The sequence below is a fragment of the Gracilimonas mengyeensis genome, assembly GCF_900182705.1.
Lineage (GTDB): Bacteria > Bacteroidota > Rhodothermia > Balneolales > Balneolaceae > Gracilimonas > Gracilimonas mengyeensis.
Genome location: NZ_FXTP01000004.1, coordinates 57,672 through 115,342, shown reverse-complemented (window position 1 = coordinate 115,342; position 57,671 = coordinate 57,672). Strand labels below are relative to the sequence as shown.

Genomic DNA, 57,671 nt, shown 5'->3' with positions numbered 1-57,671 from the left:
TTTGGAATTAAAGGAGGACTGGATGCCGGGCGTAATTTCCTGGATGCATTGGAAATGCTCTCACTCACCGCAAATCTTGGGGATTCGCGAACCATCGCCACGCACCCGGCCTCTACCACGCACTCAAAGTTAAGTGAAGAAGAACGTCAGAAAGTGGGCATCACGCAGGGGCTCATTCGCCTGTCCATTGGATTGGAAGATGTGGAAGACATTTGGGAAGATATTGAGCAAGCCTTGGGGTGATTGTAAAGCACTGATTTGAAAAAGGGAATAACTAAGCCTCCAGTGGCACTGACAGGCTAAAGGTAGTGAGCTCGCCCGTTTGGATATCGAGGTTAGTTTTTAACTGTTTACTGAACGCGTGAACGACTCTCATCCCAATACCCGCATGTTGATTCCGTGCAAAATTCGGAGGCAGCCCTTTCCCATTGTCTGTCACTTTAAGGTGAATGCTATTTTCATCCCTCAAAATCTCAATCACAACCTGCCCTTCGTCTCCTTCATCAAACCCATGATTACAGGAATTCATCACCAGCTCATTGATGATTAAAGCAAAAGGAATCGCGTGGTCCATGTCCATCATAAGGCCTTCTGTTGCATTTACTTTCAGAACCACTTTTTTATGCTCTTTGCGCAACGCTTGCTCAATCCGGTTGCTTAACTTAATGGCATAATTTCTTAGATCTACCCGGTTGGTCCGTCCCGTCTGTGACATAGACTCATGCACGATGGTAAGTGAACGAATTAGCGAATGGGAATCCTTGAGAATCTCTTCATTGCTTTTATGTCCTGAACCTTTGAGCTGCATTTCCAGGATAGCCAATACCATGGTAAGGTTACTTCGTACGCGGTCATGAATCTCGTTCAAGAGCTGATTTCGTTCGCTTAAGGTAGTCTGCAACTTGAGCTCTTTTCCCCGAAGGTCTACCGTTTGAGCATCTACCTCTTCCTGAAGTTTCCGGTTCCAGCTTCCCAGCAGGTAAATGCTTCCCGATCCCATAAAAAACAACAAACTGATCGAAATCCCGGTTACGATAGCGAAGGATTCATTTAAACTTGCCATGCTATTAAATACCTGCATAGAGATCCCCTGCCCTGCTATCTCCTGTTCAACCGAATAAGAGCCCAGCAACTTTGCCGATACAATAAATAAGGCCAACACCAACACTATCACGGAGATGGTAGAGTAGATCCAGGATAAAGACACTTCTTTCTTTTCGGGAGAACCAAACCACCGGGTGCGGTAGGTATAAAACATTGGGGTAAAGAAATAGAGCAAAGGAGCCGTTAACAATACGGAAATCAGAAAAAGAGTCACCCACCAGCTTTTCCAGATCGTGAGTGTTTCAAGCAACGGCAAATTAAAAAACCGGCTCCACACCAAAGCACCTAACGAACAAGCCAGTGCCGCAAATACCGAAACCACTACGTAGAAGGCAACACTTTTTAGAGAGCGAAGAGAAAGATCAAACGAAAAACTATAATACGAAAGGGCATATACAGCCAGCCCAAGCGTAAAAGAAAAAGCATATAAAAGCGCCCACGGCCAGCTCATTGAAGCTGAAAATGCATACACAAAGGTAGAAATAAAGACGGGAATAAATCCCCATTCAAATCCCAGCCAAAACATGAGTAAGAGCCCCAGTAGCATCGGTATTTGAATCAAAAAGACCTTTGCAATATTAGTACTGCCAAACTGATCCGAAAAGTCTACTGCTTGTCCAACAATCAATACCGATCCAATACTTAAGGCAATAACTGCCAGCCAACCAGTCAATAACAAGATAAACCGGATGTTTAAGATGCCCATACTAGCCAGGGCATAGTCTAGGGTAAACGGCTGGAAATTAGTGCTAACTTTAGAGTCCTTCATAGGTTTTTTGCAACCGATATTTTATCTCAAACAAAAGCAAAATCAACGCATACGTATGCAACCTATTAGCTTAGGTCGCTTCAAATATACCATAATTTGATAAAATTGCGACTCAAGGCTCTTATTTCTTATAACTGACCTTCAACAACATCGGAATTTACCTGGTGATGAGAACCATGCCATTGAACGTCCCCATTCTTAATGATGAAAAGCTGTGGTGACTCATGCCGAATTCCAAGTTTCTCTGCCACCAAATTAGAAATTGATCGTTCGGCAATCACATCAACCAGGTAAAAATCTGCTTTCCTTGCATCTTCAGCACTTAACGCTTTCAGATTTTTTAGCGCAAAAAAACTGGTAGCACAGCGGGGACTGTGTTTATAAATCACTTGCGGTTTTTGGTTTGATGCCATCAGGATGTCATCAAGTTCTTCCTCGCTGTGAATGTTTTCCCAGTTGATGGTACTTGAAGCATTATCCTCTCCTTCTCCACCGAAAAGTGTATCAAAAAAGCCCATGATTATTCAAAAAAATTGCTGCTGTTGAGATTATAACCTACTTATTATATCCATTAATCAGATGAAATGAAGCCTGTTTCTTTCAGCCACTCCTCACATAATGCTTTCCAGTATTCAGTAGAACCGGGATTTTGAACGATGTCAATATTATGCCCGCCCTGCGGAAAAATATGCAGGCTGGATTCGGTGCTTCCCTGCTCCAGCAACGCCTTATAAAATTGTATGCTGTTCATGGGGTGAACCGATGGATCGTTGGCAGCGTGTACCAAAAAAGCAGGCGAGGTTTCTCCGGTCACCCAGCGCTCGTTGGAAAACCGGTTTACTAAATCCTCTAAGGGGTTTTCACCCAGGAGATTTAACTTGCTGCCTTCATGGGCATATTCGCCAAAAGTGATAACCGGTGAGATCAGGATCATAAAATCCGGTATAAATGAAAGCTGGTCTAATGAATCTCCAATCGCTGCTTCATCCTTGGTATAGGTAGCTATAGAAGTGGCCAGGTGCCCGCCGGCAGAAGTACCTAAAACGCCTATTTTCTCCGGGTTGATTCCCAATGCTGCAGTCTGGGACCGAACCAGCCGCATGGCCCGCTGGGCATCCTGCAATGGCGCGATTTCCCGCTGAATCAAATCAGGCGACAGGGGCAACCGATAGTTTACCACAAATGCATGTACCCCCAGCGTATTAAACCACTTGGCCAGCTGGAAACCACTGTAATCGTAGGTCACATGGTGATAGCCACCTCCCGGAAAGATTACCACCGCCGCCCCGGAGTTTTCTTCTTTGGCGGGATGAAAACCATACATATGGGGATATTTCAGCTGATAAAAGCGATCGTTCTGTATGCTGTCTTCAATAGCCAGTCCTTTGGAATTGGGCAGCTCACCTTCCGGCCAGAGCATTTGTTTAGTTTGGGCTTGGGTTAGAGCCGGGTGACAGGCAAAGCTGAACAACAAAATACCGGCCAGGATTTTCAATGATGAGTTCATAAAATTGATAAGTGATTCATTTTTCCCGGAATATGGAAATTTTGAGAAGATATATGAAGGATAGTTTTAGCTCTCTTGGAAACTTCGTACTCATTCCCAACCACCCGGTTGGGAACAAGGCTCAAATTCTAATCACAAAAAACACCTGTCTATCCATCTCTTTTTACCATGATTCTTTAAGGTAAAACGATGTTTGAACTTGGGTATTAAATTCAACATTTATTCACATTTAAACTGCTTATTAAGTATTGACGTGAACAAAACTTGTTTATAAAGCAAGCATAACATGAATAGCTTTGGTGATAGGCCAATACTAAACACTTTTTTATGAAAAAAATATTACTGATCTCTATAATAGTCGTATTTGCAATAAACTATGCTGAAGCTCAATTTTACATTTCTGGTACCGGAGGATATTCCTTCGCTGCAAATGAAAAGACCTTGGGAAGCAGTACTACAGCCTCTGGAGTAACTGATCTGGAAGGAAGTTACGGTGAAGGAATTGAAGTTTCTTTACGAGGAGGTTACCATATTCATGAAAAGTGGGCAATAGAATTAGGATTAGGGTATTTGCACGGTTCTGATCAAGATGTACAATCATTAAATATTCCTGGAGCAAGTGCAGATTTAGATGCAAGAGGCAGAGCTTATGGAGCTTTCTTAGCTGGAGTTTATAACGTTACTGATAAATTTTATGTTAAAGCCGGCATATTAACTAAAATTGGAGGCAGAACAGAAGCCAATGCTGAATTAGCATTAGAGGTTCCTGCACAAATGGTAAATCCTGACGCACCTGATGGAGCTACTGTCCCATTAATGGCCGATTTTACTACCGATTTCAATGGAAAAATTCCTGCTGGAATTGTTGGGGCCATTGGTTATAAAATACCCGTCACCGACAAGTTTAATTTCTTTGCTGAAGTTGAATATATGGGAATTAGTGTAACGAGAGACGTTTCTAACTCATCAGACTTCTCGGCCAGTTTAGCAGGAGATGCCATAGATAGAGCTACTTTAACTAGTATTTTGTCTACAACCGATTTGAATCGATTAATCCCTTTATATTCCGAATCAGAAGTAAAATGGGGAGAAAATGGGCTGCCATCCTCTGATGCCCCGTATTCATCCATTGGAATCAATTTTGGCGTCACATATAGCTTCGATAATTAAATAAGCACATCACAAAAAAGTGGGTTGAAATTTTACTCACGGTTTTTGGCTACTCGCTTGGCATAATGCATACGCATTTAGTACTCGTAGCACTCGTTCCCAACCACCCGGTTGGGAATGCCAAGTCGGACCACCCGGTCCGACTAAAATATTTTGTAAGGAATGCCAATACTATAGCTCTTACAAAGAAAAAAGACCATGGGACGCAGCCGCTACAAATTTCACGAAGAATACTATCCTTACTTTATAACCAGCACCATACTTGAAGAACTTCCACTGCTATCTAAACCACAAATAGCTCAAATCCTTTTGGATCAATTTATCTTCATGCAAAAAGAAAAACAGGTCACACTCTATGCTTATGTAATCATGCCGAACCATTTCCACGCTATCGTTCAGGGAGAAAATCTTGGAAACAGCCTCCGACTCACAAAATCATATATAGCCCGGAAAACCCTGGAGTACCTAAAGCAAAATGAACATACTCGCTGGCTTAATAAACTAAAATGGAATAAAAAGTCACATAAAGCCGGACGAACCTACCAGCTATGGCAGGAAGGATCACATCCGGTACAGCTTAATTCGAGTGACATGGTACATCAGAAAATGGAATATCTGCATGCAAATCCGGTTAGTAGTGGATTTGTGGATGAACCGGCAGACTAGAGGTATTCTTCGGCAAGGGATTATTTGGGGTTGGACGGGTTGATTCCAGTTACGTTGTTTAGTAGTTAGCATGTGTAATCCTGCTTTACGCAGGGGGACCGGGTGGTCCCGGGCAGCATTCCCAACCGAGTGGTTGGGAACGAGCCTCACCCTCATCAGTATATCACTAAAAATTTCCTCATTTAACATTCAACATTTCTCCTCGCTCTTCTTATTTTCCCGCCCTTAATTTTTTGAACCTGAATTGCACCTATGAGCGATACCAAGATTTTTAGCTTTTTAGCGAAAGACCTGAACTTTTCCCAAAAACAAATCAGCACCGTAGCCGAATTTTTGGATGACGGCGCCACTGTGCCTTTCCTGGCCCGTTACCGTAAAGAGGCCACCGGCGGGCTTGATGAGGAACAAATCCGGGCCATACGTGACGGATTGGAAACACAACGCACACTGGAATCCCGCAAGGAAACCATCCTGAAATCCATCAAAGAGCAGGACAAACTGACGCCAGAGCTGGAAGAGCAGATCATCAACTGCACCGACCTGAAGACGCTGGAAGACCTCTACCTGCCCTATAAGCAGAAGCGCAAAACCCGGGGCGATAAAGCCAAAGAGAAAGGCTTAGAGCCGCTGGCTAAGCTCATATGGGAACAGGAGATTACTTCTGGCGACCCGGTGGAATACGCCAAAGAATACATCAACCCGGAAAAAGAAGTAGAAACCGTGGAAGATGCCTTTGACGGCGCCACCGACATCGTGGCAGAATGGATTAACGAAAACCTGGAAGTGCGGGAGATGCTGCGGGATGTATTCGCAAATCACTCCAATATCGTCACCAAGAAAAACCCAACGGTAAAAGAGCGCACCAATTTTGAAGATTATTATGATTTCTCTCAAAAGTCCAAACACCTGAAGCCCCATCAAATTCTGGCTATTAATCGTGGCGAACGGGAAAACATTCTGTTTGTGAATGTGGACCTTTGGGAAGAACGCACGCTCGAGAATATTGACGACAAAGTGATTTCCAACGACCTCAGCATATTTACCCCCTATTTGCAGGATGCGGTAGAAGATGCCTACAAACGCCTGCTGTTTCCTTCACTGGAACGCGAACTCCGCAGCGAGCTCACCGATAAAGCGGATGCTCATGCCATTGAGACTTTTGCCACGAACCTCGGCAATTTGCTGATGCAGCCCCCGCTGGATAAAAAAGTAGTGATGGGCATCGACCCCGCTTTCCGAAGCGGCTGTAAAGTAGCCGTTGTGGATAAGCACGGGAAATACCTGGAAGGCACCACCACCTACCCGACTCCGCCTCAGAAAAAAGTAGCAGAAGCGGAAGTGGTTTTTGAGACGCTAATTGACAAATATGGAGTAGAGCTCATTGCCATTGGAAATGGAACCGCCAGCCGGGAGACCGAGCAGATTGTGGCTGATTTCCTGCAAAAGCGAAAGGAAAAACACCCCGATGAAGAACTGCATTACCTGATTGTAAATGAGGCGGGTGCATCCGTGTATTCCGCGTCCAAAGTGGCGCGGGAGGAATTTCCTGAGCTGGATGCTGCCCAGCGTGGCAACATCTCCATTGCACGGCGTGTTCAGGATCCGCTGGCCGAGCTGGTAAAAATAAATCCGAAGTCGATTGGCGTGGGCTTGTATCAGCATGACGTAAACCAGAATCAGCTCTCCGGTAAACTTGATGACGTAGTGGAAAGCTGTGTAAACGAAGTGGGCGTGAACCTGAACACGGCCTCTGCCCCGCTATTGTCTCACATTTCGGGACTCAGCAAACGTGTGGCCCAAAACATTGTGAAGCACCGCGAAGAGGAAGGTATTTTTATTGATCGTGAGCAGATCCGGAGTATTTCAGGCGTCGGCGATTTCCGTTTCCAGCAAGCTGCCGGTTTTATGCGCATCCCCGAATCCAAAAACCCACTGGATAACACAGCCATTCACCCGGAAAGTTACGAGGCCGCCGAGAAGCTGTGTAACCTGTTTGGTATCAATTTGGATAAGCTTTCGGAAGAAAAAGACAAGATTGGAGCTAAATTTGAGAATGTGAATCTTAAAGAAACCGCTGAAAAGGTGGGTGTCGGCGTGCCTACGCTGGAACTCATTATCGAAAACCTGCAAAAACCCGGTCGTGACCCGCGGGAGTCGCTGCCCAAACCCCTACTGCGTACGGACGTGATGAAGATGGAAGACCTGAAGGAAGGCCAGAAATTAGAAGGCACCGTCCGTAACGTGGTCGATTTTGGGGCTTTCGTGGATATCGGCGTGAAGCAAGATGGCCTGCTGCATATTTCCAACATGAGCGACAAGAAAAAGATCGAAGATCCACACGATGTGATCAGTGTAGGCGATATCATCAAAGTGGAAATCCTGAAGCTGGACCTGGAGCGCGGCCGAATTGGGCTGGGTTTGGTTGGCGGGTAAAAGGAATTGGTTAATTGGTTAAAAGTGCCGGCAGGGACGACCTAATGTAGCACCGGAGTTTACTCCGGGGTTAACAGTATCCAAATGAATCAAATTCCGGAGGGATGGATGGCCCACGTAGTATTGATCGATAGAAATTGAGTCGAATCGTCCCTTCCGGGACTCGAAACTTTATTGTTTTCTTCCACGGGATGAATCCCGTGGCTACATTCAGTTATCCCTCCGGGATTTTATGTCAATAAGTCGTTCAATCAATAAGGGGCAAGGTTTTAATCCGGCAAATCCCTAAATCCAGTTAATCCTGGTTCAGTTGCCCATTTTTTGAACCAGGATTTTTAGGATTTTATTGATTATCAAGATTCTCTAACCCATTATCGAAAGCAAAATAATCCCTGGCTCCCTTATCCACTTATTTCCTTATTCCCTTACCTCCTCCTTCTCAAAAACCACAAACTCCCCTTCAAACTCAGCCTGCACCACACCTTGATATACAATTTTAGCCTGTAGTGTAATCCGGGTTTTCCCGAACCGGTTATACATCTCCCAAAATCGCTCCAGCGTTTCCTTTTTGGGGATGATGAGCTCTGAGGTAAAATCGTCCGACACGGGTTGCAGGTAATTTGTAGAGCTTTTACCAATTACAATTCTGGGCACTGGACCGTGTTCATCAAACAACAACCGCAGGTACGACCACCCCGTGGTAATCAACAAGCTGCTGATGCTGCCTCCAAAGGCCGTAGACCGATGGTTGATATTGACCGCCAGAGGTGCTTTAAACTTCACTTCCTCCCGGCTAAAAGCCACTGCCTCCACACCCAAAGCCTTAGTCACAGGGATATTTTCGTATAAATAATTCTGAATTTCTTGCTTCGTCATTTTGGTCTTGAAAGATCGTGAATCCTTAATTTAGTAAAGAGTATCAGAATTTTGATGCGAATAATATAGAACTGTTTGCCAATTTATGCGATGCTCAGACTATACAGCCGGTTTGAAGTCACGGTTCAAAGGCACCAGATCACTATATCACCATATCACCTTACCGCCTCATCCCTTATATTTGGGCTCGCATAAAATTCAGTTCATCTTGCAGAAGTAATACGATCCATGTCTGAAGACAACCAAATTCCTTTTTTGTTTGATATCCCTACGGTCTCCGAGCTCACCGATAAGATCAAATCACTGTTGGAGCAGAATTTTGTGGATATCCTGGTGGAAGGTGAAACCAGCAACGTAAAGCAAAGCCGTAACGGACACTATTATTTTACGCTGAAGGATGCTGAGGCCTCCTTACCCTGTGTGATCTGGCGAAGTATGGCCCAGCGGCTGGATATCGATCTCACTGACGGACAGCATATCGTAGTCGGTGGCGACCTGCAGGTGTATCCCCCGCACGGTCGCTACCAGATGATCGTAAGCCTGGTGCAGCAAGCTGGCATTGGTAAACTGCAACAAGCCTTTGAAAAGCTGAAAACTAAACTGAAAGAGGAAGGTTTGTTTGATGATGTTCACAAGAAGCCCCTCCCCAAATTCCCGCAGAAGATAGGCTTGGTGACTTCAGCCACCAGTGCCGCTTTTCAGGATATTCGATCCACCCTTGAAAAACGATGGCCACTGGCACAGGTAAAGCTGTATCATGCAAGTGTGCAGGGTATTAATGCAGCGCCTGAAATCGTAAAAGGCATCGAATATTTCTCACGCGAACAAAATGTGGATGTGGTTTTTATCGGTCGCGGTGGTGGTTCGCTGGAAGACCTCTGGCCTTTTAACGAGGAAGCCGTTGCACGGGCCGTATTTGACTGCACCGTACCGGTCATAAGTGCGGTAGGACACGAAGTTGATTTCTCCATCTCTGATTTTGTAGCCGATGCCCGGGCCGCCACTCCCACACATGCTGCTGTTGTAGGCACGCCCGATATCAACGAAATCCGTTTCCAGGTAGAAGATTACACACGCAAACTGGAAACCCATACTTCGGGAGCAATCGAGTTGTACAAAGACCGCGTATCCAATCTCGCAAAATCATATGCGCTTCAGGTAGTAAAACAAAAGATGGAATCGGCCCGAAACAACGTGCGAAACCTTGAGCAACAGATGAAGCATCGTACTGAGTCACTCATCCGAAATCATAAAGAACAACTGACCGAGCTCCATCATATACTCGACAAGAAAAATCCCAATGAGCCCCTTGAAAAAGGCTTTGTCCGCCTCTGGCAAGATGGAAAATGGATTCGAAAATCGGACCAGTTCGCAAAGCAATCGGCTTTTGAACTGGAGTGGGAAGACGGGAAAGTCGAGATGGAATAGTTCTGAGTTCTGAGTTCTGAGTTCTGAGTTCTGAGAGATGTGAATCAAATCAGAAAATCGAAAGACTAATTTAAGTTTTCGCCTGCCGCAAGCGTCTCGCTTGTGGCTTATCAATGTTTTTTAGTCTTATTTTGATAATAGTTAACGGGTAACTGGTTGGTCCAAGCGGACGCTTGAACCAATTGCTATTTTTAAAATGAAGCAAATAAGTTTTCTCCGTCTTGGATCTTTTGAGATTGCACCTCAAAAGAAATAGCCCTGCAAGGCTATGCCTTGCAAATGGCTAAGTAACTGAAATCAAGCTATAAAACAGCCTTTTCTAAAAGCTGTTACCCTTCTTCCTTATCGCCTTATTAACCTATTCCCTAATAACTCCCTACCGGTCATTTCCGGTTTCCTCTTTAGGATAGCAACCCAGAATCTTCAACTCTTCAGCCTTATCCTTGAGTTCTTCCAAGCCACGGGCTACCTCTTCATCGTCTACATTACCCAGAATATCCAGGTAAAAAGAATAGCGCCAGGGCTCATTCAGGCGTGGACGTGATTCCAGCTTTGACATATTGATCTTATGCTTGTGCAGCACATTCAGGCATTCAATGAGAGACCCCTCATCGTTGGACGTCACCATCATTAGTGAAGTTTTTGCCGGAATCTGGGGATCTACTTTTACCGGGGTTTTTGAGGCAATCACAAACCGGGTATAGTTTTCCCGTTGGTTGGCAATGTCGTGCTCAATTACGTGTAAGCCGTATAAATCAGCCGTATGAGCGCCGGCTATAGCGGCCTGTGTGATATCGCCATCCTCCAATATTTTCTTGGCGGAAATAGCCGTATCAATATATGATTCAACCCGGGCGCGCGGTACCCTCGATAAAAACTCTGAGCTCTGAGCGATTGCTTGCGGATGCGAAAGAATGCGACGTATTTTAGAAATATCTACGGGCTCGATAGCCAGCAAGCAGTGTACTACTTTCAGGATTTCTTCTCCCACGATGTGGATATTTTCATTCCCCACGATATCATAGGTATCATTAATAGCGCCGGCCGTAGTATTCTCAATGGGCAGGATGGCATAATCCACCTTTTCATCCATCAGGGCTTCTGCGGCCTTCTGAAAGGTATTGTATCCAATAGCATCTACTTGGGAGAAACGTTCACTGAAATGCCGGGTCGCAGCAAGGTGGCTGTAAGCTCCATCCGTTCCCTGATAGGAAACACGGATACGGTCACCGTTTACTTGCTCATTCTGGTGATCAACCAGAGAATGCGTTTGGAATCGAACCGAGTTTGTGATGATCTCTCGGAAAAGATGCTCGGCATAATAGCGATCCAAGCCAACTTCATGAGCCAGGTCTCGAATACGGTTCAGCAACTGCTCTTCCCGCTCGAGATCACGGATACCCTTCTCATTTTTAAGTTTAAATTCGGAAACTTCTTTTACCAGTCCCTGCCGCTGGGCCAGGGCCTGCAATATGGTACGGTCAATTTCATCCAGCTTTTTGCGGATGGAATCTAAATTATCAGACATAAATATTTATTTGTAAGTGAGTGAGTACCAGAAAGTACCAAAAGTATTGGGAATTTGAAGACCCAATTTTTTAAACATGATTTCCCATTTTTCTCTTACACCAGCTGCCTATATTCTACTTTTTAAAAATATAATTTCCACCATGTCCAAAGCTTATTTTGCCGAAGAAACCTTTTCCAATATCGATTTTACTAAAGAACCCCTTGAAACCGGAGATTACGAAATCTGCCGCTTTGTAAACTGCCAGTTTCCCAAATGTGATTTGTCAGAGATCGCTTTTATTGAATGTGAATTTGAGGGGTGCGATCTGAGTATGGCCAAAGTGTACGGCACTTCCATCCGTGATTGCCGTTTTAGCGAGTGCAAACTCATCGGTGTTCAGTTTGATAGCTGTAATGATTTTCTCTTTTCTGCCGAATTTGAGGCATGCAACCTTAACCTCGCCTCCTTCTTTCAGGCCAAAGTTAAGAACCCATCTTTCAAACAATGCAGTTTGCAGGAAGTGGAATTCAGCCAGGCCATATTGAAAGATGCTGTTTTTGAAGAATGTGATTTAGCCAATGCCACCTTCTCATCCACTCAATTGCAAAAAGCAGATTTTCGCCATTCTTATAATTTTATTATAGATCCGGAAACCAATCAAATTGAAGGAGCCAAATTTTCACTGCAAGGTCTGCCGGGTTTGTTGGATAAGTATGGGATTGAAGTGAACTAAGTCGAATCAATCTGATTAGTGGTTATTCCAGGAAGCAGGCCCGGAATCTTATTTTACCTTTAATATCAACCGCTGACTTTATAGCAACTATCAGGTCCCTGCCTGCACAGGTATGACTCCAATTTTACAAATATCCCTTTTCTAAACTTTTTGCCGAATTCACATTAATTACGTTCTGAAATCAATGGCTTATTTTCGAACTGTCCCATCATATCCCCGGCAATAAACCCGCATGCTTCCTTTACCGTACTTCTAACCAAATTAGGGTAATAGATAGTAGATAGTGCATGACTTTTACTCTTTCCCGATGCCTGCCCCTTTTTAAGAAGGGTTCCGTCTTTCATCAAAACAAAATTGTAAGTATAGGACAGAAACATATAATGCTGCCGGTTGCTGTTAAAAGTAAGAAGAGAGGAAACCGGACTAAGTTCTGCTTTATTAATCATTAATACATATCCATCTTTTGTTGATGAATCCCCAAGTTTTACCTCCTTAAATGACTTAGCGAAGGTCTTCTTCAGGCTTTGGCCCAACGAATTTCTATAGTCCGCTACTCTGAAGGTCACTTCCGAATATTCTTCAATCATGCTAAGAGTATCAGGAATTTCCTGATGCAAAACGATTTGTAAGTTTTCCCCGATGAGAGGCCCCTTGTAATCTAACTCGGCTGTAACGGAGAAAGGTTCAATGATCTGGGAAGATTGGATGCACCCGGTAAGTATCACGAATGGCACGAAAAGCAAAAACAATTTTCTCATAAGTAACCCTTTTTAAAATTGACACACGATTTGAAAATAGCATATAGAGGTATTTAAATTATTACATATCAATGTGATATTGCTGTTCTTCTTCGTTCTGCAAATCTGTTTTTTGGGCTTTACTTAAAGAAAATAAATTCATTATTCATTTTGAAATCCGGGAAAGAAAATATAAGATGTAAGACCAACTCACTCACTTTCAATCGCATCCTTAAAAATAGAATACTATGGCTGATACTCCCAAACGGAACGCCCCCTGCCATTGCGGAAGTGGGAAAAAGTACAAGAATTGCTGTCTCGAAAAAGATCAGTCCACACTCTCTTCAAACCTTGGGATGATCGGGCTTATTGTTATAGCCATATTTGGCATCTGGCTGTTATTCTCCAACATTTCATCCGGTGGTGTTGCCCAGGATTGTCCGGCCGGTACAGTTTGGTCTGATGCACATAATCACTGCCATTAAGAGGCCTTTGGAGAAGAGAACTCATTCATTCTCGTTCCGCTGCTCTGCTGCGGAATGCCCAATTGAGGCTCTGCCTCATTTTTTAGTTAGTGAACACAATGTTGGGAAAATACACTTTCCTTTTGAACCAGGATTTAAAGGATTTTCTTGATGGGCAGGATTTCTTTTTTCTAACTGCGTACAGATTTTGGGGAAAGAGTTAAAACTAGTATTTCAAATACAGTTTAAAAGATGTTTTAATTATGGACAATGAACTAATACATGCTGAAATAGAAATATTAGTTTTGGCTGAAGATAGTTTATCACTTGCAAGTAATTTAGCCAACCTAATACTAGAGAGGAATTTATATCATACAGGAGAAATCAAAGAAGGATATGATTGCCTAGCATATACTACTTCGTTTATTGTTACTTACGCACGGCCTTTCTTCAACAATTATGGATATAATGATTTTCCAGAGGAACTGCTGAGAGAATTAAATTCTCATCAAATTGTATTGCATGATGAACTAAAAGAAATGAGAAAAAAAGTAATTGCCCATGTCGATTCAACACATACTAAATTCTCACTCGGGCAAATTAATAATGAAGAATTTCCAAAGATTAATTCCCCCAGTTTTATCCACTTTGGTATTGAAAAAAGCAAAATGATAGATTATCAAAAGTTGATATCGACTTTGCGAACTTCTATCCAAATAAAATACGAGTCTTTAAAAAAGAAACTGGATTAACAATAAGTACACTATCCGCTATGAAATGATGGGGTGAGGCTCTGCTTCATACTTCTCTTTGGCAACAAATATTGCCCAACCTCCGATAACCAGTATCATCTTTATTAGATATGAGGCGGAGGTTTTTTCTTGTTTACTGTTTATCCCCGGGATAAATCCCGGGGCTATTCATGTTTGCATCCCTTCGGAATTTCTCAGGATTAGCTTTCTGGGTTTTGTCTCGTTCCCAACGTCTCCCGAATTAATCGGGAGGAATGCCTTCCGGAACCTCCCGATTTCAGTCATTGGGTCATAAAAAAACCATACGCTCCAACGCAGAGCGTGTGGAGCGAGGCCTTTTGACTTTTCACCTTTCCCTTTTCACTTTTGCCTTAATGCGCTTCCAGCCAATTCTTCGCTATCCCGGACTCCACCTTCAGCGGCACATCCAAATCCACAGCATTTTCCATGAGTTCTTCGATTTTAGCAGCCACTTCATCCTTTTCACTTTCATGAATTTCGAAAATCAATTCATCATGCACCTGTAGCAGCATGCGGCTGTTTTTGTTGTTTTCCTTCAGCCAGTGATGGATTTCAATCATCGCCAGCTTGATGATATCAGCAGCCGTGCCCTGTATGGGCATGTTGATGGCCGTACGTTCAGCAAAGCTCCGCACGTTCCAGTTGCCTGCTTTAATGTCCGGGATGTAGCGACGACGACCCAGCATGGTTTTCACATAGCCGTGTTCCCGGGCAAATTCCTTGGTATCATTGATGTAATCCAAAATCTTGGGAAATCGCTCAAAATATTGATCGATCATTTCCTTGCCTTCCTCATTATCTATTCCTAGGCGAGAGGCCAGTCCATAAGCACTTACACCGTAGGGAATACCAAAATTCACTTCCTTGGCTTTTCTACGCTGGTCGCCGTCTACATCGTCAATCGAATCCAGTCCAAAGATTTCCTTGGCCGTGCGGGCGTGGATGTCTTCGTCATTTTTGAAGGCTTCGATCATGGCTTCATCCTGAGAAATATGCGCAATCACACGCAATTCAACTTGTGAGTAATCGGCCGACATCAACTCAAACCCATCTTCAGCAATAAATGCTTTCCGAATTTCCCGTCCCCGCTTGGTTCGGATAGGGATGTTTTGCAGGTTGGGATTGGAAGAACTCAACCGTCCCGTAGCGGCCACGCTCTGGTTAAACTCAGTGTGTATCCGACCGGTTTCTTCTACTACCAGGTCCGGCAGCGCATCCACATAGGTGGATTTTAGTTTGGTAAGTTGTCTATAATCCAAAATCAGGCTGGGCATCTCGTACTTGGGCGCCAGTTTGGTAAGCACCGATTCGGCCGTGGAATACTGTCCCGTTTTGGTTTTCTTGCCGGCCGGTAATCCCATCTTCTCAAACAAAATAGTACCCAACTGTTGCGGGGAATTGATATTGAATTCCTCCCCGGCTTTCTCATAAATCTCTGCTTCCAACTCTTTCAGATCTTTGTCTAGTTCTTCGGAGAATTCTGAAAGCATATCTGTATCCAGCTTCACACCTTTCAGTTCCATCTCGCCCAATACTTCCATCAGGGGAAAGTCAACCTTGTAGGCAATTTCCAGCAATTCATCATCTTTCAGACGGTCGTTCAAAATCTCATAGAGACGAAGGGTGATGTCGGCATCTTCACAGGCATAGAGGTACACATCTTCAATATCCAGGTCGGCCATTGACTTCTGCTTCCTGCCTTTTCCAATCAAATCCTCGATGGGCACAGGTTTATAGTTTAACAGACTCTTGGAAAGCTCGTCCATCTTCAGTTTTTGATTGGCATCAATCAGGTAAGCCGCAATCATGGTGTCAAAGGCATTGCCCTTGAGAACGAGTCCGGCACGCCGCAGCATCATGAAGTCGAATTTATAGTTGTGAGCGATCTTCAAGATGTGATCGTCTTCAAACAAAGGACGCAAAGCATCAATTACCGCCACTTCATCCAGGCCACCTTCCACATTTACCGGAATATAATACGCCGTTCCGGGCGTAGCAGTCAGCGAAATTCCCACCAGAGAAGCGGTCACCGGATCAGCGCTATCAGTTTCGGTATCAAAACAAAAGCGCTCCTCATCTTTGTATTCATCCACCATGTCTTTCACCTTCTCGATGGTGTCAAGCAGGGCATAATTCACTTTCTCTTCGTCCAGCTCCTGCTGATCAGACTCTTCCTTGAAAGAACCAAATAAGTCCACTTGGTCGCCTTCTTTCTCGGCCACCGGACCTTCCGCTCCCAGGTATTTCTTGGTGAGCGTACGGAATTCCATCCGCTTGAAAAACAATCCAAGCTCTTTCTTGTCGGGACCTTCCCATTCCAGCTCTTTCCAGTCTTTTGTATTCGGCACATCCGTTTTTATGGTGACCATTTCCTTGGCATGCATTGCTTGCTCGCCATATTCCGTCAGGCCTTCACGGGCCCGCTTTCCTTTGATATTGGGGGCATCCTCAATAGCCGCTTCCAGCGATCCGTATTTTTTGATGAGCTTGGGTGCTCCTTTCTTCCCAATGCCGGGCACGCCGGGGATGTTATCTGAAGTATCGCCAATCATGGCCAGCACATCGATTACCTGTTCAGGATATACGCCGAAATAATCCTTCACGCCTTCGCGGTCAATGATGTTGAACCCACCGTTGTTGTTATCCGGCTTCATCATGTGGATGTGATCGTGCACCAGCTGCATAAAGTCTTTGTCGGGTGTCACCATCATCACGTCCACATCGTCGGCATTGGCCCCGTTGGCGATGGTACCGATGATATCGTCCGCTTCATAGCCATCCTGCTCTACATTTTGTATGCCCCAGGCCTTCACCATCTCTTTAATCAATGGGATTCCCACTTTCAGCTCTTCGGGCTGCGGAGGACGGTTGGCTTTGTACTCTTCGTCTTTTTCGTGGCGGAAAGTAGGTGCGTGCGTATCCCAGGCCACGGCAATGTGCGTGGGTTCTTTCTCATCCAGCATCTTTTCGAGGGTATTGGCAAACCCAAGGATGGGTCCGGTAGGAATGCCTTCAGAATTCTTTAACCGACTGTTAATAAACGCGAAATGGGCACGATACGCCAGTGCCATTCCATCCAGTAAATAGAGTAGTTTCTTGGCCATGTAATTGGTTTGGTTTGAGCCTTTGAATTAGCACTGGAAACTAAATTTTTTTGGCTCTAATTACGAATGGGGATTTTTGGGGGATATAGTGATATGGTGATATGGTGATATGGTGTTTTTGGGGTTGATGGTTTTTAGGAGTGAAAAGGGAAAGGGAAAAAGTAAAAAGTTTGTCCTGGTGGCAGAAGCATCCTCAACACATCTTTTTTGATCTATCCGATGCTGGTTTCATCACTCCTCATCTTCCAGAGGAAGATTTGGTGGGTAGAATAATTCAAGCCATCGAGCTGGCGTGCCGTAGGTACGCTTGGTGTGGTGTAGCCCACAATTGAGTGGCATCCCCGCACCAAATGTTCCGATGGAATATTATCAATGAGATGACATCTTCACATGTGAATCATGATTTAAAGGATTCTCAAGATTGTCATGATTTTTCCAGCCCAACCATAGCACATAGCACATAGCACATAGCACATAGCACATAGCACAACTAATACCTAAAACCTCGCACCTAAAAACCTTACTCCCACTCTTCTAACAGCTCCATAAACTCGGCCTGGAGGGTTTTACCTTTGTCCTTGGCGTACCAAAGATGGAGATTCTCGGCCGCTTTGGCGTTTTCAATGTCAGGATTGGCTCGTTCGTCCATGTATTTTTCGTGGGCAATGGCCGGGCGTGGTCCCCAGGTTCCTATCACATCAAGGGATTCATCATCCAACGCAATGAGCTTAGGAATAGAGCGCGAGCCATTGGTTAGGAATTCATCCATCACCTCGGGGTACTCATCACGCAAAATCATTTTTAGAGTGATATTAGGCGAAGCTTCAGCCATCTTATTGATGAAAGGAAGCAATTGAGCCGCATCCCCGCACCAACCTTCCGTAATTACTAACCAGGTGATGGGACGAGAAAAACCGGCCAGTTTCTCCTGCAGTTCTTCACTGATTTTCGCACGCCGATCCCAGCGCGAGGAACGATGCAGGTTCATTTTGGTGTATTCCAGCATCACGTCACGGTTGTCACCGTTTGTGGTTTTTCCCTCTTCTAAAAGAGTGTTTGTAAGCCCGGAATACGCTTCGTAATCCATGGCGTCTTCGATAAGTTCGCGGGTAATAGTCGTCTCTGTTGATGTATTCATAGTGGCGGTAAAACTAAAAAAAGTTCGTGAAGGTTTTGTAAATGAATCTAATTTCTAATGCTAATTGTCATCGAAGACTTCAAACGAAAAATCTTATCAAAAGAGTCGCTCCTATAAACAAGACAAAACTGAATGAAGCCAAAAACTTAATGCGCATTACCTGAGGATATGCTGATTCTTCCCCCCTCAACGCCCACATCACATAACCGATTCCAGCATATGCCAGTAAACTCACGCCCCCGAAAAGCCAGCCTGTCAGCGGTTGTTGCTGATGAAGACCGATACTAATTAACCCAGCTCCCGCCAAAAATGAACAAGTGTACCACCATCGAACGCCCTTCAACCCAAATTGTAATGCAAAGGTATGATCTCCTCGGGCGTTGTCTTCTTCCATCTGAAAAATTTGCGAAACCGGGTATAAACTCAACAATATCAAAGCTACGCCGATAGCTACTACATCTTCCAAAAAAGTAATGGGGTAGCCGCCGGCTGCCAAAAATCCTAAGAAGAATGAGTTGGTTCCAGTGCTCACGCCAATGGCCACCAGACTTAAAACTGGCTTTCCTTTCCATCGGGCAATCGGTGTGGAATAGAGCCAAAAGAAAAGCATACTCAAAGCATAAATCAGAGCAAAGTTCCAGCCCAGAGCCCACCATCCCCAAAGTAAACCGAAGTATTGCATCACCATAGAAACCGGCCACATCCAGCGCTGCATTTTTGGGGGTGATTTTAAACCACCAATTGGCCCTTCATCCTTATCCCACCAGGAATTGTACGCCGTTGCCCCACCAAATAACAACATATGCACATTCAGAAACTGAATCCAAAAAGTCTCCCAGTCCGGTTCAGTCACAAACAGAGCAGCCAACAGGTATCCACCAGACAGAATCAGGAACTGGTAGTGCAGCCGCAGGTGGATGAGGAAGTTTACAATCTGGCGAAGCATCAACTTGGTTAATTCAAGATTAAAAATTCAAGATTGAAAATTTGTTATGGATGCAAAATCTAATCTTTAATTTTCAATCTTCAATTTTTAATTCCACGGATTCTATTCCGTATCTTTGCTACATGTTATCTGAGATTCAAGACAAAGAGACCCAAGAAACCATTCCCCAGGCTGAGTGGATCATCAAGAAAACTTCCCACGAACAGCGCGTGGATGAATTGCTGGACGATTACCTCGAAGCCCGTTCACGGCAAGAGAAAAATCCCGTAGTGGATTTCCTGTTTGAATATTATGCCTTCCGTCCGGCCAGCTTGCGCCGGTGGTCGCCGGGGATTGATGTAAACCTGGAATATTCTGATCCCGAACAACTGCCAGAACTCAGTGAGTTTAGCATGAATGATGGACAGGCGTTCATCAACCCGGAGTTTTTCCCGGACAAGCGTCTCTCTGCTTTAGAGTGGATGTTGATGATGCTGGAAAACACCCAAAACAGCCGACCTTCTTTTGGATGCTTTGGGATGCATGAATGGGCGATGGTGTACAAAACCGACCGCCCCCGCCATAACCAACTCCCTTTGCGAATGGAACCTGAACCGTTAGCTGAGTTCGTGGAATCGCGCCCCCTGCTTTGCACACATTTTGACGCCTTCCGCTTTTTTACCAAGCCTGCTAAGCCAATGAACAAATATGAGCTGTCGCGGGAGGAATTCCATAATACCGAGCAGCCCGGATGTATTCATTCCAACATGGATCTCTACAAATGGGCATTCAAGATTTATCCCTGGATTTCCAGTGATTTGGTGCTTGAAGCTTTTGAATTAGCCCTGGAAGCACGCTATATCGATATGCAGGCCAGCCCCTATGACATGCGTGAATTTGGAATGGAGCCTATCAAAATAGAAACCGAGGAAGGGCGACGTGTATACAAACAAAAGCAGGAAATGATTTTCGAGAAAGGTTGCCCCATACGGGAGGCTATTATCTCAAAAATGAGACGACTGCTGATGTTAAAGAAGAATTCATAGCGATTATTACACCTTTTAAAACGTCTCACTTTTATTCGAAACGATATCCCCCTATCACCCATTGTAGTAAGTGAATTTGAATAAAAATTCATCAAACAATGCAAGAAGAGACGCTTAATAATTACACGACAGATTTATTCACACTTATTAAACACACGCATAAAGCGGTCAAGACACAGCAAACATCCAGTAAGCTGACCAATAATAAAGCCAGTAATTTGCTGCACGATATCGACCTGGCACTTTCAGGTCAGCTGAAGAAGCTGGAAGGCATGGACGATCTGCTTAATGACAGCACCAAAAGTTCCATCAAAGAAACGTTTGCAGCTTTCACAGGTGCAATAGCAGGTGCCCTCGATACACAGCGTAAAGATGCCGTGTCCAAGATGCTACGCGATGATTACACGGCACTCAGCATGATCGCAACCGGTTATACCATGTTGCACACTGCTGCTTTGGGCGCAGATCATCAGGAACTGGCCGACTTTACCAAAGAAAGCCTCACACAGATCGCTGCTCTAATCACCCAAACCAGTGAGGTTATTCCACACGCCGTAGCAGATGAGCTTGAAATTGGCGGAGTAGCTGAACAGGCTGAAAAAAACACCCAGGAATGCTGGAAACCAGAGAATTTTCTTGAAGAAGCCTAATTGGTAAATCTTCGAGATAGTTAAGGATAAGCCCCGTTATAAAACGGGGCTTTTTTTATATAACTCTTCTCTGTACACAAAAAAGAATAACGACTACGCTTTACCCTCGTTCCCAACCTCTGGTCGGGAATGCCTGCCTGAACCTCTGGTTCTCTTGGAAATTGCAAAACCTTATGATTCCTTGGTACCAACACCTCTCACAACCAAAACAGGAACAACTGTTTTGATTGATCTCTCCTCAAGGAGAGACTTTATGAGGCATTTTCAAGAGTGTTAGCCTGACAAGATTCAGTGGTTGAATGTCATTCCGACAAAGTCCTTCCTTGAGGAAGGTGCCCAGTTTTGGTTCGCCAAAACTGGCGGAGGGTGTTCGTACCAGGGGAGTATTGGTTGTAATGCTATCTACCCATCCCATTAAGCACTGAAGCTCCAGCTTCACATTGGCGTCCCAAGCAGGAGCTTTGGAACGAGCCCTTAAAATATAAACCCGTGATTATCCGCAAAATCAGTGTTATCCGCGTTCCATTCCGATGGCCTGTTGAACAATCACGTCTCGGGCGAGCAGTGGTACAACTTAGGCTTCTGCTAACTCAGATGGTTTGCACTTTTTCTTGCGGCCGTTACCACTTATTCCTTTATAAAAAGATGGCCTGGATTTCTGTCTTTTACCCCTCCGTTTCTTATCAAACCAAATGATGAAACCTGTTATGGGCAAGCTTCCCGAAACAATACAAATTAGCAGAGCCAGAATTTTTCCGGGAATGCCACCTATGGCACCCACATGGATATCGTAGTTCATGGCCAGCAGCTTCTCGCCGGCGTTTTTATCTTCATACGCATCGATCTGTAACACTTCACCTGTGTATTGATCAAATTTCATTTCGCTGCGCTCGTAGTAGGTTTTTCCGGAACCGCGAACAATGGCGTTGATGGTTCCTGCCGAATCCCTTGGGGTGATGAAAGCGATGCTGTATGCATCTGGGAATTCTTCCCATCCATTTTTGTAAGCTACTTCCAACGGACTCTCTGCTGCATCCCGGGGAGCTGCCGGCGGTGTCGATTGCACCTTTGTGGTTTGGGTATCCGGCAATTTAAACTCCCCGGTTCCCAGGAAATGCAGTGTCTTTTTGGCAAATGGAAAGGCCCAGTATAAACCGGTAAAACCAACAATCAAGGCAAGCAGTAAGGCATAGAAGCCTACCACATTGTGCAAGTCGTAATTAACGCGCCTCCAGGTAGAGCCCCATTTCACTTTAAAACTCTTTTGTTTGCCCGCTTTATTCCATTTCTTCGGCCACCATAAAACCAAACCTGATATCAGCAGTACGATAAAAATTACCGTACTCCAGACTACAATTGGCTGCCCAATAGGCGTGGACAACAACAGGCTCCAGTGTATCCCTTTCATGATCTGGAAAAAATCCTTTTCCTCGTCAATAACGGCCTGGGTCTCCCCGGTATAAGGATTTACATAAGCCGTCTTATATTCTTTGATAGCCCCAAAGTATGTCCAGGAAGGTTCAGGGTTAGGAATGTAGCTAAAGGCGCTCCAAGCCTGATTTTCATCCTTATAGGTTACCAATCCATAGTAAAGAGCGGGAACTTCCAAAGCATCAGCTGTACGGGCATACATCTCTTCCATCGAAAGGCGCTGCCGCTGGGTTTGCTCTACGTACATCACATCCTTACGAAGCCAATGCGTAAACTCCTTTTGGAATACAAAAAGTGCGCCGCTGATGCTTAGAACCAACACCACCAGCCCGGAGATCAACCCGAGCCAGCGATGTAGGAATAATATGATCTTCTTAAACATAAAATACTGTTGCGCTTATTTAGCTGTAAATGTGTAAGTGGCCGTATGACGAATGGCTTCATACTCATCGCCTTGATAACTTCCGGGAGCTTCTTCGGTATGCACCGTTTCAATCACATATTGTCCTTCCCAGGGCAGCTCAAAAACCACTTCACCGTTTTCATCCGTCTGCACGGTTTTGGTCCATTGATCGGCTACGGAAAGCATCACTTCCTGCTCCGCCAGTGGCTTTTCTTTAAAGGTGATAGTCAGGCGAAGATGGTCCCCTGCAGAAGCTCCCGTCTTATCCGGTGTAATCTGCAGTGGCGCATTTTCTAAAGAAGCTTTCAGGTCGGTTTCCTCTCCAACAAGTACATCGGCCGTGGCATAAAAATCAGGCTTAAGAACCCCTAAGCCGTATTCCGTCCAGTCTACAACGGTGGTTTTATTGCTCACCAGTTGCACCCGGTAGCTTCCTCTCTCTTTGGGAGTGAAAGAAGCGGAATAGAAAGTCTCCCCTTCTGGTTTGGCTTCTAATTCCACTTTTTCTCCTCCCGGCTTGACCAGCCACAATGTGAAATCGGCTACATCTGCAAAATTCCCGGAAACCGTTTCATAATAATCGTAGGTGTATTCACCGTAATAAATACGTACTTCATGTGCTTCTCCGATTTGCGCCTCGCTTCCGGTTTCAATCCAGAGATTGTGGGCAATGGTAGTTTTCAGGCCGCAAAATATCAGTACTAAAACAAGTAGTAGTTTCTTCATAGCAAAAAAATTCCCCACACTATTTATAATGCGGGGAGATTAAATTAAAATTTGTAGGTAAATCCGGCTTTGATGACGCGCGGCATTTGCGGGTTGATAGTGCTCCAGCCTTTGTAGTATTCCTGATCGGTTAGGTTATCCACCTTGAAGTCGATACGGTAAGCATCGGTATCATAAAAAACAGAGGCATTCACAATGGTGTAAGAAGGCAGTGCAAATACTCCGGTTGAAGCACGATTCATGATCTTGTTCTCGCCGATGTAATTCGCTCCGGCACCCACACCTAATCCGTTAAGAGCACCTGTACTTACTCTATAGCTTGCCCAGAAATTAAAGAGGTTCTTGGGACCAGCAGACTCCGGCCGACGTCCCAGGTAATTGGCGTTATCGGTTTTTGTAACTTCGCTATCGTTGTAGCTATAACCGGCTACCAGGTTCAATCCATCCACTGGAGCAGCTGTTACACTGGCTTCAAAACCGCGGCTATAATTTTCGCCATCCTGTACGTAATAATTGGCTCGATTTGGATCCTGGCGAACCACATCCGAAACGGTGATATCATAGTAACTTAGAGTCGTAGAAATTCGGCCGTTAAGCAGGTTGGTCTTCACCCCCGCCTCCCATTGGTTAGCTTGCTCGGGTGCAAATGTTTTGGTAGAACCATCATCCTGAACACGAGGCGCTACATTACTGAATCCATTCATGTAGTTGGCAAACAGCGACACTTTATCCACAATGGGCTGGAATACAATACCAAATTTGGGAGAAAGTGCGGTTTGGTCGTAGTTGTCATCATCAGTTGATGTATCACCAATGTTATCAAAGCGATCCAATCGCAAGCTGGCCATCACTGACAAGGCGGGTGTAAAGTTGATCACATCTGATACATAAGCACTATACACCCGCTGCTCGGTACGACTGTTGGTAACCGAAGCGGAAGCCAAGGCTTGATCAGCCGCTGGTTTGGAGATACCGGCACCTGAGTTTTCTTCACCAACCGTAATAGTACCAAAACCTACATAACCGGTGCTGTTGCCGATAGTTTCTTCTTCGAAGTAATCCAAACCAGCTACGAGCGTATTCTCAATGCCGGAGATTTCAAAAGTACCGGTGAAGTTTTGCTGGATATCCGTTCCCAAACGGGTGGCTTGTTGTTTACTCAGGTAACGTGCAAAGGTCCCGTTGCCATCTGCAATATCCCACAGGTAAGTATAATAGCCATCACTTTCGGCGGAGCTTCGTGAGATACTGGTTTGAGAAGTCCAGTTTTCAGACAGCTTGTACTCCATTTGTCCCTGGAAGCTAAGCGTTGGATTTTTGATGGTCAGATCATTGCTGGTGTACGAATTCTCGTAGTTATAACTCAGCTCATCCAGGTTGGTAGCGAATAAAGGATTGCTGCGATTAAGGAATAGCATGGTTGGATTGGTCTGTTCAGCGTGCTGAAACTCTGTATTGATCAGGAAAGAAATACGATCATTTACAGTATAAGAAAGTGAAGGAGCGATAAAGAAAGATTCATTCTCCCCGGCATCCTGGAAACTGTTTTGGATGTGATACGCTGTGTTAACCCGCAGGGCAATTTCGTGCTCGCTGCTGATGGGAGTGTTTACATCGGCAGTCACACGGTTTAGACCAAAGCTCCCGGTGGTGTAGTCTATCTCGCCGCCAAAATAGTTGTAAGGCTTTTTAGTCACTACGTTGATCAGCCCGCCATAGGAAATCAGGCTGCTGCCATAAAGTGTGCCTGAAGGCCCTTTGATGACTTCAATGCGTTCAATATTAGATGGATCCAGCGAACCGTTCGTAAGGGCAGGAAGTCCGTTAATCATAGTTGGCTGTGCAGAGAAGCCGCGCAGGGAATAATAACCGGCACCATCACCGCCACGGCCGGTAGATTCCCATAATTTAAATACACCGGGTGCATTGGTAAGGGCATCATCAAAACTGGTAACCACTTGTTCTGCCAGCAGCTCGGAACTGATGGTGTTGTATACCTGTGGATTTTCAATATTCTCGATAGGCATCTTGGCCACATATTCAGTACGTTCGCGAGAAAACTTGTTTACTTTTGAGCTGCGAACGATGATATCCTGCAGTTCTTCGTTGGCTACCGACAGAATCACATCAATAGTCAGCGTCTCCCCGTCGGTGATGCTGATCGACTTCTCTTCTGTTTCAAAACCTACTCCCGATGCAACAAAGGTATAGCGCCCTGCCGGCACATTGTTAATCTCATAGTTTCCGTCAATACCCGAAGCAGCGCCAAATGTGGTTCCTTCCAGGCGAAGATTAATACCGGTTAGTGGTTCATTATTTTCATCCACAACTTTTCCGGTAATTTTCCCGGAAATAGCAGGATTAGCCTGTAGGCTTGCTGATAGACTCAACATCAGCGTTAATAAGGTTAAGAGCGTTTTTTGTACAGATTGCATCGCTTAAATACTGGGTTAGTTGGTTATTTTAATTTAGATTTATTTTAAATAGCGATGCAATGATAAGGGTAACACCAACCAGACTCAACCCTTATTTAGAATAATTCCATATAAAAGCGTTTCCATCTAAAATAAGCCGTTAATCGGCTATCCATAACTTAAATCAGGGCAAAAATGGGAAAGGATGAGCATCAACATTTAGCTCTAAACATCAAAACTGGAAAAGCTGTTTTGATGGATATTAGCTGCAGCCTTGTGATGAGTAAGAGACAACAAAACAACATTGAGAATGGAATAACATCAACCAATAAAAAAAGCCGCGCCTTTAAAAAAGACACGGCTCTGATTTCGCATTAAGCAACAATGTTTAAAATGCTTACAGCAACATAGCTAATGGATTTTCCAGTAACTGACGCACTGTATTCAGGAATTCGGCAGCTTTGGCGCCGTCCACAATACGGTGATCGCTGGAAAGGGTCACTTTCATACGTTTACCTGGTACCACTTCTCCATTTTCTACTACCGGCACGTCACGGATGGCACCAACGGCCATAATACATGCGTTTGGCGGGTTGATGATGGCGGTAAATTCTTCGATGCCAAACATGCCCAGATTACTGATGGTGAAGGTACTCCCTTCCATCTGTTCGGGCTGCAGCTTGCGATCGCGTGCCAGTCCCGCTAATTCTCGTGTTTCGGATGAAATTTGAGCCAGGCCTTTCTTGTCGGCATGACGAATAACCGGAGTCATCAGTCCTTCTTCAATAGCAACGGCTACGGCTACGTGCACATCGCCATGCTGTTTGATTACATCGTCACTCCAGGAGCTGTTTACATATTGATGACGGGTGAGTGCGATAGCACAAGCTTTCACTACAATATCATTAAAGCTGATTTTCACATCCTCATTTGCGTCATTGATTTGCTTGCGGGCTGCAATAGCCGGCTTCATATCAATATCAATGGTCTCATAGAAGTGCGGATTTGTAAACTTGCTTTCGGAGAGACGACGAGCAATGGTCTTGCGCATTTGCGATACCTTAACTTCTTTGCTCTCCAGGCTCTCAAATTGTTGAGATGGAGCAGCGGCAGCAGGCGCAGCTTCTTCTTTATAATTTTCAATATCGGCTTTGATGATACGTCCACCAGGCCCTGAACCGTCTACTTTGGCAAGATCAATGCCTTTATCTTCCGCCATGTTACGAGCCAATGGAGAAGCTTTAATGCGGCCGTCATCGGAAGTAGAAGAATCGGATGATGAACTTTCTTCCTTCTCTTCTTTTTCTTCAGCGTTTTTCTCCTTGTCATCTTCCTCAGCTTTTTCCTGATCACCGGAATCGTCGGAAGAGCTTGAACCGCCGTCACCGGCACCTTCAAGAATATCAGAAATATCTTCGCCTTCTTCACCCAGCACGGCCATCAAGCCTCCCAGGGGAACAGCATCGCCTTCATCCACCAGAATTTTAAGCACAGTACCTTCGTCAAAGGCCTCTACCTCCATAGTGGCTTTATCGGTTTCTACCTCAGCAATAATATCGCCGGCTGAAACCTGGTCTCCTTCTTTAACATTCCACGACGCGATCACCCCTTCTTCCATGGTGTCGCTGAGCTTCGGCATTTCAATCTTAATGGCCATAATATCTAATCTGTTCGGTTGAGTAAGTTAATTTGTTGGTGTCAGCGCTGCTTTTCAATGTAAACAGGCACTGGCATAAATAAAAAGTGAAAAGGCAAAAGTGAAAGGTGAAAAGATTGACTATCTAAAGTTCTTTTCACCTTTCGCTTTTCACTTTGACCTTAGTTTCTGTAAGTAACCTGATTTACAGCATCAATTACTTGCTTTGCATCCGGCAACCATGCATCAAACAAAGGTTTTGAAAATGGTGCGTTTACATCCGGAAGGGTTACACGCTGTACGGGTGCATCCAAATAATCAAATGCTTCACGCTGAATTAAGAAGCCAACTTCAGATGCAAATCCTCCAAACGGATGGGCTTCATCAACTACAACACAGCGGTTGGTTTTTTTGATGGATTCCACAATCAGCGGCAGGTCCAGCGGCTTAACCGTACGCGGATCAATAAGTTCCACTTCCACGCCGTCTTTCTCGAGCTGGGCGGCAGCTTGCTTGGCTACGTGATACATTTTACCGTGGGCTACAACGGTCACATCACTTCCTTCACGCTTAATTTTTCCTTTTCCAATGGGGATAATGTAATCGTCTTCATCTGACACTTCCCCTTTCATGCCGTACATCTGCTCCGACTCCATGAAGATAACCGGGTTGTCGTCGCGGATAGCGGATTTCAACAGCCCTTTGGCATCATCCGGCTCTGAGGTGTAAATCACTTTTAGGCCGGGGAAATGTGCGTACATGGAATCGTAAGCCACCGAGTGGGTTGCCCCCAACTGTCCGGCTGAGGCATTAGGCCCACGGAATACGATAGGCATCGAAATCTGTCCACCAGTCATGTAGCCAGCCTTTGAAGCATGGTTAATGATCTGGTCAAGCGCCAATACGGCAAAGTTGAAGGTCATGAATTCCACAATGGGACGCAGGCCGTTCATCGCAGCCCCTACCCCGATGCCGGAAAAACCCAGCTCGGAAATAGGCGTATCAATCACACGCTTGAACCCATATTTTTTCAATAAGCCTTCGGTTGATTTGTATGCTCCGTCGTACTCGGCAACTTCCTCGCCCATGATGAAAACCTTTTCCTCACGGTCCATTTCCTCATCAATTGCCGCTTTAATTGCTTCTCTAAATTGTAATTCTGCCATTAATCTGTAGTCTGATCGTTATAAATTAGTTGTGGAAATAGGGTTCGTCTTCAGCGAACATGTCATCATAGAGCGCCTCTTCATCGGGGAAGTCGGATTCGTCAGCAAATTCAACGGCGTCCAATACTTCCTGCTCTACTTTTTCTTCTATTTCCTCTATTCCGTCCTCATCCAGGATTCCCTCATCCAGTAAATAACTCTTCAACCGCTCGATGGGATCGTTTTCCTGATATTCCTTCAGCTCCTCTTTAGTGCGATATTTTTGAGGATCCGACATAGAGTGTCCGCGGTAACGATAAGTGCGGATTTCAACAAAGTATGGCTCAGAGTTTTCACGAACCCATTCGGCAATTTCTTTCATGGCCTCAAACACGGAAAATACATCCATGCCGTTAACCACTTTGCTCTTGATGTCGTAGCCTTTGGCACGGTCAACAATCTCTGCCACTGTGTGACGCTTGGCGGCCGTACCCATGGAGTAACCGTTATTTTCTACCACAAAGATTGCAGGAAGTCCCCACAACTTGGCAATATTCAGCGTCTCGTGTAAAGAGCCCTGATCAACCGCTCCGTCTCCAAAGAAAGTCGCAGAGATTCGGTTATTTTGATTGTATTTGTTGGCAAAAGCAAGCCCTCCGCCAATAGGAATGTGCCCGCCTACAATACCGTAACCGCCCCAGAAATGGTTTTCGGTTTTGGCAAAGTGCATGGAACCGCCCTTTCCTTTGGAGCATCCGGTTTTCTTGCCAAACAGTTCGGCCATACCTTCATTTGGGGTGATGCCCCGGCAAAGTCCCCAGCCGTGATCGCGATAAGCTGTTATAATATCGTCGTCATCATTCAATGCATACACGGTGCCGGTCGAAACAGCTTCCTGCCCAATATATAAATGGAGAAATCCTCCAAATTTCCCCTTCTGATACTGCTGCATGGCACGTTCTTCAAAACGACGCTGCAGAAACATCTGCTCATACATGTCTTTCAGGTCATCTTCACTAAGACCCAGGGATTTATGTTTTTTTCTGGTGGGAGCCGGCAGATCTACGCCTTTTTGAATGGCGCCGTCTTTCTCATCTCCGATTCCCGTAGGGGCAAATCGTACTTCGTCTGTTTTCTTCTTAGCCATAGGTATTATTTAGTGCCAAAATTATCTTTAAAAGGTTAGAAATATATCCATTTTTTATGAAGATTTCGTGATTTCATCCAAGATGATTTACGATCATCCGGATTAGATTCATAAAAGCCGTTTTTAATGCCAGCTTCAAGGTGTTCAGTTCTTTCATGATAGCAGAATAGAACACGGAGTACGCTGATCTTGCGGATAGTCACTAATTGAGACTCGTTCCCAACGTCCTCGTTGGGAACGCACATGGGAAGCTCCTGCTTCCCGTTTTTAACTGTGATAGTTGTGATGGTATAGATACACTGTGATAATTTTAAATACTACCATCACAGCTTATCATATAAATCACAGGTATCTCAGTTTTTCTTTTACAAAATGATCATCCAACCTCCGGTAAATATCTTCATCATAAACCCTATTCGGGCGGAGGTTCGTTACTTGGATACTTTCTCCCCGGGTTGCACCCGGGGCTATTCATATTCAACCCCATTCGGGGTTTTTCTTAGCCACATCAAACATCTAATCTTTCCGCGATAATCTGCGCAATCTGCGTTATCCGCGTTCTATTCCTGAGTTGTCCTCCGATTATGACGAAATCGATTCTTCAATCAAATCATTCACTTTCTCAAGGGCTTCGGAGAGTTTTTCGGGCTGACGTCCACCGGCTGTAGCCAGGTTTGGCTGTCCGCCTCCACCACCGCCTACAAGTCGGCCCAATTGACCGACCAATCCGCCGGCTTTCAATCCTTTTTCTTTGATGAGGTCTTCGGTCAAGGCTACCATCAGGTACACCTTGCCTTCTTCCTCATCTTTGGAGCCCAGCACAATAGCAGTGTTTTCTTTGGTTTTCTGGATGCCATCATAGCCCAGCTGCTTTAGCGTGTCCATGTTGGCGCCGGAGATTTCTCCTTTTACCAATTGAATGCCTGAATCCAATTCACCGGCATTCTGGATAAACTCCTCCAATTTGGCGCCGGTATTTTGCAACTGAACTTTCTCTAATTCTTTCTCCAGAGCTTTCTTCTCATCAATCAGCTTCTGAATGTCAGCAGCCAAATCTTCGGTTTGACCAATCGTTCCCTTCACCTGTTGCAATAATTTCTTTTCATCTCGCAACAGTTTATCGGCTTGAGCCCCACACACGGCTTCAATACGCCGGATACCGGCCGCGACCGAGGTTTCTTGTGTAAATCGGAAATAACCGATTTCGCCTGTAGCACCTACATGGGTACCACCACACAGCTCCATGGAATAGTCTTTATCAAAGGTGATTACACGGACTTTCTCCCCGTATTTCTCACCAAACAACATCATCGCACCACGCTCTTTAGCTTCATCAATCGGCATGTTTCGTTCTTCCTGCAGCGGGATGTTTTCCTGGATTTTTTCATTTACCAGCTCTTCTACTTCATCCAACTGCTCATCAGTCATGGCCTCAAAATGCGAGAAGTCAAAACGCAGATGATGTTCATCTACCAGTGAGCCTTTCTGCCCCACGTGATCACCTAAAATTCCACGTAGTGCTGCATGAACCAAGTGAGTAGCGGAGTGATGTTTTTGAATTTCAATGCGGCGGTTCAGATCAATAGTAGCCGTCCATGTTCCAGACAAATCCTCCGGCAACTGATCTACATAATGGATGAACTGCCCGTTGGACTTCTGTACATCCAGTACCTTAATATATTCGTCACCGTTTGTGATCATGCCGGTATCAGCTACCTGACCACCACTTTCCGCATAAAACGGCGTACGGTTCAGCTGAATAGCATAACGATCGTCTTCTTTTCGGTAAGCCAGAATTTCTACTTCCGTCTCGGCATCATCGTATCCTGTAAATTCAAATTCATCAGATTCCTTCACCACCGTCCAGGATTTGGAATCACTCTGATCTACCGAAAACTTACCGGCAGCACGGGCTCGATCCTTCTGTTCCTTCATGTGTTTATTGAAGCCTTCCGTATCCACTTCCACCCCACGTTCCCGGGCCATCAGTTCGGTCAGGTCAATGGGGAATCCGTAGGTATCATGCAGTTTGAAGGCATCCGCGCCGGAAAGCTTCTTCTCGCCTTCCACCATCTCATTAAACAGCTCAATGCCCTGCCCCAGTGTTTTCAGGAAACTCTTTTCTTCGGATCGGATCACGTTTACAATGTAATCGCGCTGGGCTTTGATCTCGGGAAAGACCTCTTTGAATTGCTCGGCCAGCACGTCTACCAGCTTGTGGAAAAACGGCTCTTTGAAATCAAGCACATCCCAACCATAGCGTATAGCGCGACGCAAAATGCGGCGAATCACATAACCACGACCGTCGTTGCCCGGCGAAGCACCATCCGCAATAGAAAAGGTTACCGCACGGATGTGATCGGCAATCACGCGCATGGCGATGTCTTTTTCTTCATCTTCGCCATAAGTCAGCCCGGCCATATCGGCAATTTCATTTAACAGCGGGGTGAACACATCGGTGTCGTAATTCGAGGTTTTGTCTTGCAGCACGGCGCAGATACGCTCAAAGCCCATACCAGTATCTACGTGTTGGGCAGGTAGTTTTTCAAGACTGCTGTCTGGCTTACGATTGAACTGAATGAATACCAGGTTCCAGATCTCCATAACCCGGGGATCGTCCATATTCACCAAATCGCGACCGGGTTTCTTTTTGCGGTCTTCATCGGGGCGTAAATCAATGTGTACTTCCGAACAGGGTCCGCATGGACCGGTTTCGCCCATCTCCCAAAAATTGTCTTTTTTGCTGCACTTTAGAATATGGTCGTGGTCGATGGACGTCTCACTTTTCCAAAGTGCAATGGCTTCATCATCCACGGGCAGCCCATCCTCTTCATCGCCTTCAAATACCGTGGCATACAGGCGGTCGGGCTCCAGTCCCCATTTGTCAACCAACAATTCCCAGGCCCAACCAATGGCTTCTTTTTTGAAATAATCACCAAAAGACCAGTTGCCCAGCATCTCAAATAAGGTGTGATGGTAGGTATCGTGGCCAACTTCTTCCAAATCGTTGTGCTTGCCGCTTACGCGAATACATTTTTGGGTGTCGGCCGCGCGGTTCCAAAGTTTACCATCGTGCTTAAGAGCGTCTTCCTCTCCCAGGAAAATGGCTTTAAACTGGTTCATACCCGCATTGGTAAATAATAAGGTGGGATCGTTCTTGGGAACTACGGGAGCGCTGTCAACAATAGCGTGTTCTTTTTCGGCGAAGAAATCAAAAAATTCCTGACGAATCTGGGCGGAAGTCTTGTACGACATCAAAGGTAATGTGTGAGTGTTGGATTTTTAAGGGCATGGAAGATAGGAAAAATATGGTTGGAACTCATGTGTGGTTTTTAACCATAAATAGGGATGATGAATGCCTTGCAAATGAAGTATTAATCAATAAGAAATATCACGTAAACATGAATGTGAGTACACTCATAAATAAAAATTTGTTTTAACTTTTATTTTATGAAGAGGGCTTTTTTACAGTTTCTTTTTAAGATTTTTATAATTTAATTCCAATGAATTAAATTAGTCTCTTTATATAATTAGGGGAAGTTTTGGGGAGACACTAATAAATAATAAAAGATTATGGGGTGTTCAAATGAAATATTTATATCTACTCATTCTATGCTTTATAGTTATTACCAAACCAGTACTTAGTCAAAACGGACAGTCTGATTCATCTTCTACTACAGACACAACGGGTACAGAAGAAATCAATGATAGCTTAAAAAAGATAGAGCAAAAACTTCAAAACCTGACTAGTGTAATTGAAGAAAATCAGGAAGATACTACATTAGCTGTAGGAATCATTCGCATCAAAAAGACGATGTTCCATTCGAAATAAGCAGTATAAAGAAGAACCAACAAAATATACTAGAAGGAGAAGAACCTACTGCAGATATTGACAAAATTAGCTTTAGAATTAAAGATGGCTTTATAAATGAACTTCAAATCTTCGCTAGTAGACCAAATGACTTTCCTGTGAAATTTAGCAATGCCCAAGCTCCAATTGGAGTAACTAGTTATCGCTTAGATAAAGGAGACAAATTATTATACAGAAGCTCAGATAGTACAGAGTATTACTTATTCACAAATAACTTCTGGGAATACGAAAGCTTAGGTAACTATGCTCCTGACGACGGACTTTACATCATTGAAAAGAAAGATTATTTGAATGATAGCAAATATAAAGATGGAATTATTTTGACTAGAGGTGTGGGTATTAATAACATTTTTGATCTTAGATTATATACAGATGGTTTGGCAACTCTCGGAGATGAGTCTAATGGTCTGATACAGACTACTGCATCTTTTAAGCATATTATTCATCGCATAAATTATCCAAATAAAGGTTTAATTGTACCTTTCCATTATACTAAGACGAACCTAAACCTGAGGAAATTTGATAGTAAATTTGCGTCGATTGATACGTCAAATTTTACACGAAGTAGTTACTTACAAAAAAGTTGGCTTTCAACTGATATTTCTTTCAGCTTAATAAATGGATGGGTAGAAAATAAATCTTTGAGCTCCTTTTATCTCGATTTTGGAGCAGGATTATTTTTATCAGATTTGAAGGAACAAGACAACTCTAAAACAACAATTTCATACGCCTTTTTCTTAGAACCAGGACTTAATTTAGAATTAGCTGATAATTTTGGAACTGATTTATCAATTAGACGCTTTCTGCATTATAGCCCCGAAACCAGTTTTAACAATGAAGATAAACGCAGAAGGTTTTTAAATACACAGTTTGAACTGTTTTGGAATCCTTTAGGTGACCGTAATAGCAGAATTTATGGGGCATTATCACATACTATTGACATGAAGACCAAAGACAGTTTTTTTGAGCTCCAGTTTGGTTACTCAATCAGATTAACTGATTTATTTAAAAAATAGATTTATTAGTATTCTTAATTCCTAACAAATCAGTTAGGAATTAAGAACATATTGAGTAGAGTCTTTTTTGACAAATATTGAACTCGTTCCCAACGTCCGTTTAGGAATGCCTGGCCGGACCTCTGGTCCGATTGCAGCCAAACAAACACCCAGCCCAATTTTTGACTAGCAGCTTTCCCAAAAAATCCAACCGGGCAAAAATTGTTCTTTCTTTTTCTTTAATCCCCGGGTTGCGCCCGGCTTAGATGGTTGTCTTAATTAAACATTTTATCGGGCTTACCCAGGGCTACCCACGTTTGACTCCTACGGAGTCAGAAGACTAAGTAATCCGTGTAATCCTCTAATCCATTCAATCCGTGGTTCATAGCCAGAATGATCCTCAGCGTTGACTTCGTTCCCAACGTCTCGTTGGGAATGCCTGCCCGGACCCCTGGTCCGAATGTAACCAACCGAACAACCCGCCCAATTTTTGATGGAGATCCTCTTCCAAAAAAAAACCGGCAAAAATTGTTCTTTCCTTTTTCTTTAATCCCCGGGTTGCGCCCGGCGTAGATGGTTGTCCTAATTAAACATTTTATCGGGCTTACCCGGGGCTACCCATGCTTGACTCCTCTGGAGTCGTTGGACAGAATAATCCATGCAATCCTATAATCCATTCAATCCGCGGTTCATAGCCGAAATGTCCATCACCATTCAAGTTCTGAGTGGCAGTACACAGTTGATTAAAGCTTTCACCTTACCCAAAAAACAAGTGCCTGAAAATTTTATTTCGAGAGAATTTTTAAAAACCTTACTTTAAGTTACCGATTAAGTAAAGTTGGAAACTGTCTTTTTAACTCATCATACGATCATGCCTAACCCTTTAAATAACGCAACGGTATCAAGACCAGAAAATCTGAAAACAAAGATCCTTCAATTTGGAGAAGGGAACTTCCTGAGGGCTTTTGTGGACTGGATGATCGACAAGGTAAATGAAAAGACTGATTTTAACGGTTCCGTCAAGGTTGTACAGCCGATTCCTAAAGGATTGGTGGATTTGCTAAACAAGCAGGACGGGCTGTATCATGTGCAGCTGCAGGGCATGAAAGATGGCGAACCTATTTCCAGCATTGAACTGGTTAAATGTGTGGAAGGCGGGATGAATCCCTATGAAGATTACAAAGGGTTTCTGGAACTGGGAGAAAATCCCGACCTGGAATTTATTGTTTCCAATACTACCGAAGCGGGCATTGCTTTTGATGAAAACGACACCGATTATGAAACCATCCCCAACAGCTTTCCCGCCAAGCTTACGGCTTTGCTTCATCACCGGTACAAGCATTTTGATGGGGCCTCCGACAAAGCACCGGTTATCATTCCATGTGAGCTAATTGATAAAAACGGCGATAATCTTAAAAAATATGTGCTTCAATACGCTGATCTATGGGAGACCGAAGCGGCTTTTAAAGATTGGATTAATAATGATATCACGTTCTGCAACACACTGGTTGATCGTATTGTACCGGGCTTTCCGAAAGACAACCTGGAGGAAATCCATGCCGAGATTGGCTACGATGATCAATTGGTAGTGAATGGGGAATTTTTCCACCTGTGGGTGATTGAGGGGCCAGAATCAATCCAGCAAAAACTCCCTTTTGACAAAGCAGGCCTGAATGTAAAATTTGTGGATGACCTGTCGGTTTATCGCACCCGAAAAGTGCGCATCCTGAATGGCCTGCACACCAGCATGGTTCCGGTGGGATATCTTGCCGGAGCGAGAACGGTTAAAGAAGCCATGGATCATGAACAAGTGGGCCCCTATTTGGAAAAGGAATTATTTGAAGAAATCATCCCTTCCCTTGATATGGATATGTCGGTAGAGGAGCTGGAAAGCTTTGCTAAAGATATTTTAGAGCGATTTGAGAATCCATATATCAAGCATGAGCTCAGTGCCATTGCCTTGAATTCTGTTTCTAAATACAAAGTAAGAGTGCTTCCCTCCTTGCTGCAATATCATGCCCAGAAAGGAGAGATTCCGAAGCGACTCACTTTTGCTTTAGCCGCCCTCATTCGCTTTTATAAAGGAAGCTGGGAAGGAGAAGATACGCCTATTAATGATGGTGAAGATGTGGTTTCTTTCGTCCAGAAAGCCTGGGAAAGCGGCGATCACAGCAAGGTAGCGCAAACCGTTCTTAGTCATACGGCATTTTGGGATCAAGATCTTACCGAAATTGACGGACTAAACGATATGGTTACCAACTACTTGCAGCTGATTGACGAGAAAGGCGTCAATAGTACCCTTAGCGAAGATGTGCAATAACATCCTCACATTAGAATTTAAACTTTATCAGACAGATAGCTAACAATCATGGCTAACAAGACCTTACAAATTCATCCGAATGATAACCTGCTGGTAGCACTTACTGACCTTCAAGCCGGGGATGTGGTGCAGCACAATGGGTCGGATATTATCATCCGGAAAGACGTCCCCGCTAAGCACAAACTGGCACTCAAAGACCTCAAGGCTGAAGATAAGGTGTACATGTACGGATCTTTGGTGGGAACTGTCACCGAGGAAATACCTGCCGGGGGCGTACTAACTACGGAAAATACCCGACACGAAGTGTCTTCTTACTCTTTGGAAACCTCCGGAAGTGAATGGCAGGCACCGGATGTAAGTCGCTGGAAAGACAAGGAATTTATGGGTTATCATCGCCCAGACGGACAAGTAGGGACAGCCAATTACTGGCTGGTAGTTCCGCTGGTGTTTTGCGAGAACCGTAATGTGAACACCATCAAAAATGCTTTTATGAAGGAGTTGGGATACGCCACCAGCGATGTGTATGAAAAGTATGTGGCCGACCTGGTACAGCTGTATAAGGATGGCAAAACGGATGTCATCAAAAACATGACAGAACCGCCGGCAAAAAGTGAGCTAAGTGATCCTGATCCGCTGTTTCCCAATGTAGATGGCATCAAGTTTTTGACCCATGAAGGTGGCTGTGGTGGCATCCGGCAGGATTCTGAAGCGCTATGTGCTCTGCTGGCCGGTTATATTTATCACCCCAACGTGGCGGGCGCAACGGTATTAAGTCTCGGCTGCCAAAATGCCCAGATTGAAATCCTGGAAGAGAAAATTGCCGACCTGACTTCCGATCTTCAGAAACCACTTTACATTTACGAGCAGCAACAAAGTGGTACCGAATATGAAATGCTGACCTCTGCCATCCGTGATACTTTTTTGGGATTGGTTGAAGCCAACAAGAATGAACGTAAACCTGCTCCTCTTTCCAAACTCACCATTGGTATGGAGTGCGGCGGTTCGGATGGATTCTCCGGTATTTCAGCCAACCCCGCGGTAGGTCATGCCGGCGATTTGATAACGGCGCTGGGTGGATCGGTTATTCTTTCAGAATTCCCTGAATTGTGTGGGGTGGAGCAAGAACTCATCGACCGCACCACCAGCAAAGAGATGGCCGAAAAGTTTGTGGATCTTATGCAACGTTATTCTGATGCCGCCGAAGCCTCCGGTTCCGGTTTTGATATGAATCCTTCTCCGGGCAATATCAAAGACGGGCTCATCACCGATGCCATGAAATCTGCTGGTGCTGCCAAAAAAGGAGGCACCTCCCCTGTCAAAGCCGTCCTGGATTATACCGAACAGGTACGCGAGCCCGGTTTAAACCTCCTCTGTACACCCGGCAACGATGTGGAAAGTACCACGGCCATGGCGGGATCGGGCGCCAACATCATCTTGTTTACCACCGGACTGGGAACGCCTACCGGTAATCCCGTGGCTCCTGTTGGTAAAGTGTCTTCCAACAGTCAGCTTGCCGAGCGCATGCCTGATATAATCGACATTGATACCGGTCCGGTCATCAAAGGAGAAAAAACCATTGAAGAAATGGGTGAAGAGATTTTGGATTACATTATTGAGTTGGCCAGTGGTCGTATCAAAACCAAAGCCCAGCTGCTTAATCAGGATGACTTTATTCCATGGAAACGGGGAGTTTCTTTGTAAGCTCAACTTTGATTTTATAATTAGCTGATTGCAAAAAATCCGTGTAATCTTATAATCCGCTTAATCAGCGGTTCGAACAATAAGGTTCCTGTCTTCGCAGGAATGACTTTTGTGATGATATCATAATACGAGCCCAATTTTTGATACCCACCCTTCGCCCATAAACAATCCGGGCAAAAATTGTTCTACTTTTGCATTATTTACCCCGGGTTGCGCCCGGCATACATCGGGGCTAATAAAACATCTTTCGGGCTTACCCGGTGCTACCTACATTTGACTCCTACGGAGTCGGGAAGCTTCAACTATATCCATGCTCTGGCCTTAGAATTTTGACAGGATTAAGTGAGCAGTGATGCAGCGTCCCGAAGGGGTATAATTCCATACCGGCCCGGAGTTCAAAATAATTACGAAAAGAGATGGACCATTGGAATTATACAGCAAATCACTGCGAACGCCTGACAAAATTCTACCGCCTTGATCTTTTGGTTCGTTTTGTATCAAGACAAAATGAACATGCCGATCTTAGCATGTTTTTTTAGATTTTGAGTAGAAGTAAATCCGTGCAATCCATAAATCCACCTAATCCGTGATTCAACCATTTAGATTCCTGAATCCGCAGGAAAGACCTTAGAACTTCTGCACTCAGTGTTCAATGTTCATAAAATTTTTTAGACATGTTGTATTAATCATTTTCTCAATGTACTTTTAAATAAAAAGTACTTTTTATGAAAGAAGAACAGGATTATCTAAAAGACATCGCCGAGATCCGTTCCATGATGGAACGCTCGTCAAAATTTTTGTCGCTCTCCGGCTGGGCTGGGATATTGGCCGGAACGTACGCTTTGGTTGGGGCGTGGATTGCTCATAGCCTTTTGAAGTTTCGACCGGATGAATTCTTTTATTCATACTCTAATTTGATAAATGTACTTTTGACAGCTGCAGGTGTGTTGGGGCTTGCCTTAGTCAGCGCCCTTCTGGATTCCCGTAGAAAAGCCAATAAAAGAGAAGAAAGCGCCTGGAATGCTACATCAAGACGGCTATTGGTTAGTATGGCCGTACCTCTTTTTGCGGGCGGAATTTTAATCTTCATCCTGATATCAAATGGACTAATCGGACTCGCTGCCCCACTCACCCTCCTCTTTTATGGATTGGCATTATACAATGCAGGACACTTTACGATCAAAGAAGTGAGAGTGATGGGTTTTGTTCAGATGTTGCTTGGATTGTTGAACGCATTTTTTGTTGGATATGGACTTCTGTTTTGGGCTATTGGATTCGGAGTAGTTCATGTTTTGTATGGAATTTATATGCATTTCAGATACGAGCGGTGACGCATGAAAGTATCCTTTGATGATTTACATAAAGCATTTGAAAGCCGGGTCAGGCTAGGCATTATGTCGGCCCTGGCGGTAAACGATACCCTTGATTTTACCGCCCTGAAGGAATTCCTGGATGTAACCGACGGCAACCTGGCTACCCACATTAAAAAGCTGGAAAAGGAAGGGTTTATCGAAGTAGAGAAATCCTTTATCGACAACAAGCCCAACACCAAATACTCCATGACTAAAGAAGGCAAAAAAGCCTTCGATGATCACTTAAAAGTACTCGAAACCATCATTAACGCACGAAAATAAACATGAAATATCTGACCTCTTTGAGAAGAAATATACGCTGGGTACCAGCATTCTTAACCACTTTAACAGGCTTTTTACTTTTGACCTATATGATATTAACCGAAAGCGAACCGGGTGCCCTTCCTTTGCTATTGATACTGACCGGTATCTGCTGGATGTACTTCCGTAAAAGAAGCCACCGTTCTGAAATAGAATAATCCCAAAAAAATTTACCTAACTACTTTGCAATTAAAAGTACTTTCAATAAACAACCCCTAACTTAATATTAGCCATGAATACATCTCAAAGCATATCCCGACCTGTTATCTATCTCGCCTTCATCACAGGCATTGTACTACTCATTCCTTTGGTAGCCATGCAATTTACCAACGAGGTTGTATGGACGCTCAGTGATTTTGTTATTGCCGGTTCCCTTCTATTTGGCACAGGACTCACCTTTATTCTTGCCACCAAAACATCCGAAAACAAAATGTATCGGTTTGCTATGGGCCTTGCTCTGGGCTCTTCACTTTTCCTGATTTGGGCCAATCTTGCTGTTGGAATTATCGGTCCGGAGGACCATGCTTTTAATCTGTTGTATTTTGGGGTGATTGGAATTGGCATTCTGGGATCACTTTTTACCCGCTTTAAAGCATATGGGATGATGTTCGTACTTATTGCGATGTCTTTTGCACATGTAATACTTTTGGTAGCCGCTTTGCTCACTAATATGCAATCGGTGCCGAGTAGTTCAGTTCTGGAGATTTTTGGAGTGAATGGTATGTTTATCTTTCTGTTTACTACAGCCGCATTATTATTTAGATACGCAGAGAAGAAAGAGCAATCAACATAACCAAGTGTCTTCTTAGGAGATGTACATTGTTCAGGCCGGGTGTAATGAGTTCAATTGCCGTCTAATTTTCTTTCTTTTTAGACATTTATGACCATTATCTGTTAGATTCATCCCTCCTAAGCAAAAACCAATTTTTCCTATGAAAACACTGTTGAATTATTTTCTGCGGGGGATGCTTCTCATCCTTCCATTTACAGTAACAGCTTATTTCATGTATGTAACTGTTATTTGGATGAATGACTTCTTCAATGAATTATTATTCAGCTGGTTTGAGTATGAATACCAAATACCCGGCCTGGGCATCGTAGCAGGTTTTATACTGATTACTTTTTTCGGCTTTTTGATCACTCGTACATTCGTTAAACCCGTAGTGTACTTTTTTGAAAAGCTGCTGACCAAAACGCCCATTTTCAACATTGTGTATTCTTCCCTCAAAGATTTGACGGAGGCTTTTGTGGGAGACCGAAAGAAGTTCAACAAACCCGTATATGTAGAATTCAGTGAGCCTGCAGGCATGAAACGGTTTGGTTTTATCACCGAGGAATCGCTGGAACACTTTGGTCTTAAAGATGAAGTGGCCGTGTACTGTCCACATTCCTACAACTTTTCAGGAAATTTATACATCGTACCCCGTGAAAAGGTAACGCGCATTAAAACCGATCCAACCAACTTTATGCGGTTTGTAGTTTCCGGCGGAGTTACCCGGATTCAATCGTAAAGCCTGATTCTGATATCCCTAAACAAAAAAGGAGCAATGATTAATCATTGCTCCTTTTATTCTATACTCTAATTTGAAGAAATTAATACACCTCTTCAAACGTACGGGCGCCGGGTTTAACGTTGCGCCGCATTTCTTCCCAATCCCAATCGTCTGGATGCAGCTTGGCAAAATCCCCTTTGATAACCAGGTATTCTTTAAAACCGCCCCGGGCCAGATTTTGATAAATACCGGTTTCCATCCCTTTCAACCCACAAATATAAATGAGCGTATTCTCCTGCTCAAAAATGGGATTGAGCTGATCCTGGCAATCTTCAATAGAAGTTTGCACATATTTTTTGGAACCGTCAGCCCGGCGGTCTTCCCTTGAGACACAGGTGATATACTGGAAATTCTCGTGTTTGGCTTCCATCTCCCTGAAATAATCCGGATAGATTAAATCTGTGCGATATGGACAGCCAAAAACCAAGGCTACCTGCCCTTCAAAATCATCATCTTCAAACAATTCCTTAATCATTCCGCGAAAGGGAGCGATTCCGGTACCCGTGGCAAAAAACACATAATTGAAATCTTTGGCATTTTCCGGCATCAAAAACCGCTTACCACTGGGCCCTGTGGCTTGTACTTTTTCTCCGGGTTTGAGATCTGCCAGATAATTTGAGCAAATGCCGGTATACAAACTGCCATCTTCAAGTTCTTCAATAGTACGCTTTACCGTGGTGGAAATAAGATGAGATTTTCCATCCTCTCCTTTGGTAGGCGAGGACACAGAATACAATCTAAGTTTGTGAGGCCGCCCCTTTTCATTTTGTCCAGGCGGCAATATACCTATCGACTGACCTACCCGTACCCGGCCTTCCAGATCGGTGCCGGATACATCAAAGGTTACATGGCGTACAAAATTGGGGCTGCTTTCCTGTGTACAAATATAGTTTTCTACTACGGTGACTTCGGTGGGATCCTTAGGTGAATAAATATTTAATTCAACTTCAGGAAGTACAATTTCTGACATCTATTTTTGAATTTTTATAATGGTGAGAATGAGATTTAATTAAGTACCAGTCTCAACAACAAAGCAACACCGTCCATTACTGAACGGCTAACTAAAATAGAATAATTATAGGATTAAAACTAAAAGCCAATCCCGGATATATCCCTCCCATTTAGTTTGGGGAGCTGTTTCCATTGCTTCTTCCTTTTCCTATCACTCGGTTTCATTATATCCTACTTTTGTTTCTTTCCCAAGCGGTACATTTTGCTCAACCACTTCTCTCTTTGCTTTTCGTCGGATGCTTTAATACTCCCCACATAACTCACCCTCACCGGTTTTATCCCGCAAAATTGTAACGTACTTTTTTTTAGCGCTTTTATGCTGGGGCTTCCAAAAAACAAACGGTAAAACCATCCGGGCTGATCCATGGTAGTAATTATGCGCGCTGTTTTCCCTTTCAGGTATTTATCCCACCAGGGAGAATCTTCCCGATACTTAAATGCAAAGCCAGGTAAAAATATCCGGTCTATAAAGCCTTTTAGCAGTGCCGGTAATCCACCCCACCAAACCGGATGCACCCAAACCAAATGATCGGCCTGTTTGATCTTCTCACGAGCTTCTTGTAGATCTGGTTCAAGTTCCATTCGTTTCTTGTATCCGAATTTTAAATTGGGGTCAAAATCCAGCTTTCCCACTTCGATTTGTTGAATGCCTGCGCCGGCCTCTAAAGCTCCTGTTTTATAAGCTTCTGCAAGAGCATGATTATAACTATCCGGAGAGGGATGACCGTTGATAATGAGAATGTTTTTCATGGATTGATGTCTTCTTTTGGTTGCTTTCTTTACGTTCATCAGCAACTTAGTGCGACCATCTTAATTCCCACAGGACATATGTCTATAAAACCACTTCACTGCGTATTCGGCTGAGGTGACGGGGTGTTATCCCCAAATATGAGGCAAGATATTGCAAGGGTATCTCCTGCAAATAATCCGGGTGTTCTTTTACCAGCTTCTGATAGCGCTGGCGTGCGTCAGTTTTTTGATACGAAAACACCCGCTCTTCCATCGCCAAGTATTCCTGTTCGGCAAAAAACTTTTGCAACCTGATCCAGTTCGCGCTCTCATTTTCAAGTTTCTCAAATTCCTTCTTTTGTATCACCCTCAATTTGGCGTCTGTCACAGCTTGTATGTTTTCCGGGGTCGGACTGCCGGTGATCAGTGAGGAATAAGCTGTCATAAACCGTTTTGAAAAAGTGATACAATAGGTAATCTCTTCTCCTTCACTATCGGTGTAATATGAACGCAGTATTCCCTTTTCAACAAATACCACTTCCCGGCATACCTGTTTTTCCCGGATAAAATACTCGCCCTTTTCCAGTCGCCGGTGTTTAGTTAAAGACCATAACTGGCCAATCTCCTTATTGGTGAGAATATCGAGTGCCTTCAAATACTCTTTCATGAACTAATACATTTGTGAATCCATAGAACAAGATCACTCAAAATAAAAAAATCCTGCCCGTTTTACGGAGCAGGATTCGGGGACTTAGTTCTTAGCGTATATGCTTAGAAATAAAATGTTAAACCGGCCGATATCACATTCCCGCTAAATTCTTTTTCTGTGATGTCATCATCACCGTTTAGGAACAAGTAGCGGTAATCTACATTAAGTGCGGCTGATTCTGAAAGAGCAATATCAGCACCGAAACCAAGATGATATCCAAGGTTTACTTCAGTATCATCATCAGGGTTCAGAAAGTCATCATCATAATCATAGATGGTGTAGTAGGCTCCCAGTCCAGCTAAGCCATAAGGGGATAGATTTTTTGCTATAGGAGCAAAAACCATGAGAGAGCCTGTTACAGGAATTTGTCGCACTGTAACGTCTCCACCGGTGGTTGTATATCCTTGTTCACCTCTATATTCTGCAGAAAATTCTGCGCCAAAATATTTTCCTTTTGTTCTGGATTGAACTCCAATAAACATTGTACCATCTTCCGCATCAGGGGCTTTGTAATAACCAATTTTAGGCCCTATACCTGAAGAGTTTTCGATTAAATACTCTTGCGCCATAGCTTGGCTGGCAAAAGCTGTGAGTAATCCAACGGATAACAATGTAAATAGCTTTTTCATAGAAATTATTTTTTATTCGTAGTTCAATGATTGTTAGCTAATTCGAAAGGTTTTGTTCCGAATAATCTATTGGTTGCTGATCCGGTAACGAATAAGTTCATCTACAGAAGGACGAGTTCCTGTTTCTTCTACACTTTGTTCTTCTATTAGTCTCTCCGCCAATTGGTGAGTTACGTTTACACTCCGCATTCTGATCAGATTTTCTTTGCTAAGCTCTTCCAGGGTATATCCCAAATCCATCATATTACTGGTAAAAAAGGCGGTCACACTTCCTCTTCTTAGGTCAATGAGATCTTGCACACTCAGTTCGTAACCCAATTCTTTCATCATGCGCGTGAAAGTAGCACTCACATCCGCATTTTGAAGTTCTACCAATTGCTCAAGCGTTAAATCCGTATATCCGGCTTCGCGCATCTGTGAGGTATAAGTAGCTGTAACTCCTTCTTCACGCAAATCTATGAGTTGTTCTCTGCTTAATTCCCCGTAGCCCATTTCTTGCATCCAGTCGCCCATGCGGTTCAGTAAATCTTCACTGGGCTGATTGAAATTCTGAACTACTCCTTCAATTGGGTTAAAGTCGGCAGACTCATCAAAGCGAGAGCCAGCATAAAAGGTAAGCGTTGCAATAAAGGCTAAAAGTAAAATGTAACTGGCTATTTTAGAACTGGTTACCTTAGAGCTATTTCCTGAACTACCGGAGTATAGATGTCCTTCTTCTTCGAGATCTCGTAAATCGTTTTTTAGATTCTTAAATTTTGTACTCATAACATGCTGTGCGTTTAGTTTGCAAACACGTACGAGCGAAAAGCCTTAAAGATGCATCCTGAATTTACGGTACCAGATCAAGAGAACGGCTGAGTTCACCAATGGTGAACGGCTTGGAGATTAAGTCCACACAGTCGGTTGCCCTGGCACGGTCATAATTTGCTTTATCTGAGTTTCCTGTCAAGTAAATGACGTTGGTATCGATATGCTCACGGATGATGGAAACAGCTTCAATACCATCCATTTCCCCTTTTAAGCGAATATCCATCAAAATAATATCGGGTTTATGCTCCTTGGCCATTTCTACAGCTTCTTCACCAGATGCGGTTTTGCCAACCAGGGAATGTCCCAATTTTTTGATCATATTCTCTACGACCAAGGATATGATCATGTCATCTTCAACTATCAGTATTTTACTTTTATTCTTAGCCAATGCTCTGTCGGTTCTGATTAATAAACAGTGGAATATACTATTATAAAGTAAAACCTTTGTCAACCACCAAAAATTTGGTGTAAACAAATATTAATCAATCAATTTGTTAGGGTATAATTTCACCCATTGGTACTAATTTAACCAAAAATCCCTCCTCAATATCAATAAAGGCATACCAACCTGCAAAGTCTTGGGCACCATAGCGTACCGAAACCGCCCAGCAGGTACGCAGTTCAGTATCTGTGTCTGAGATTATCGGCAGGTGCACCATCTCTGGTTCTGTGCCCACATCTTCTTCCTTTATCGTGTAAATCTTTTCTTCACCGGTGAATGAACGCATATCAATTTCCCAGCCAACCATGCCTTCCTGCACATCCTGATAACCATAATTAATAAACTCAGGCACATTAAACTCGGGGTACCAATTTCCCCAAATCCGGTTGACACCGCGGGCATCCATTACCACAATAATTTCAGTGCCAATAACTTTAGCAGAGTCGACAACCTGCTCAGCAAAGGTCAGTTTCCATTCAATGTTTACGCTGTTTTCGTCGGGACCGCCGCAATTTTGAGTGCATCCGGGCAAAGGTATAATGGCAGTTAATTCCAAAGCAGTAGTATCTTGTACGCCTGTAAAGTCCCGGTTTTTCCATAACGCCTTTTTTGCTGCCGACTCGAGTGTATCAAGTTCTGACATCTCAATGCGAACAACCTCTCTGTTTTGACGGTCACAAGGATTTCCTTCCTCACCAAATAGCACCGTGCTATAACCCGTATAGCCAAACTCATTTAAAGTAGAACATAAAGTACTATCGTTGAGCGCATGATATTCTTGATTCAAACTCTCCAATTCACCCAGTTTCAGTGCAGGAATTCGGGTAGGATATTCGGTGTCTTCATCCAGCACCAGCAAATCACAGGATATCAATCCCCCGGCTACCATCATCAACAATAAAAATGCAGTACTTATTTTTCTTATCTGCATGATATTACTTCCTTCCATTGCGGGCAGAAATTACTATAATTGCTTTTTGGATACAACGGAAGTCTTCAACTAGAATCATCACCGGATAAAGTTATTATTTGTACATGAAATCACAGAAAAACCTTTGCGTTATCGGCGGCGGAGTTAGCGGGTTAAGCTGCGCGATATTATTGCAAAAACAGGGATATAATGTGACCATTTTCACCGACGAAAATCCACGAAAAACTTCCGGGAATCCCGCCTTTTCAAGCATTTACCCGGCCGCTTCCATAATCCCGCATTCGATTAGTTCCGAACATACGCTTGCTCTTTTTGAAAGCAGCCTTCAACAGTTCAGCAAACTATATGATCAACAATTTCCCGGGCTTAATATTCATACTCATTTTGAACTTTTTGTGAATACTCATCCCAAACCCGATTATTTGGAATTGATGGATAACACCGAAGCCTTTCATGACTTCAATAAAGGTTTTTATCCCAAACATCCGGATATGGAAATTACAGATGGATGGAAATTCAATTGTTACTTTGCGGACTGGAGTCTCTACTACCCCGCCCTCATTAACCTGTTTGAAGAGCAAAAAGGAACGCTGAAAATAGTTCATCTTTTGCCTGAGGACCTGCCCCATCTTCCCTTTGATATCATAATCAACTGTTCAGAGATGGGAGCCCGCAAACTATTTGGTGACGAACATGGACTCATTTACAGAGGTCACCTGATCCATGTTCGAAATGCACCGGCCCTTAAAAGCCCGGAAGATGAAACTATCTCCTACAATTTCTCTCCCGGAACAGAGATCTATGCGTCAGAATACGGCAATCCTCAAGATGTGTATTTTTACCCCCGTAGCGACGGATGGGTTTTAGGTGGCAGCCGGCAAAAGGGATTTTTGGGTCCACTTGGGGAATGGGAAGGGGAACAAGTGGTAGCTCCTTACAGAGAAATTGATGGCAGCCTTGTGCCTGCTCAAATTCCTGAACTTCACAGCAAAATACTTGGTCACACTTTTGGGGTAGAGCTTGAAGAGTTTGCCAACTGGAGTGTCAAAAAGGGATATCGGTACCTGCGTAAAGAAGAAAATGGTCTTCGGCTGGAGAGTGAACATCTGCACTCCAAACTTGTAATCCACAATTACGGACATGGTGGCGCGGGGGTGACCCTGAGCTGGGGATGTGCCCAAAGAGTTGTGGAGCTATTAGAAGAGGCTATTAGCTAGCCTGTGGTACCGGGTGACTTTTGCTTTTATAATTCAGCCAATGTCCCCGAATTAATAACATACTGCCCACAAGCGTAACACCTGCCTCGCCATATTCACCCAGCTGATGGTTAAAGAACCAAGCCAGGAAAATGACAATCAGTCCTGCAAATAAGTAGTTGGAGACTGCTTTGAGGTGATCACGGTTCTTAATAGACAAAATCACGGCAGGAGCGATAGCCAGGAAAAATACCAGGTGCGTGTACTCGTGAAATTCTTCTAAAGCCGGCCATAGAGGGATCAATGATACAAATACAGGAACCAGCAAACAGTGTACGGCACATAAGCCAGACAAGCCAATGCCCAGGCGGTCCCAAAATCCTTGTTCGGTTTCTTTTTGTTGTTTATTCATAAGAGATGATAAGCCCTTCATGGTTTCAGGCACACTGTGCACATACCCCGGAGATAAGGCCATTAAAGTTTTGAGCTACGTACCCTGCGGGCAGCTTAATTTCTATTTCACGGGATAAGCATTCCACTTTACCACAATTTTTACATCGAAAATGAAAGTGATTGTGACTGTGATTTTCTTTTTCACACCCTTCACAAAGGGCAAAATATTGCTTTCCATTTTCGCCAATTACCCGATGCACCATGCCATCTTCACAGAAGCGGTTCAAAACCCGGTATATGGTAGCCCGGTCCACCTCGATGTCCAGCTCCTCCTGAATCATCTGATGACTCATTGCCGAACTGGCTGCTTTCAGGGTAGAAAGGATTTGCGTTGTAGATTCTGTTTTTCTTCTTGCCATACTATTGCGACTGTGTTGCAATAATAAGAATTATCCTGTTTGCAAACAATAGATACAGTCATGAAATTTTTGGTGGCAGTTCTTTTATTTTGGTAAGATATTCACACACCAATACTCAGCTCAAACCTCAAAATCACCACTATGTTCATGAAATATCTTTTATCCTTACTTGCTCTTTTACTATTTACTACCGGAACGTATGGGCAATCTTATTCTGCCGCCACGTATAACATCCGGGTGAGCATGCAAAGTGACGGCGGCGATTACTGGGAATTTCGCAGGCAGAGAGTAGCTAACCAGCTGGCACGCCTTACTTTGGATATCTTTGGTACACAGGAAGGCCTTGAGGAACAGATCCGTTATCTGGATCAAAAATTCCCTGATTTTAGCTATGTAGGGGTTGGGCGTGATGACGGAGAAATCTCCGGTGAATACACAGCTATTTTTTACGATGATACCAGGTTTAATAAAGAGAAATCCGGCACTTTTTGGCTTTCTGATACTCCTGATGAAGTTTCCACCGGTTGGGATGCCGCTCTGCCCCGTATATGCACCTACGTTCTTCTGCGGGATGAATCCAATGATCAACACCTATGGGTATTCAATACGCATCTTGACCACCAGGGTGAGGAGGCCAGATTAGAATCGCTAAAACTCATCCACCAAAAAATTGAGCAACTGAATACAGCGGATTACCCGGTCATTTTAATGGGAGATCTAAATGCCCTGCCTGACTCCGAACCAATAAGCTACCTCTCTGAGAAAATGAATGATGCACGAAGTATTACTCAAAGTGAACCGGAAGGTCCCCTTGGTACTTTCAATGGGTTTGACATTTCTAATCCCCTGGACCGAAGAATTGATTACATTTTTGTAAGCGATGAAGTACAAGTTGATAACTATGCGGTGGACCATGAAATCAGTTACTCCCGCACCCCTTCAGATCACTTGCCGGTCATTATTGAGTTCTCTATTTCTTCGGGAAAATAGTATCACACAAAAAGCTAGATCACTAACAGAATTTTAGCCTCTTCCATCTGAAGAATCAGCAACCTGAGCACGTGTGGTTTATGAACAATTGAGCACTAAATGGGCAGATATTTTATCCATTTAATCAATCTAATTTAGTAAATAAGCATAATCTGGTCTTTTATTCTTCTCCTTTAACTCGCTAATTCTTCTAATATTTATCAAAAATCAGGTTTTCCCTTCACTTAAGTTCAATAAGGAACAGTAAGTTTCATTTATTTATTAAAATAAATTTACTTAATATTCGGCAACCAACTAATTATAGCCTAACCGTAAACAACATGAAGACAATTCTTGCCTGCATCACATTCTCTGTGTTGCTGTTATCATGTAAAACCGATACTGCCGTGGCACAACAAACAACCCTCATCGAGCCTGAAATTGAACAAAAAGTTGAAGACCTGCTGTCAAGAATGACACTGGAAGAGAAGGTGGGTCAGATGAACCAATATAATGGTACCTGGGATGTCACTGGGCCGCCTCCAACAACGGGCGATAATGCCAACAAATACGAAGCACTTGCTTCAGGTAAAGTAGGCTCTATGCTAAATGTGCTGGGCGCCGAAGCCACCCGCGAAGCCCAGGAGATTGCTGTTGAGGAAACCCGCTTGGGTATTCCCCTTATTTTTGGCTACGATGTAATCCATGGATATAAGACAATTTTTCCCATTCCCCTCGGTGAAGCTGCCAGCTGGGATCTGGAAGCCATCAAAAAGAATAATACGATAGCTGCTAAAGAAGCAGCATCAGCCGGCATCCACTGGGCATTTTCGCCTATGATGGATGTTAGTCGCGACGCCCGCTGGGGACGAGTAATGGAAGGAGCCGGAGAAGATCCATACCTGGCTTCCAAAGTTGCAGTTGCCCGTGTTCAGGGACTTCAAGGTGAAGACCTCTCCGACCTCAACACGGTTGCAGCCACCGCCAAGCACTTTGCAGGTTATGGTTTTGTGGTAGCAGGACTGGACTATAATACTACCGAAATCAATCGAAACACCCTTTTAAACATGGTACTCCCCCCCTTTAAGGCAGCCGTTGATGCCGGGGTAGCTACCGTTATGAACTCCTTTAACGATGTAAATGGAATTCCCGTGACCGGCAATGCTTTTTTGCAACGTGATATTTTGAAAGGCGATTGGGGATTCAAAGGTCCCATTCTTTCTGACTGGAATACTATTGGTGAAATGACGATCAACGGATATGCAGCCGATTTAAAAGATGCCGCATACAAAGCAGCCACCGGCGGAACCGATATGGATATGGAAACCCGCGGCTACGAGCAACATTTGGTGGAGTTAGTTGAAGAAGGGAAAGTAGACGAAGCCCTTATTGATGATGCTGTTCGACGCATCCTGCGTGTTAAGTTTCAACTGGGACTTTTTGAAGATCCGTATCGCTACTCTGATTCTTTACGTGAAAACCAAAATACTTACACAGAAGAAAATCGAGCGGTAGCCCGTGAAGCGGCACGTAAATCTATCGTGTTATTGAAAAATAAAAATGATGTACTGCCACTGTCCAAAGACCTTGGCTCTATTGCTGTAATTGGTGATTTAGCGGATGACAAAGATACCCCTATCGGAAGCTGGAGAGCACAGGCTACGGCAAACTCTGCAGTTTCTCTTTTAGAGGGTGTTAAAGCTGCCGTAAATGATGGTACCGAAGTTCATTTTGCCCAAGGCTATACGCTGGCAATTGGTGACCGTGCCTTTGTTAACGAACTAACCTTTGCCGATGATGATGGTTCTGATATTCCCGAAGCGGTGCGACTCGCTCAAAACTCAGATGCGGTAATTGTAGCCGTGGGCGAAGAGGCATTCCAAAGTGGTGAAGGCCGCAGCCAAACCGATATCAGCCTGAAAGGCAAACAATTGGAATTGTTGCAAGAACTCAAGAAAGTGAATGATAATGTAGTGGTTGTGCTGATGAATGGCCGCCCCATTGCCGAGCCTTGGATGTACGAAAATATGCCCTCTATCCTGGAAACATGGCACCTTGGAACCGAAGCCGGCAACGGCATCGCCGATGTTATTTTTGGGGATTATAATCCAGCCGGAAAATTACCAGTGTCCATTCCCCGGTCTGTGGGACAAGTTCCCATCTATTACAACCACGTGAGCACCGGCCGGCCCAATGCAACTCCGGGGCAACCCGAGATGGTATTCTGGAGCCACTATACCGATGAAGAAAAAACTCCTCAATATTACTTCGGCCACGGGCTCAGCTATACCACCTTTGAATACGACAACCTGAAGCTGAGCAAAGATTCCATGAAAATGGGCGAAGCAGCCACTGTTTCTGTGGAGGTTACCAATACCGGTGATCGAGCCGGCGAAGAAGTGGTCCAGCTTTATATACAGGATGTAGCGGCCAGTACCATTCGTCCTGTAAGGGAGCTAAAAGGTTTTGAAAAACTCATGTTTGAAGCTGGCGAAACCAAAACCATCACCTTTGAACTGAACGAAGAAGTGCTGGGCTTTTATGGTGCCGATGAAACCTTTAAGGCAGAACCCGGCGAATTCAAAATTATGGTAGGTGGCAACGCTACAGATGTGCTCACCGAAAGTTTCTCACTCAACGAAAAATAAGTAGCGTAGAATGCGCTTGGTTTTGAGCCCGTTTGCAACAACCTGCAAGCGGGCTTTTTTATTGGATGACTTGGAGTGGATTACCGTATTGGAGCAGAGCCTCCATTTAGTATTTGGGAAAGCCTGCGTTAAAAAAATTTATCCATGGAATTCGGGTAAGTATTTTAGGAAAACTTGTTCTCTATTGGCCAAACCTCCAAGGATTTTAAATCCTTGGAGGTTTTATCCTAAATTATTAATAATCACTTTCTAATTATTTGGGTTTTTACCTTGTATGAGTGCCTATAAACGAGTACATAGATCGGGCAGATTTGCCCGCCCCGTTTGCCACCATTCAAGTAACCTATTTCGGGTATGGACGGATAAATCTATCCGTCCAAAGGGGGAGGTCGCCTGGTATAGCCCCGATAGTTTTTTAGCTCAAGTGCCGCTTTAATATCACCCCACAAAAAAGGGAAGGCGCTGGTGGCACCTTCCCTTTGCAAGAACTGTATTTCTTTTGAGATTCTTCCCTACTTGCGATCTCCAAAAATGCGCAGCAGCATGATGAAGAGGTTGATGAAATCAAGGTACAAGGCCAAAGCGCCCATAATGGCTCCTTTGCTGCCCTCTTCGGAATTAATATCCATTTCCAGGCTCATGCGTTTAATTTTTTGGGTGTCATAGGCCGTTAATCCCACAAATACCAGTACACCAATATAGGTGATGCCCCAATACAACGTTTCATTGTGCCAGAAAATATTTACCACGCTGGCAATGATAATTCCGATCAGGCCCATGAACAAGATATTGCCCCAGCTGGAAAGGTCAGACTTTGTGAAGTAGCCATAGGCGCTCATCACCCCAAAAGTACCGGCGGTAATAAAAAAGGTGGAGGCAATAGAGCCTGCTGTATATACGAGAAACAGGATGGAAAAAGTGAGCCCATTTAAGGCCGAATACAATAGAAATAATCCAATGGCCATGTTGGCATTCATCCGCTCAATGGCGCTGGAGAGCCAAACGACCAATCCAAGCTCGGCAATCACAAGAATAAAAAAGACGACCTGATTGCCGGCTATGATATTAATCATGGTTTCGGAACTAGCCACGCGCATGGCTACGAAACCTGTGATGGCCAGGGCAAGCGCCATCCAGCCGTACACTTTATTGATAAAACTGGTCTGTATGGACTGGACCTGTTCTGCTGTTAAATGTTGTGTGTTCATTTTCAGTAATATTATTTAGTGAGTGAAAACTTTTACCTGCGAATTTTGTAACTACCAATAGTTCACAAAACCTTCAGAAACTCTGTTTATTGTGGCATGAAAATACTAAAATTCTTTGCTGTGTGCGTACTCTGTCTGCTATTAGTTACGGCCGTAGTATTTTTGATTGACTGGTACTTATAACGATAAAAATGAGGTAACTATGAAAAAGAATATGGGATCTGCCGATAAAATCATTCGCTTTATTTTAGCTGCCATCTTTGTGGTTCTCTATTACACTGGAACAGTTACAGGTACATGGGGCATCGTGTTGCTGGTGCTTGCCGCCATCTTTGTACTCACCAGCCTGGTAAGTTTTTGCCCGCTGTATGCTCCATTTGGTTTAAGCACTTGCAAGACTAAATGACCTCAGGGATTAAAAATTCAAGATTTAAAATTAAAGATGATTCAATTTTTAATCTTGAATCTTAAATTTTAAATCTCAACCTACTGCTCCGCCATGGCATTTAGCTTATCCAGGTTTTCCTGAACGCGGAGCGCATCTATTACTTCTCCGATATCACCTTTCATGATGTTATCGAGGTTGTACAGCGTCAGGTTGATACGGTGATCGGTAATACGTCCCTGCGGATAATTGTAAGTGCGGATTTTTGCGGAACGGTCGCCAGTGGAAACCTGGCTTTTACGTTCTGCGGCCCGCTCTTTCTGCTTTTGCTCCAGTTCGATGTCGTACATTTTGGAGCGCAGCATCGTCATTGCTTTTTCTTTGTTTTGATGCTGTGAACGCTCTTCTTGGCATTCTACCACAATGCCCGTAGGCTCGTGTGTAAGACGAATAGCCGAATCCGTTTTGTTTACGTGCTGGCCCCCGGCGCCACTGGCACGGAAAGTATCCACACGGATATCACTCATGTTTAAATCAATGTCCACTTCTTCCACCTCAGGCAATACCGCTACGGTAGCTGCAGAGGTATGCACACGGCCCTGACTTTCCGTCTCTGGAACCCGTTGCACGCGATGCACGCCACTCTCGTACTTCATCAACCCAAAAACTTCTTCGCCTTCAAGCGTGAATACGATTTCTTTATATCCGCCCTTTTCTGAGTCTGCAATATTCATGAGACTCATCTTCCAGCCCTTTTTATCGGAATAGCGACGGTACATATCAAACAAATCACCGGCAAAAATAGCGGCTTCATCGCCGCCAGTGCCCGCACGGATCTCCACAATGGCATTTTTGGAATCCTCGGGATCTTTAGGAATCAATTTCATCTTGATCTCTTCTTCCAGCTTCACCAGCTGATCCTTAATCTCGGCATTTTCCATCTTCGCCATCTCGGTAATCTCCGGGTCCTCATCCATCTCGATGAGCTCTTTATTTCCCTCTTGCCGATTCTTCAGATCTTTCCAGGTATCATAATCCTTCACCAGTTCTTCCAGATCACTACGTTCTTTGGTGAGGGCGGTGTATTTATCCGGGTCGTCAAACACAGCTGGGTCGCTCATCGCTGCATTTACTTCTTCGAACCGGGATTTAATTGACTCTAATTTTGCTTCTATATCCATAGGTTGGGCTGATTTTTATCGGCTTCAAAATTAAGAAATTCGTCTGTGTATTAATAGACGAAAACCAAAGCACCTAAAGTTTTGTTTACTTCGGCAATAGCAACGCATAACTCAAAATATTCTTACCTTTAAAAGAAAAACCCGATATGTCACGTACATCACTTCCTGCTACACTCAAACTTGGATTTTTAGGCGCCGGACAGCTGGCCCGCATGAGCGCACTTGAAGCTTTTCGTTTTGGTATTCAAGTCGCTGTTTTTTCAGATCGAACCGAAAACGAACCGGTCCAATTCATGACGCCTTATTCCACCTCCGGATCTTTTGATTCTGTGGATGACATGGTAGAATTCGCCAAAGGCTGCGATGTCATCACTCTGGAAAATGAATTCATCAGTTCAGACATCCTGAAGGAAGTTCGTGATAAAAGTGGCACGCCTATCTATCCCTCTCCTGAGACTTTTGCCCTCATCGAAAACAAACTCATTGAGAAACAGACTTTTGAAGATGCCGGCATTCCCGTAACGCCTTACAGTTTGATTAAGGATGAATTGGATTTGAAGGATTTTGGGGAAGAACACGGCTGGCCGTACCTGCTCAAGTCATCCAAAGGCGGATATGATGGCTATGGAAACGAAACCGTCAAAAACTTGGAATCAGCCAAAGAAGCGTTCGATAACCTGGGCGGTAATGCCGGGCAGGACATCATTGCCGAAGCATTTGTGGATTTCACCAATGAGCTGGCGGTCCAAGTAGCCCGAAACGAAACCGGTATAGCCGTGTATCCTTGCTGCGAAACCGTGCAGGAAGATCACATTTGTGTAGCCGTTTTATCCCCCGCACCTGTTGACTCACACTTCCAGGAACGTGCCCAAGAGTTGGCTGTGAAAGCGATGGAAGCTATTGACGCAAAGGGTATCATCGCTTTTGAATTTTTCTTGACCGAAGACGGTGAAATTCTGCTGAATGAATCAGCCCCGCGCCCACACAATTCTGGTCACTACACTATTGAGGGAGCGGTAGCTTCCCAATTTGAAAATCATGTGCGTGCTGTGCTTGATCTCCCCCTTGGCTCTACCAAACTCAATAAACCCGCCGTGGCCATGATCAACCTGCTGGGAACCCATAAACGTCCGGCTGAGACCGATCACATTAAAGAAGCCTTAGAAACTGAAAACGGTCATTTGCATGTCTATGGAAAAATCGACAGTAAAGTAGGCCGCAAGATGGCACATTACACGTTATTGGGGGACAATCTTGAGGAAACCTATAAAACGGCTATGCATGTAACCAGGAATATTGAGATTTAGGGTAGGAAATTTGGAATGCTAAATGTTGAATTTTGAATTGGTTTTATCCTGATATCTGAAACCTGATTCGGCAATCTTTAACATTTTCATTTGCCTTCAAACAGCACGGCGTTACTTTTTGAGGAACCCCTAATTCGGTTGAAACAGTGTCTCCAATGAGCATTCCGGCTCGGACAACCTGTATAATAACTCAAATTTTTTATGAAGGTTCATTAATTATTTAGGAGAAAAACCTGGAAGGGTTTAGAACACTTCCAGGGTTGGCTCAAATAAGCTGTTTTCCCTAATTAAACTTCATGTCAACAATGGAATTCTTTTCACACAGTCTGGGAGTACCGGAATGAGGAAATAACTCAGCTCTCCAAGCAACTTGATATTCAGGTTAACTGATTGCGTATCTGCATTCTCGAATATTAAATCTGACGATACAAGTTGCCAGAACATATTATTTGATCAACATCATTTTTTTGGAAGTGGTAAACTGCTTGCTTTCAATTCGGTAAAAATAGACACCACTTGAAAATTCCGTAGCATCAAATGTTACCTGGTGTTGTCCGGCACTTTGGGTTTCGCCGTTAACCAGCGTGGCTACTTTTTTACCCAAAACGTTGTACACACTTACCGTTATTCCATTCACTGCTTCAGGTAGATTATAA

The 57,671-nt window shown here is 44.1% G+C and carries 53 protein-coding genes (2 of these 53 cut by a window edge); 25 read left to right on the top strand and 28 right to left on the bottom strand.

Features of this window, described 5'->3' with window-relative positions; genetic code table 11:
* Positions 1–243, top strand: the 3' end of a protein-coding gene (locus FN815_RS05955; protein ID WP_142453712.1) for a trans-sulfuration enzyme family protein. It extends 918 nt beyond the left edge of the window; 243 of the gene's 1,161 nt are visible here — the last part of the coding sequence; its start codon lies beyond the left edge, outside the window; the stop codon is at positions 241–243.
* 31 nt (positions 244–274) lie between these two features.
* Here the strand turns inward: FN815_RS05955 and FN815_RS05950 are convergent, their stop codons facing one another.
* From FN815_RS05950 to FN815_RS05940, 3 genes are all read right to left on the bottom strand, one after another.
* Entirely contained in the window at positions 275–1,873 is a 1,599-nt protein-coding gene (locus FN815_RS05950; protein ID WP_142453711.1) for a sensor histidine kinase, read from the bottom strand.
* Positions 1,874–2,001: 128 nt separating this feature from the next.
* Positions 2,002–2,391: a bacillithiol system redox-active protein YtxJ gene (gene ytxJ / locus FN815_RS05945; protein ID WP_142453710.1), complete on the bottom strand. Its 390-nt coding sequence runs from the start codon at positions 2,389–2,391 to the stop codon at positions 2,002–2,004.
* 53 nt (positions 2,392–2,444) lie between these two features.
* Entirely contained in the window at positions 2,445–3,380 is a 936-nt protein-coding gene (locus FN815_RS05940; RefSeq protein WP_142453709.1) for an alpha/beta hydrolase, read from the bottom strand.
* 327 nt (positions 3,381–3,707) lie between these two features.
* Here FN815_RS05940 and FN815_RS05935 point away from each other — a divergent pair, with 327 nt between their 5' ends.
* The 3 genes from FN815_RS05935 (at position 3,708) to FN815_RS05925 (ending at position 7,649) form a co-directional block, all read left to right on the top strand.
* Complete coding sequence (locus FN815_RS05935) at positions 3,708–4,550, top strand: outer membrane beta-barrel protein (RefSeq protein ID WP_142453708.1); 843 nt, start codon at positions 3,708–3,710, stop codon at positions 4,548–4,550.
* Between the two features lie 198 nt (positions 4,551–4,748).
* A complete protein-coding gene (locus tag FN815_RS05930; protein ID WP_246075168.1) occupies positions 4,749–5,216 on the top strand; it encodes an REP-associated tyrosine transposase in 468 nt (155 codons plus the stop codon).
* Positions 5,217–5,468: 252 nt separating this feature from the next.
* On the top strand, positions 5,469–7,649 hold the full coding sequence (locus tag FN815_RS05925) for a Tex family protein (RefSeq protein WP_142453707.1): 2,181 nt from the start codon (positions 5,469–5,471) through the stop codon (positions 7,647–7,649).
* A gap of 417 nt (positions 7,650–8,066) precedes the next feature.
* Here FN815_RS05925 and FN815_RS05920 read toward each other — a convergent pair whose 3' ends face one another.
* Positions 8,067–8,525, bottom strand: a complete 459-nt coding sequence (locus tag FN815_RS05920; RefSeq protein ID WP_142453706.1) for a YiiD C-terminal domain-containing protein — start codon at positions 8,523–8,525, stop codon at positions 8,067–8,069.
* Between the two features lie 228 nt (positions 8,526–8,753).
* Here FN815_RS05920 and xseA point away from each other — a divergent pair, with 228 nt between their 5' ends.
* The gene (gene xseA, locus FN815_RS05915) at positions 8,754–9,953 is read left to right on the top strand and encodes an exodeoxyribonuclease VII large subunit (RefSeq protein ID WP_142453705.1); all 1,200 of its coding nucleotides are present in this window, start codon (positions 8,754–8,756) and stop codon (positions 9,951–9,953) included.
* A 376-nt stretch (positions 9,954–10,329) separates the two neighbouring features.
* On the opposite strand, the gene FN815_RS05910 is transcribed toward xseA, so the two are convergent.
* The gene (locus FN815_RS05910) at positions 10,330–11,481 is read right to left on the bottom strand and encodes a bifunctional chorismate mutase/prephenate dehydratase (protein ID WP_142453704.1); all 1,152 of its coding nucleotides are present in this window, start codon (positions 11,479–11,481) and stop codon (positions 10,330–10,332) included.
* A 142-nt stretch (positions 11,482–11,623) separates the two neighbouring features.
* Here FN815_RS05910 and FN815_RS05905 point away from each other — a divergent pair, with 142 nt between their 5' ends.
* Entirely contained in the window at positions 11,624–12,196 is a 573-nt protein-coding gene (locus FN815_RS05905) for a pentapeptide repeat-containing protein (RefSeq protein ID WP_185957184.1), read from the top strand.
* 164 nt (positions 12,197–12,360) lie between these two features.
* On the opposite strand, the gene FN815_RS05900 is transcribed toward FN815_RS05905, so the two are convergent.
* Positions 12,361–12,954 (bottom strand): hypothetical protein, encoded by a 594-nt coding sequence (locus tag FN815_RS05900; protein ID WP_142453702.1) that lies wholly within the window; start codon positions 12,952–12,954, stop codon positions 12,361–12,363.
* 227 nt (positions 12,955–13,181) lie between these two features.
* Between FN815_RS05900 and FN815_RS18990 the strand changes: the two genes are divergently transcribed.
* Positions 13,182–13,418, top strand: a complete 237-nt coding sequence (locus tag FN815_RS18990; protein ID WP_221930255.1) for an SEC-C metal-binding domain-containing protein — start codon at positions 13,182–13,184, stop codon at positions 13,416–13,418.
* A gap of 242 nt (positions 13,419–13,660) precedes the next feature.
* Positions 13,661–14,149: a hypothetical protein gene (locus FN815_RS05890; protein WP_142453701.1), complete on the top strand. Its 489-nt coding sequence runs from the start codon at positions 13,661–13,663 to the stop codon at positions 14,147–14,149.
* A 371-nt stretch (positions 14,150–14,520) separates the two neighbouring features.
* On the opposite strand, the gene polA is transcribed toward FN815_RS05890, so the two are convergent.
* From polA to FN815_RS05875, 3 genes are all read right to left on the bottom strand, one after another.
* Complete coding sequence (polA, locus tag FN815_RS05885) at positions 14,521–17,274, bottom strand: DNA polymerase I (RefSeq protein WP_142453700.1); 2,754 nt, start codon at positions 17,272–17,274, stop codon at positions 14,521–14,523.
* A gap of 520 nt (positions 17,275–17,794) precedes the next feature.
* Positions 17,795–18,412 carry a thioredoxin family protein gene (locus tag FN815_RS05880; protein ID WP_142453699.1) on the bottom strand — a complete coding sequence of 206 codons (618 nt, stop codon included), beginning with the start codon at positions 18,410–18,412 and terminating at the stop codon, positions 17,795–17,797.
* A 79-nt stretch (positions 18,413–18,491) separates the two neighbouring features.
* A complete protein-coding gene (locus tag FN815_RS05875) occupies positions 18,492–19,358 on the bottom strand; it encodes a UbiA family prenyltransferase (protein WP_142453698.1) in 867 nt (288 codons plus the stop codon).
* Positions 19,359–19,480: 122 nt separating this feature from the next.
* On the opposite strand from FN815_RS05875, the gene FN815_RS05870 reads away from it, so the two are divergent.
* The gene (locus tag FN815_RS05870) at positions 19,481–20,383 is read left to right on the top strand and encodes a 3-methyladenine DNA glycosylase (protein WP_142453697.1); all 903 of its coding nucleotides are present in this window, start codon (positions 19,481–19,483) and stop codon (positions 20,381–20,383) included.
* Positions 20,384–20,481: 98 nt separating this feature from the next.
* A complete protein-coding gene (locus tag FN815_RS05865; protein WP_142453696.1) occupies positions 20,482–21,033 on the top strand; it encodes a hypothetical protein in 552 nt (183 codons plus the stop codon).
* 574 nt (positions 21,034–21,607) lie between these two features.
* On the opposite strand, the gene FN815_RS05860 is transcribed toward FN815_RS05865, so the two are convergent.
* From FN815_RS05860 to FN815_RS05850, 3 genes are read right to left on the bottom strand one after another with little or no spacing between them, the layout of a single operon-like run.
* Positions 21,608–22,846 (bottom strand): PepSY-associated TM helix domain-containing protein, encoded by a 1,239-nt coding sequence (locus FN815_RS05860; protein WP_142453695.1) that lies wholly within the window; start codon positions 22,844–22,846, stop codon positions 21,608–21,610.
* A 15-nt stretch (positions 22,847–22,861) separates the two neighbouring features.
* The gene (locus FN815_RS05855; protein WP_142453694.1) at positions 22,862–23,593 is read right to left on the bottom strand and encodes a DUF4198 domain-containing protein; all 732 of its coding nucleotides are present in this window, start codon (positions 23,591–23,593) and stop codon (positions 22,862–22,864) included.
* A 44-nt stretch (positions 23,594–23,637) separates the two neighbouring features.
* Complete coding sequence (locus FN815_RS05850; protein ID WP_142453693.1) at positions 23,638–26,028, bottom strand: TonB-dependent receptor; 2,391 nt, start codon at positions 26,026–26,028, stop codon at positions 23,638–23,640.
* Positions 26,029–26,202: 174 nt separating this feature from the next.
* On the opposite strand from FN815_RS05850, the gene FN815_RS05845 reads away from it, so the two are divergent.
* Entirely contained in the window at positions 26,203–26,385 is a 183-nt protein-coding gene (locus tag FN815_RS05845) for a hypothetical protein (RefSeq protein ID WP_142453692.1), read from the top strand.
* A 19-nt stretch (positions 26,386–26,404) separates the two neighbouring features.
* Here FN815_RS05845 and FN815_RS05840 read toward each other — a convergent pair whose 3' ends face one another.
* The 4 genes from FN815_RS05840 to alaS all read right to left on the bottom strand — a co-directional run bounded on the left by FN815_RS05840 (position 26,405) and on the right by alaS (position 33,190).
* Positions 26,405–27,664 (bottom strand): pyruvate dehydrogenase complex dihydrolipoamide acetyltransferase, encoded by a 1,260-nt coding sequence (locus FN815_RS05840; protein ID WP_142453691.1) that lies wholly within the window; start codon positions 27,662–27,664, stop codon positions 26,405–26,407.
* Positions 27,665–27,825: 161 nt separating this feature from the next.
* Entirely contained in the window at positions 27,826–28,809 is a 984-nt protein-coding gene (locus tag FN815_RS05835) for a pyruvate dehydrogenase complex E1 component subunit beta (protein ID WP_142453690.1), read from the bottom strand.
* A gap of 25 nt (positions 28,810–28,834) precedes the next feature.
* Positions 28,835–29,935, bottom strand: coding sequence for a pyruvate dehydrogenase (acetyl-transferring) E1 component subunit alpha (gene pdhA / locus FN815_RS05830; RefSeq protein WP_142453689.1), 1,101 nt, complete (start codon positions 29,933–29,935; stop codon positions 28,835–28,837).
* A gap of 582 nt (positions 29,936–30,517) precedes the next feature.
* Entirely contained in the window at positions 30,518–33,190 is a 2,673-nt protein-coding gene (gene alaS / locus FN815_RS05825; RefSeq protein WP_142453688.1) for an alanine--tRNA ligase, read from the bottom strand.
* Between the two features lie 331 nt (positions 33,191–33,521).
* On the opposite strand from alaS, the gene FN815_RS05820 reads away from it, so the two are divergent.
* The 9 genes from FN815_RS05820 to FN815_RS05780 all read left to right on the top strand — a co-directional run bounded on the left by FN815_RS05820 (position 33,522) and on the right by FN815_RS05780 (position 42,006).
* Positions 33,522–33,767: a hypothetical protein gene (locus FN815_RS05820; RefSeq protein ID WP_142453687.1), complete on the top strand. Its 246-nt coding sequence runs from the start codon at positions 33,522–33,524 to the stop codon at positions 33,765–33,767.
* Positions 33,768–33,904: 137 nt separating this feature from the next.
* Entirely contained in the window at positions 33,905–34,822 is a 918-nt protein-coding gene (locus FN815_RS05815) for a hypothetical protein (RefSeq protein WP_142453686.1), read from the top strand.
* 850 nt (positions 34,823–35,672) lie between these two features.
* Positions 35,673–37,121 (top strand): tagaturonate reductase, encoded by a 1,449-nt coding sequence (locus FN815_RS05810; protein WP_142453685.1) that lies wholly within the window; start codon positions 35,673–35,675, stop codon positions 37,119–37,121.
* A 48-nt stretch (positions 37,122–37,169) separates the two neighbouring features.
* Positions 37,170–38,822, top strand: coding sequence for a UxaA family hydrolase (locus tag FN815_RS05805; protein ID WP_142453684.1), 1,653 nt, complete (start codon positions 37,170–37,172; stop codon positions 38,820–38,822).
* A 725-nt stretch (positions 38,823–39,547) separates the two neighbouring features.
* Positions 39,548–40,153 (top strand): hypothetical protein, encoded by a 606-nt coding sequence (locus FN815_RS05800; RefSeq protein WP_142453683.1) that lies wholly within the window; start codon positions 39,548–39,550, stop codon positions 40,151–40,153.
* Between the two features lie 3 nt (positions 40,154–40,156).
* Positions 40,157–40,456: a winged helix-turn-helix domain-containing protein gene (locus tag FN815_RS05795; RefSeq protein WP_142453682.1), complete on the top strand. Its 300-nt coding sequence runs from the start codon at positions 40,157–40,159 to the stop codon at positions 40,454–40,456.
* 2 nt (positions 40,457–40,458) lie between these two features.
* On the top strand, positions 40,459–40,653 hold the full coding sequence (locus tag FN815_RS05790) for a hypothetical protein (protein WP_142453681.1): 195 nt from the start codon (positions 40,459–40,461) through the stop codon (positions 40,651–40,653).
* 74 nt (positions 40,654–40,727) lie between these two features.
* Positions 40,728–41,288 carry a hypothetical protein gene (locus FN815_RS05785; RefSeq protein WP_142453680.1) on the top strand — a complete coding sequence of 187 codons (561 nt, stop codon included), beginning with the start codon at positions 40,728–40,730 and terminating at the stop codon, positions 41,286–41,288.
* A gap of 139 nt (positions 41,289–41,427) precedes the next feature.
* Positions 41,428–42,006, top strand: coding sequence for a DUF502 domain-containing protein (locus FN815_RS05780; RefSeq protein WP_142453679.1), 579 nt, complete (start codon positions 41,428–41,430; stop codon positions 42,004–42,006).
* Between the two features lie 82 nt (positions 42,007–42,088).
* Here the strand turns inward: FN815_RS05780 and FN815_RS05775 are convergent, their stop codons facing one another.
* The 7 genes from FN815_RS05775 to FN815_RS05745 all read right to left on the bottom strand — a co-directional run bounded on the left by FN815_RS05775 (position 42,089) and on the right by FN815_RS05745 (position 47,309).
* Complete coding sequence (locus FN815_RS05775; protein WP_142453678.1) at positions 42,089–43,018, bottom strand: ferredoxin reductase domain-containing protein; 930 nt, start codon at positions 43,016–43,018, stop codon at positions 42,089–42,091.
* A 212-nt stretch (positions 43,019–43,230) separates the two neighbouring features.
* A complete protein-coding gene (locus tag FN815_RS05770) occupies positions 43,231–43,809 on the bottom strand; it encodes an NAD(P)H-dependent oxidoreductase (protein WP_142453677.1) in 579 nt (192 codons plus the stop codon).
* A gap of 82 nt (positions 43,810–43,891) precedes the next feature.
* On the bottom strand, positions 43,892–44,455 hold the full coding sequence (locus FN815_RS05765; RefSeq protein WP_142453676.1) for a Crp/Fnr family transcriptional regulator: 564 nt from the start codon (positions 44,453–44,455) through the stop codon (positions 43,892–43,894).
* 104 nt (positions 44,456–44,559) lie between these two features.
* On the bottom strand, positions 44,560–45,126 hold the full coding sequence (locus FN815_RS05760; RefSeq protein ID WP_142453675.1) for an outer membrane protein: 567 nt from the start codon (positions 45,124–45,126) through the stop codon (positions 44,560–44,562).
* 66 nt (positions 45,127–45,192) lie between these two features.
* Complete coding sequence (locus FN815_RS05755) at positions 45,193–45,891, bottom strand: hypothetical protein (RefSeq protein ID WP_142453674.1); 699 nt, start codon at positions 45,889–45,891, stop codon at positions 45,193–45,195.
* 64 nt (positions 45,892–45,955) lie between these two features.
* A complete protein-coding gene (locus FN815_RS05750; RefSeq protein WP_142453673.1) occupies positions 45,956–46,324 on the bottom strand; it encodes a response regulator in 369 nt (122 codons plus the stop codon).
* Positions 46,325–46,430: 106 nt separating this feature from the next.
* The gene (locus FN815_RS05745; RefSeq protein ID WP_142453672.1) at positions 46,431–47,309 is read right to left on the bottom strand and encodes a hypothetical protein; all 879 of its coding nucleotides are present in this window, start codon (positions 47,307–47,309) and stop codon (positions 46,431–46,433) included.
* 104 nt (positions 47,310–47,413) lie between these two features.
* Between FN815_RS05745 and FN815_RS05740 the strand changes: the two genes are divergently transcribed.
* Positions 47,414–48,526, top strand: coding sequence for an FAD-dependent oxidoreductase (locus tag FN815_RS05740; protein WP_142453671.1), 1,113 nt, complete (start codon positions 47,414–47,416; stop codon positions 48,524–48,526).
* Here FN815_RS05740 and FN815_RS05735 read toward each other — a convergent pair.
* Both FN815_RS05735 and FN815_RS05730 read right to left on the bottom strand, forming a co-directional pair.
* A complete protein-coding gene (locus tag FN815_RS05735; RefSeq protein ID WP_185957183.1) occupies positions 48,519–48,917 on the bottom strand; it encodes a MerC domain-containing protein in 399 nt (132 codons plus the stop codon). The two genes, FN815_RS05740 and FN815_RS05735, sit on opposite strands and share 8 nt — an antisense overlap.
* A 25-nt stretch (positions 48,918–48,942) precedes the next feature.
* A complete protein-coding gene (locus FN815_RS05730; protein WP_142453669.1) occupies positions 48,943–49,317 on the bottom strand; it encodes a Fur family transcriptional regulator in 375 nt (124 codons plus the stop codon).
* Between the two features lie 147 nt (positions 49,318–49,464).
* On the opposite strand from FN815_RS05730, the gene FN815_RS05725 reads away from it, so the two are divergent.
* Both FN815_RS05725 and bglX read left to right on the top strand, forming a co-directional pair.
* The gene (locus tag FN815_RS05725) at positions 49,465–50,307 is read left to right on the top strand and encodes an endonuclease/exonuclease/phosphatase family protein (protein ID WP_185957182.1); all 843 of its coding nucleotides are present in this window, start codon (positions 49,465–49,467) and stop codon (positions 50,305–50,307) included.
* Between the two features lie 320 nt (positions 50,308–50,627).
* Positions 50,628–52,934, top strand: coding sequence for a beta-glucosidase BglX (gene bglX, locus FN815_RS05720; RefSeq protein ID WP_142453667.1), 2,307 nt, complete (start codon positions 50,628–50,630; stop codon positions 52,932–52,934).
* 512 nt (positions 52,935–53,446) lie between these two features.
* Here bglX and FN815_RS05715 read toward each other — a convergent pair.
* Positions 53,447–54,142, bottom strand: coding sequence for a Bax inhibitor-1/YccA family protein (locus FN815_RS05715; RefSeq protein WP_142453666.1), 696 nt, complete (start codon positions 54,140–54,142; stop codon positions 53,447–53,449).
* 202 nt (positions 54,143–54,344) lie between these two features.
* Here FN815_RS05715 and FN815_RS05710 point away from each other — a divergent pair, with 202 nt between their 5' ends.
* Positions 54,345–54,548: a YgaP family membrane protein gene (locus FN815_RS05710; protein ID WP_142453665.1), complete on the top strand. Its 204-nt coding sequence runs from the start codon at positions 54,345–54,347 to the stop codon at positions 54,546–54,548.
* Between the two features lie 80 nt (positions 54,549–54,628).
* On the opposite strand, the gene prfA is transcribed toward FN815_RS05710, so the two are convergent.
* A complete protein-coding gene (gene prfA, locus FN815_RS05705; RefSeq protein ID WP_142453664.1) occupies positions 54,629–55,708 on the bottom strand; it encodes a peptide chain release factor 1 in 1,080 nt (359 codons plus the stop codon).
* Positions 55,709–55,854: 146 nt separating this feature from the next.
* On the opposite strand from prfA, the gene FN815_RS05700 reads away from it, so the two are divergent.
* Entirely contained in the window at positions 55,855–57,015 is a 1,161-nt protein-coding gene (locus tag FN815_RS05700) for a 5-(carboxyamino)imidazole ribonucleotide synthase (protein WP_142453663.1), read from the top strand.
* Between the two features lie 445 nt (positions 57,016–57,460).
* On the opposite strand, the gene FN815_RS05695 is transcribed toward FN815_RS05700, so the two are convergent.
* Positions 57,461–57,671, bottom strand: the final stretch of a protein-coding gene (locus FN815_RS05695) for a Periplasmic ligand-binding sensor domain-containing protein (protein WP_221930254.1). 2,081 nt of this gene lie beyond the right edge of the window; the window shows 211 of its 2,292 coding nt (coding positions 2,082–2,292); the start codon falls outside the window, past its right edge; it ends in the stop codon at positions 57,461–57,463.

Excerpts from the sequence above, each read along its gene's own strand:
- FN815_RS05800 (WP_142453683.1), top strand. The coding sequence starts at position 39,548 with ATGAAAGAAGAACAGGATTATCTAAAAGACATCGCCGAGATCCGTTCC.
- FN815_RS05790 (WP_142453681.1), top strand. The coding sequence starts at position 40,459 with ATGAAATATCTGACCTCTTTGAGAAGAAATATACGCTGGGTACCAGCA.
- FN815_RS05710 (WP_142453665.1), top strand. The coding sequence starts at position 54,345 with ATGAAAAAGAATATGGGATCTGCCGATAAAATCATTCGCTTTATTTTA.
- FN815_RS05845 (WP_142453692.1), top strand. The coding sequence starts at position 26,203 with ATGGGAAAGGATGAGCATCAACATTTAGCTCTAAACATCAAAACTGGA.
- FN815_RS05850 (WP_142453693.1), bottom strand. The coding sequence starts at position 26,028 with ATGCAATCTGTACAAAAAACGCTCTTAACCTTATTAACGCTGATGTTG.
- FN815_RS05820 (WP_142453687.1), top strand. The coding sequence starts at position 33,522 with ATGAAATATTTATATCTACTCATTCTATGCTTTATAGTTATTACCAAA.
- FN815_RS05925 (WP_142453707.1), top strand. The coding sequence starts at position 5,469 with ATGAGCGATACCAAGATTTTTAGCTTTTTAGCGAAAGACCTGAACTTT.
- polA (WP_142453700.1), bottom strand. The coding sequence starts at position 17,274 with ATGGCCAAGAAACTACTCTATTTACTGGATGGAATGGCACTGGCGTAT.
- FN815_RS05775 (WP_142453678.1), bottom strand. The coding sequence starts at position 43,018 with ATGTCAGAAATTGTACTTCCTGAAGTTGAATTAAATATTTATTCACCT.
- FN815_RS05855 (WP_142453694.1), bottom strand. The coding sequence starts at position 23,593 with ATGAAGAAACTACTACTTGTTTTAGTACTGATATTTTGCGGCCTGAAA.
- FN815_RS05795 (WP_142453682.1), top strand. The coding sequence starts at position 40,157 with ATGAAAGTATCCTTTGATGATTTACATAAAGCATTTGAAAGCCGGGTC.
- FN815_RS05805 (WP_142453684.1), top strand. The coding sequence starts at position 37,170 with ATGGCTAACAAGACCTTACAAATTCATCCGAATGATAACCTGCTGGTA.
- FN815_RS05910 (WP_142453704.1), bottom strand. The coding sequence starts at position 11,481 with ATGTCTGATAATTTAGATTCCATCCGCAAAAAGCTGGATGAAATTGAC.
- FN815_RS05930 (WP_246075168.1), top strand. The coding sequence starts at position 4,749 with ATGGGACGCAGCCGCTACAAATTTCACGAAGAATACTATCCTTACTTT.
- FN815_RS05875 (WP_142453698.1), bottom strand. The coding sequence starts at position 19,358 with ATGCTTCGCCAGATTGTAAACTTCCTCATCCACCTGCGGCTGCACTAC.
- FN815_RS05740 (WP_142453671.1), top strand. The coding sequence starts at position 47,414 with ATGAAATCACAGAAAAACCTTTGCGTTATCGGCGGCGGAGTTAGCGGG.
- FN815_RS05870 (WP_142453697.1), top strand. The coding sequence starts at position 19,481 with ATGTTATCTGAGATTCAAGACAAAGAGACCCAAGAAACCATTCCCCAG.
- xseA (WP_142453705.1), top strand. The coding sequence starts at position 8,754 with ATGTCTGAAGACAACCAAATTCCTTTTTTGTTTGATATCCCTACGGTC.
- FN815_RS05935 (WP_142453708.1), top strand. The coding sequence starts at position 3,708 with ATGAAAAAAATATTACTGATCTCTATAATAGTCGTATTTGCAATAAAC.
- FN815_RS05865 (WP_142453696.1), top strand. The coding sequence starts at position 20,482 with ATGCAAGAAGAGACGCTTAATAATTACACGACAGATTTATTCACACTT.
- FN815_RS05880 (WP_142453699.1), bottom strand. The coding sequence starts at position 18,412 with ATGAATACATCAACAGAGACGACTATTACCCGCGAACTTATCGAAGAC.
- FN815_RS05860 (WP_142453695.1), bottom strand. The coding sequence starts at position 22,846 with ATGTTTAAGAAGATCATATTATTCCTACATCGCTGGCTCGGGTTGATC.
- FN815_RS05890 (WP_142453701.1), top strand. The coding sequence starts at position 13,661 with ATGGACAATGAACTAATACATGCTGAAATAGAAATATTAGTTTTGGCT.
- FN815_RS05745 (WP_142453672.1), bottom strand. The coding sequence starts at position 47,309 with ATGCAGATAAGAAAAATAAGTACTGCATTTTTATTGTTGATGATGGTA.
- FN815_RS05715 (WP_142453666.1), bottom strand. The coding sequence starts at position 54,142 with ATGAACACACAACATTTAACAGCAGAACAGGTCCAGTCCATACAGACC.
- FN815_RS05950 (WP_142453711.1), bottom strand. The coding sequence starts at position 1,873 with ATGAAGGACTCTAAAGTTAGCACTAATTTCCAGCCGTTTACCCTAGAC.
- ytxJ (WP_142453710.1), bottom strand. The coding sequence starts at position 2,391 with ATGGGCTTTTTTGATACACTTTTCGGTGGAGAAGGAGAGGATAATGCT.
- FN815_RS05725 (WP_185957182.1), top strand. The coding sequence starts at position 49,465 with ATGAAATATCTTTTATCCTTACTTGCTCTTTTACTATTTACTACCGGA.
- FN815_RS05760 (WP_142453675.1), bottom strand. The coding sequence starts at position 45,126 with ATGAAAAAGCTATTTACATTGTTATCCGTTGGATTACTCACAGCTTTT.
- FN815_RS05900 (WP_142453702.1), bottom strand. The coding sequence starts at position 12,954 with ATGAGAAAATTGTTTTTGCTTTTCGTGCCATTCGTGATACTTACCGGG.
- FN815_RS18990 (WP_221930255.1), top strand. The coding sequence starts at position 13,182 with ATGGCTGATACTCCCAAACGGAACGCCCCCTGCCATTGCGGAAGTGGG.
- FN815_RS05780 (WP_142453679.1), top strand. The coding sequence starts at position 41,428 with ATGAAAACACTGTTGAATTATTTTCTGCGGGGGATGCTTCTCATCCTT.
- bglX (WP_142453667.1), top strand. The coding sequence starts at position 50,628 with ATGAAGACAATTCTTGCCTGCATCACATTCTCTGTGTTGCTGTTATCA.
- alaS (WP_142453688.1), bottom strand. The coding sequence starts at position 33,190 with ATGTCGTACAAGACTTCCGCCCAGATTCGTCAGGAATTTTTTGATTTC.
- FN815_RS05905 (WP_185957184.1), top strand. The coding sequence starts at position 11,624 with ATGTCCAAAGCTTATTTTGCCGAAGAAACCTTTTCCAATATCGATTTT.
- prfA (WP_142453664.1), bottom strand. The coding sequence starts at position 55,708 with ATGGATATAGAAGCAAAATTAGAGTCAATTAAATCCCGGTTCGAAGAA.
- FN815_RS05835 (WP_142453690.1), bottom strand. The coding sequence starts at position 28,809 with ATGGCAGAATTACAATTTAGAGAAGCAATTAAAGCGGCAATTGATGAG.
- FN815_RS05920 (WP_142453706.1), bottom strand. The coding sequence starts at position 8,525 with ATGACGAAGCAAGAAATTCAGAATTATTTATACGAAAATATCCCTGTG.
- FN815_RS05770 (WP_142453677.1), bottom strand. The coding sequence starts at position 43,809 with ATGAAAAACATTCTCATTATCAACGGTCATCCCTCTCCGGATAGTTAT.
- pdhA (WP_142453689.1), bottom strand. The coding sequence starts at position 29,935 with ATGGCTAAGAAGAAAACAGACGAAGTACGATTTGCCCCTACGGGAATC.
- FN815_RS05730 (WP_142453669.1), bottom strand. The coding sequence starts at position 49,317 with ATGGCAAGAAGAAAAACAGAATCTACAACGCAAATCCTTTCTACCCTG.
- FN815_RS05810 (WP_142453685.1), top strand. The coding sequence starts at position 35,673 with ATGCCTAACCCTTTAAATAACGCAACGGTATCAAGACCAGAAAATCTG.
- FN815_RS05755 (WP_142453674.1), bottom strand. The coding sequence starts at position 45,891 with ATGAGTACAAAATTTAAGAATCTAAAAAACGATTTACGAGATCTCGAA.
- FN815_RS05700 (WP_142453663.1), top strand. The coding sequence starts at position 55,855 with ATGTCACGTACATCACTTCCTGCTACACTCAAACTTGGATTTTTAGGC.
- FN815_RS05940 (WP_142453709.1), bottom strand. The coding sequence starts at position 3,380 with ATGAACTCATCATTGAAAATCCTGGCCGGTATTTTGTTGTTCAGCTTT.
- FN815_RS05785 (WP_142453680.1), top strand. The coding sequence starts at position 40,728 with ATGAATACATCTCAAAGCATATCCCGACCTGTTATCTATCTCGCCTTC.
- FN815_RS05765 (WP_142453676.1), bottom strand. The coding sequence starts at position 44,455 with ATGAAAGAGTATTTGAAGGCACTCGATATTCTCACCAATAAGGAGATT.
- FN815_RS05735 (WP_185957183.1), bottom strand. The coding sequence starts at position 48,917 with ATGAATAAACAACAAAAAGAAACCGAACAAGGATTTTGGGACCGCCTG.
- FN815_RS05840 (WP_142453691.1), bottom strand. The coding sequence starts at position 27,664 with ATGGCCATTAAGATTGAAATGCCGAAGCTCAGCGACACCATGGAAGAA.